45 protein-coding genes, 6 pseudogenes and 1 riboswitch are annotated in these 46802 nt (G+C 53.0%); of the genes and pseudogenes, 19 read left to right on the top strand and 32 right to left on the bottom strand.

From position 1 onward, the window contains the following. Window positions 1-41: 41 nt before the first annotated feature. From AAIR21_RS24010 to dcp, 6 genes and pseudogenes are all read right to left on the bottom strand, one after another. Window positions 42-203 (bottom strand): annotated as a pseudogene (locus AAIR21_RS24010) (cysteine peptidase family C39 domain-containing protein); the annotation flags it as partial. Then, window positions 203-1456 (bottom strand): HlyD family secretion protein, encoded by a 1254-nt coding sequence (locus AAIR21_RS24005; RefSeq protein WP_434682404.1) that lies wholly within the window; start codon window positions 1454-1456, stop codon window positions 203-205. The pseudogene AAIR21_RS24010 and the gene AAIR21_RS24005, both read right to left, overlap by 1 nt. Window position 1457: 1 nt before the next feature. Continuing rightward, a complete protein-coding gene (locus AAIR21_RS24000; protein WP_113656159.1) occupies window positions 1458-2063 on the bottom strand; it encodes a CPBP family intramembrane glutamic endopeptidase in 606 nt (201 codons plus the stop codon). Window positions 2064-2490: 427 nt separating this feature from the next. Further along, window positions 2491-2823 (bottom strand): hypothetical protein, encoded by a 333-nt coding sequence (locus tag AAIR21_RS23995; RefSeq protein WP_127913522.1) that lies wholly within the window; start codon window positions 2821-2823, stop codon window positions 2491-2493. A gap of 574 nt (window positions 2824-3397) precedes the next feature. Beyond that, window positions 3398-3496: pseudogene (locus tag AAIR21_RS23990) on the bottom strand (hypothetical protein); the annotation flags it as partial. An 84-nt stretch (window positions 3497-3580) separates the two neighbouring features. Further along, window positions 3581-5614, bottom strand: a complete 2034-nt coding sequence (dcp, locus tag AAIR21_RS23985) for a peptidyl-dipeptidase Dcp (RefSeq protein WP_183516399.1) — start codon at window positions 5612-5614, stop codon at window positions 3581-3583. A 142-nt stretch (window positions 5615-5756) separates the two neighbouring features. Here dcp and ydfG point away from each other — a divergent pair, with 142 nt between their 5' ends. Both ydfG and AAIR21_RS23975 read left to right on the top strand, forming a co-directional pair. Then, the gene (ydfG, locus tag AAIR21_RS23980) at window positions 5757-6503 is read left to right on the top strand and encodes a bifunctional NADP-dependent 3-hydroxy acid dehydrogenase/3-hydroxypropionate dehydrogenase YdfG (RefSeq protein WP_068794576.1); all 747 of its coding nucleotides are present in this window, start codon (window positions 5757-5759) and stop codon (window positions 6501-6503) included. 91 nt (window positions 6504-6594) lie between these two features. Further along, on the top strand, window positions 6595-7281 hold the full coding sequence (locus tag AAIR21_RS23975; RefSeq protein WP_014169893.1) for a GntR family transcriptional regulator: 687 nt from the start codon (window positions 6595-6597) through the stop codon (window positions 7279-7281). Window positions 7282-7316: 35 nt separating this feature from the next. Here AAIR21_RS23975 and AAIR21_RS23970 read toward each other — a convergent pair whose 3' ends face one another. Beyond that, entirely contained in the window at window positions 7317-7748 is a 432-nt protein-coding gene (locus AAIR21_RS23970) for a universal stress protein (RefSeq protein WP_014169892.1), read from the bottom strand. A gap of 289 nt (window positions 7749-8037) precedes the next feature. Here AAIR21_RS23970 and ydfZ point away from each other — a divergent pair, with 289 nt between their 5' ends. After that, window positions 8038-8241, top strand: a complete 204-nt coding sequence (gene ydfZ, locus AAIR21_RS23965) for a putative selenium delivery protein YdfZ (RefSeq protein WP_013096785.1) — start codon at window positions 8038-8040, stop codon at window positions 8239-8241. Between the two features lie 43 nt (window positions 8242-8284). On the opposite strand, the gene AAIR21_RS23960 is transcribed toward ydfZ, so the two are convergent. The 5 genes from AAIR21_RS23960 to AAIR21_RS23940 form a co-directional block, all read right to left on the bottom strand. Then, complete coding sequence (locus tag AAIR21_RS23960) at window positions 8285-9751, bottom strand: mannitol dehydrogenase family protein (protein WP_434682405.1); 1467 nt, start codon at window positions 9749-9751, stop codon at window positions 8285-8287. A 217-nt stretch (window positions 9752-9968) separates the two neighbouring features. Beyond that, a complete protein-coding gene (locus tag AAIR21_RS23955) occupies window positions 9969-11348 on the bottom strand; it encodes an MFS transporter (protein WP_014169890.1) in 1380 nt (459 codons plus the stop codon). A 73-nt stretch (window positions 11349-11421) separates the two neighbouring features. Continuing rightward, window positions 11422-12441, bottom strand: a complete 1020-nt coding sequence (locus AAIR21_RS23950; protein WP_020884261.1) for a Zn-dependent oxidoreductase — start codon at window positions 12439-12441, stop codon at window positions 11422-11424. A gap of 14 nt (window positions 12442-12455) precedes the next feature. After that, the gene (gene rspA / locus AAIR21_RS23945; protein WP_041162574.1) at window positions 12456-13670 is read right to left on the bottom strand and encodes a starvation-sensing protein RspA; all 1215 of its coding nucleotides are present in this window, start codon (window positions 13668-13670) and stop codon (window positions 12456-12458) included. Window positions 13671-13783: 113 nt separating this feature from the next. Next, window positions 13784-14110, bottom strand: a complete 327-nt coding sequence (locus AAIR21_RS23940; RefSeq protein WP_183516402.1) for a YnfA family protein — start codon at window positions 14108-14110, stop codon at window positions 13784-13786. A 152-nt stretch (window positions 14111-14262) separates the two neighbouring features. Between AAIR21_RS23940 and AAIR21_RS23935 the strand changes: the two genes are divergently transcribed. Both AAIR21_RS23935 and speG read left to right on the top strand, forming a co-directional pair. Further along, entirely contained in the window at window positions 14263-14601 is a 339-nt protein-coding gene (locus tag AAIR21_RS23935) for a DUF1283 family protein (protein ID WP_020884264.1), read from the top strand. Further along, a complete protein-coding gene (speG, locus tag AAIR21_RS23930; RefSeq protein WP_020884265.1) occupies window positions 14601-15161 on the top strand; it encodes a spermidine N1-acetyltransferase in 561 nt (186 codons plus the stop codon). Before AAIR21_RS23935 ends, speG begins: the two co-directional genes overlap by 1 nt. A gap of 16 nt (window positions 15162-15177) precedes the next feature. Here speG and AAIR21_RS23925 read toward each other — a convergent pair whose 3' ends face one another. Next, a complete protein-coding gene (locus tag AAIR21_RS23925) occupies window positions 15178-15924 on the bottom strand; it encodes a YnfC family lipoprotein (RefSeq protein WP_032670404.1) in 747 nt (248 codons plus the stop codon). Between the two features lie 386 nt (window positions 15925-16310). Here AAIR21_RS23925 and catA point away from each other — a divergent pair, with 386 nt between their 5' ends. From catA to dmsD, 6 genes are all read left to right on the top strand, one after another. After that, complete coding sequence (gene catA, locus AAIR21_RS23920) at window positions 16311-17009, top strand: type A chloramphenicol O-acetyltransferase (RefSeq protein ID WP_079231093.1); 699 nt, start codon at window positions 16311-16313, stop codon at window positions 17007-17009. A gap of 173 nt (window positions 17010-17182) precedes the next feature. Next, window positions 17183-17476, top strand: coding sequence for a DUF1161 domain-containing protein (locus AAIR21_RS23915; protein ID WP_014169881.1), 294 nt, complete (start codon window positions 17183-17185; stop codon window positions 17474-17476). A 145-nt stretch (window positions 17477-17621) separates the two neighbouring features. After that, on the top strand, window positions 17622-20060 hold the full coding sequence (ynfE, locus tag AAIR21_RS23910) for a selenate/tellurate reductase subunit YnfE (protein ID WP_183516403.1): 2439 nt from the start codon (window positions 17622-17624) through the stop codon (window positions 20058-20060). A gap of 10 nt (window positions 20061-20070) precedes the next feature. Beyond that, window positions 20071-20688: a DMSO/selenate family reductase complex B subunit gene (locus tag AAIR21_RS23905; RefSeq protein WP_014169373.1), complete on the top strand. Its 618-nt coding sequence runs from the start codon at window positions 20071-20073 to the stop codon at window positions 20686-20688. A 1-nt stretch (window position 20689) separates the two neighbouring features. Further along, a complete protein-coding gene (locus AAIR21_RS23900) occupies window positions 20690-21544 on the top strand; it encodes a dimethyl sulfoxide reductase anchor subunit family protein (RefSeq protein WP_183516404.1) in 855 nt (284 codons plus the stop codon). Between the two features lie 42 nt (window positions 21545-21586). Next, a complete protein-coding gene (gene dmsD, locus AAIR21_RS23895; RefSeq protein WP_183516405.1) occupies window positions 21587-22201 on the top strand; it encodes a Tat proofreading chaperone DmsD in 615 nt (204 codons plus the stop codon). Window positions 22202-22219: 18 nt separating this feature from the next. On the opposite strand, the gene atzF is transcribed toward dmsD, so the two are convergent. From atzF to AAIR21_RS23855, 8 genes are all read right to left on the bottom strand, one after another. After that, the gene (gene atzF, locus AAIR21_RS23890; RefSeq protein ID WP_183516406.1) at window positions 22220-24019 is read right to left on the bottom strand and encodes an allophanate hydrolase; all 1800 of its coding nucleotides are present in this window, start codon (window positions 24017-24019) and stop codon (window positions 22220-22222) included. Beyond that, entirely contained in the window at window positions 24016-27618 is a 3603-nt protein-coding gene (gene uca / locus AAIR21_RS23885) for an urea carboxylase (protein WP_431835353.1), read from the bottom strand. Before uca ends, atzF begins: the two co-directional genes overlap by 4 nt. 152 nt (window positions 27619-27770) lie before the next feature. Next, on the bottom strand, window positions 27771-28403 hold the full coding sequence (locus AAIR21_RS23880; protein WP_183516408.1) for an urea amidolyase associated protein UAAP2: 633 nt from the start codon (window positions 28401-28403) through the stop codon (window positions 27771-27773). An 11-nt stretch (window positions 28404-28414) separates the two neighbouring features. Further along, complete coding sequence (locus tag AAIR21_RS23875) at window positions 28415-29122, bottom strand: urea amidolyase associated protein UAAP1 (RefSeq protein WP_032679675.1); 708 nt, start codon at window positions 29120-29122, stop codon at window positions 28415-28417. A 13-nt stretch (window positions 29123-29135) separates the two neighbouring features. Then, entirely contained in the window at window positions 29136-29912 is a 777-nt protein-coding gene (locus tag AAIR21_RS23870; protein ID WP_014169870.1) for an ABC transporter ATP-binding protein, read from the bottom strand. Continuing rightward, the gene (locus AAIR21_RS23865; RefSeq protein ID WP_014169869.1) at window positions 29909-30724 is read right to left on the bottom strand and encodes an ABC transporter permease; all 816 of its coding nucleotides are present in this window, start codon (window positions 30722-30724) and stop codon (window positions 29909-29911) included. The genes AAIR21_RS23870 and AAIR21_RS23865 overlap by 4 nt, the downstream gene beginning before the upstream one ends. Window positions 30725-30741: 17 nt before the next feature. Further along, entirely contained in the window at window positions 30742-31800 is a 1059-nt protein-coding gene (locus AAIR21_RS23860; protein WP_032681129.1) for a putative urea ABC transporter substrate-binding protein, read from the bottom strand. A gap of 57 nt (window positions 31801-31857) precedes the next feature. Then, window positions 31858-31956: riboswitch (guanidine-I (ykkC/yxkD leader) on the bottom strand. 216 nt (window positions 31957-32172) lie between these two features. Continuing rightward, window positions 32173-32625 (bottom strand): MarR family winged helix-turn-helix transcriptional regulator, encoded by a 453-nt coding sequence (locus tag AAIR21_RS23855; RefSeq protein WP_040017354.1) that lies wholly within the window; start codon window positions 32623-32625, stop codon window positions 32173-32175. Window positions 32626-32693: 68 nt separating this feature from the next. Here AAIR21_RS23855 and AAIR21_RS23850 point away from each other — a divergent pair, with 68 nt between their 5' ends. From AAIR21_RS23850 to AAIR21_RS23825, 6 genes and pseudogenes are all read left to right on the top strand, one after another. After that, complete coding sequence (locus tag AAIR21_RS23850; RefSeq protein ID WP_014169865.1) at window positions 32694-32987, top strand: DUF1330 domain-containing protein; 294 nt, start codon at window positions 32694-32696, stop codon at window positions 32985-32987. 106 nt (window positions 32988-33093) lie between these two features. Further along, window positions 33094-33717, top strand: a complete 624-nt coding sequence (locus tag AAIR21_RS23845; RefSeq protein ID WP_014169864.1) for a glutathione S-transferase family protein — start codon at window positions 33094-33096, stop codon at window positions 33715-33717. A gap of 156 nt (window positions 33718-33873) precedes the next feature. Next, on the top strand, window positions 33874-34617 hold the full coding sequence (locus AAIR21_RS23840; RefSeq protein ID WP_025204317.1) for a YoaK family protein: 744 nt from the start codon (window positions 33874-33876) through the stop codon (window positions 34615-34617). Window positions 34618-34890: 273 nt separating this feature from the next. Next, entirely contained in the window at window positions 34891-35601 is a 711-nt protein-coding gene (osmY, locus tag AAIR21_RS23835; RefSeq protein ID WP_183516409.1) for an osmoprotectant ABC transporter permease OsmY, read from the top strand. An 18-nt stretch (window positions 35602-35619) separates the two neighbouring features. Further along, window positions 35620-36042: pseudogene (locus AAIR21_RS23830) on the top strand (glycine betaine ABC transporter substrate-binding protein); the annotation flags it as partial. A 402-nt stretch (window positions 36043-36444) separates the two neighbouring features. Then, window positions 36445-36567: pseudogene (locus AAIR21_RS23825) on the top strand (DinI-like family protein); the annotation flags it as partial. Between the two features lie 112 nt (window positions 36568-36679). Here the strand turns inward: AAIR21_RS23825 and AAIR21_RS23820 are convergent. Then, a complete protein-coding gene (locus tag AAIR21_RS23820; protein WP_434682403.1) occupies window positions 36680-36886 on the bottom strand; it encodes a hypothetical protein in 207 nt (68 codons plus the stop codon). 689 nt (window positions 36887-37575) lie between these two features. Here AAIR21_RS23820 and AAIR21_RS23815 point away from each other — a divergent pair. Beyond that, window positions 37576-38688 carry a hypothetical protein gene (locus AAIR21_RS23815; RefSeq protein ID WP_422702182.1) on the top strand — a complete coding sequence of 371 codons (1113 nt, stop codon included), beginning with the start codon at window positions 37576-37578 and terminating at the stop codon, window positions 38686-38688. 112 nt (window positions 38689-38800) lie between these two features. On the opposite strand, the gene AAIR21_RS23810 is transcribed toward AAIR21_RS23815, so the two are convergent. The 9 genes and pseudogenes from AAIR21_RS23810 to AAIR21_RS23770 form a co-directional block, all read right to left on the bottom strand. Continuing rightward, a complete protein-coding gene (locus tag AAIR21_RS23810; protein ID WP_434682402.1) occupies window positions 38801-39427 on the bottom strand; it encodes a tail fiber assembly protein in 627 nt (208 codons plus the stop codon). Between the two features lie 265 nt (window positions 39428-39692). Beyond that, window positions 39693-40529: pseudogene (locus AAIR21_RS23805) on the bottom strand (S49 family peptidase); the annotation flags it as partial. Continuing rightward, a pseudogene (locus AAIR21_RS23800) lies at window positions 40507-42075 on the bottom strand (phage terminase large subunit family protein); the annotation flags it as partial. The pseudogenes AAIR21_RS23805 and AAIR21_RS23800, both read right to left, overlap by 23 nt. Then, a complete protein-coding gene (locus AAIR21_RS23795; protein WP_434682401.1) occupies window positions 42047-42553 on the bottom strand; it encodes a terminase small subunit in 507 nt (168 codons plus the stop codon). The gene AAIR21_RS23795 and the pseudogene AAIR21_RS23800, both read right to left, overlap by 29 nt. A 208-nt stretch (window positions 42554-42761) precedes the next feature. After that, window positions 42762-43007: a hypothetical protein gene (locus AAIR21_RS23790; RefSeq protein ID WP_434682400.1), complete on the bottom strand. Its 246-nt coding sequence runs from the start codon at window positions 43005-43007 to the stop codon at window positions 42762-42764. Then, window positions 43004-43618, bottom strand: coding sequence for a hypothetical protein (locus AAIR21_RS23785; protein WP_434682399.1), 615 nt, complete (start codon window positions 43616-43618; stop codon window positions 43004-43006). The genes AAIR21_RS23790 and AAIR21_RS23785 overlap by 4 nt, the downstream gene beginning before the upstream one ends. 12 nt (window positions 43619-43630) lie before the next feature. Beyond that, on the bottom strand, window positions 43631-43795 hold the full coding sequence (locus tag AAIR21_RS23780) for a hypothetical protein (protein WP_434682398.1): 165 nt from the start codon (window positions 43793-43795) through the stop codon (window positions 43631-43633). A 1-nt stretch (window position 43796) separates the two neighbouring features. After that, the gene (locus AAIR21_RS23775; RefSeq protein WP_434682397.1) at window positions 43797-44057 is read right to left on the bottom strand and encodes a DUF4752 family protein; all 261 of its coding nucleotides are present in this window, start codon (window positions 44055-44057) and stop codon (window positions 43797-43799) included. A gap of 1 nt (window position 44058) precedes the next feature. Further along, window positions 44059-44277, bottom strand: a complete 219-nt coding sequence (locus AAIR21_RS23770; RefSeq protein WP_434682396.1) for a hypothetical protein — start codon at window positions 44275-44277, stop codon at window positions 44059-44061. Between the two features lie 368 nt (window positions 44278-44645). Between AAIR21_RS23770 and AAIR21_RS23765 the strand changes: the two genes are divergently transcribed. Continuing rightward, window positions 44646-44888: a hypothetical protein gene (locus AAIR21_RS23765; protein WP_025204812.1), complete on the top strand. Its 243-nt coding sequence runs from the start codon at window positions 44646-44648 to the stop codon at window positions 44886-44888. An 89-nt stretch (window positions 44889-44977) separates the two neighbouring features. Here AAIR21_RS23765 and AAIR21_RS23760 read toward each other — a convergent pair whose 3' ends face one another. Next, window positions 44978-45883 (bottom strand): hypothetical protein, encoded by a 906-nt coding sequence (locus AAIR21_RS23760; RefSeq protein WP_025204813.1) that lies wholly within the window; start codon window positions 45881-45883, stop codon window positions 44978-44980. Window positions 45884-46802 lie beyond the last annotated feature (919 nt).

The raw sequence follows: 46802 nt of genomic DNA, 5'->3' as shown, positions 1-46802 counted from the left end.
TCTATCATCGCCGGATTGAGGGAGCGTCAACAGACGTCGTTGCCGGGGCGCTTACTACTGAAGCGTTCTCGGAGAGTGGGCAAATCCGTCTGGAGACCATGCCAGCACGCCATCATCGCAAGGCACGCCAGACCGCATTCTGCTGACTCGGTCTGGCGGATAACGGGAAGCTGTCTTCTCCCTGTCCAGTTTAGTGTTCCCATTACAATTTTCCTTTCAGGCTCCAGAGCGGCTCTGTCAGCCACTCCCATAAATGTCGAGTATCCAGACTGACATCCCCCTCAAGGGTCATACCGGGGCGGAGGGCTTCTTTTTTTCCATAGGCCAGGATAAAGGTGTTATCAGGGACGACAATGACACGGTAGTGCCCTTCATTCTCCTTCCAAGTGACAGGAGATATGGAGAGTAAATCCGAAGGAGTCAGCGTTGTACGGCTGATTTCATGTATTGTTCCGTACTGAACACCAAACTTCTGATAAGGGAAGGCTGCGAACCGCAAAGCCACACGCTGCCCTGGCTGGATGAATCCGGCATTCTGACTCGTGGCATACAGTTCAATCTGCAGACTTGCATTGTCCGGTACCACCGTCATCACCGGCTCTGATGCTCTGACAGACTGCCCCTGCCTGACCAGCACAGTTGCAACAGTGCCGGATACCGGCGACGTCAGGGTTAGATTCTCCTGTCCGGACAGTTCGTCCTGCTGTTGCCTGATCTCCTGCAGTTGTCTGCCTAGTTCGGCGTTTCGGCTTTCGCCCTGGACATTGAGGTGATTGAGATCGTCTTCAGCGGTTTTGAGTGTGGTACGTAACTGCAGTACACCCTGCCGCTGATCCTCTGCGTTTTGCTGTGCTGCGGAGACGTCGATCTGTTTCTGCTGGAATTCGATTTCAGAAACGTAATGCGTGCCAGCCAGTATTTCATAACGTCTCATGACTCCGGTCGCCAACTGAACCTGCCGTTCAGCCAGCATCAGACGTTGCTCTGCACTTTTAACCTGTGAATGCAGGAAAGCAATGCGCTGCCGCACTGCTTCCTGCTGTTGCTGGTTATCCCGCACCTCGGAAGCTTGCTGAGAGGCCAGCAGGGCATACTGTGTTTTCAGGGAGAGATTCATGGCAGCCAGCGTACCGGTTCCCTGCCCGTTAAAATGTTCACCGCTGATATGATACAGAGGCTCGCCAGCTACCACGTACTGCCCTTCTGATACCGCCACTCGGGTAACATATCCGTTATATTGAGGTGTTATTTTTATCAGTCCGGAGGATGGCATTACTATACCGGTGAGATGTGCCTTACGAGTATAACTGGCTGAATATACGAATATTATTATGCACGGGAGCGTCAGTATAGTCACTGAAGAAAATACAGTTAAGGAAAAGGATGCGGGTAAGATAATGGTCCCGTACTCGTTATCACTATGATAGTTAAGCGCTTCGTCCCTGAATATTTTCATTTTAAAAAACATTTAAATTAGACAATAAAATTACGAAGCAATTCATAAATGAATGTAAAATAATTGATGGCAACAAACTTCCAGATTTCAATCTTGCAAAAGAAAATATAAGAGAAACAACAAACAGTACAGTAAAATCAAGCGCACTAGAATATTGGGTATGCATCCCACAAAAAACTGCAGATGATAACATCACGGGCCAAATAACATTACCTTTGAATATGCCACTAAAAAAATCAATTAGACAACCTCTGTAGATACATTCTTCAGAGAAAGGTATGATAAAGATGGCAAATAAATAAGGGATGATATGGTCAGTTGAAATATGAAACACCCCAAAGTTTGGTTCTCGCTTTACATAAAAGATGATTTGAATAAAAATTATCAAAACTAAAAATTTAAATAAAAGCATTTTACTGCCGAGTTTCAAACAGCATTTATAGATGTAAGAAATAACCCAAGCGCCAAGGATGCCTTCTGTAATATACATTGCGTACAATGATTTTTCCAGACCAATCCACCTTGTAGTCAGAAGAGGTAGTGAAGTAATTGCAATGGAAAAAAGAACTGGCACCAGATAAAATATTATGTTCTTCCTGAAGTCCACGCCGCATCCTTAAATTTTATCCAATCATATACAGGGTTAGATGTGTCAATACATTGCAGACAAGCACACATGCAAGGTAGAAATTTCTACTGGGTTTTATATCCAGTTACTCGAATATAGAGTCGAATCCCCCATCTGGTTATGGCTAAAAGGACGATAATCATGACCATGAACTTTGCAATCGTTTCACTGCGCGATGCTGCATTGAGGTCAAGAACGTTAGCGAAATTCAATAGTCCAAAACCAAGTATGAAAAGGAGTAAATACGTTAAGAAATATATAATTTTTTTCATAAATAACATAGCCAAAAGAAAGACGTTAATAATCCCACTATTACTGCATCATCATGAATCACACAATGGCTAATAAATCAGCCAGTCAGAATGATTATAGTGGGATTTAGTGTAATTATTTTTTTAAGTCAAAATTACCAGCGACACTGACCAGTAAAGTCACTGGATTTCTGATTACTACCTTTGCAATCTGCCTTGCTACTAAAACTATCCTTGGTACACTGACCGGCAATGGCCCCGCCAATAACGCCAGCAGCCATACCAAGTGGTCCGCCAGGAGAACCAGCAACTAAACCCCCGATAATTCCAGCACCGCAGGAGTCAACGCCATTATAAATATTACTATTTTTGGAGCCTGAATTTTTTGAACCCGAATTTGAACTAGAGCTGCGGTCATGATCTCCTGCGTTTCCACCACCACTCACCTGAGCTACTTCAAAGAAACTTAACTCTCTGATACTTGACATAAAATCCCTCTTTTTCTAGGTTTTGCATTTTGTGCGCTTTGACTATTGCACGCAATAAAAGTGTGTGAAAAGCTAATGATTGTAAACATTTGTAAGTTTGAGTTTAATTAACAGCATTAAGATTTAAAAGATGCTGCTCGCTCAACCCCGTTATTTTTACAACTACTTATCTTTGTAGGCGTACGTTTCTGGGTAACTTATAAAGATTGCAGCCAGAATCAATCTCAAAATGGGATTGGTGCGTAACATGTTTTATTATGTAGTTAAACCTTATTCTAACATTTTGTGCTGGATGTAGCAGATAGCAGGAGTTAAGCTGTTTAAGTTATTTTAGTGTGCAGAAAATTCGCAACTCTTTGAAATGGCTACATTTATCATAATTTCAATGGGTTAGGCCGAAACGTTTAACGGACATCTACGGACGTGCACGGTCTTTTTGGTGCCCCTATCGATGTCCCTTCTTTCTAAATGCCCCCAAAATCCCCCTTTGCGTAGCTCCTTCCAGTTTGTCCACGACCCGCTTTACCGCCTCTCTGACTTCCATCATCATGCTCCTGTTTCAAAATCATAAAGGGTTGAGCTGGGCCACCCCCTGGCTGAAGAAGTCACCCAACATTATTCCGGCTTTCTGGTAACGATGGCCATCCTTCCAGATTTTATCCAGGCACTTTATGCGGCGTTAATGATTTTGGGGAAGACAAAAGCGGACAAAAAACCGGGCATCGCGCCCGGTTCTGTTCCCATACTAAAAAAGCCCTTAAGCACTCAATCCACGATTCTCCAGCATCGGTTCAATCCTCGGATCGTGCCCACGCCACTGGCGGTAAAGTTCAGCTAAATCACTACTGTTCCCGCGCGACAAAATCGCCTCGCGGAATTTTTGCCCGTTTTCGCGAGTCAAACCACCCTGCTCAACAAACCACTGGTAGCCATCGTCTGCCAGCATCTGCGTCCACAGGTAGGCGTAATACCCCGCTGCGTAGCCACCGCCGAAGATATGGGCGAAGTAGCTGCTGCGATAGCGCGGTGGAACGGCGGGCAGATCCAGTCCCTCTTTGTGCAGTGCTGCCGCTTCAAAGGTGTCAACATCGTCCACGGGTTCGCTGATGCCGTGCCAGTTCATATCCAGCAGCGCAGCGCTAAGCAGCTCGGTCATGTCATAACCTTTATTAAACTGCGTCGCGTTAAGCATTTTATCGCGCAGCGCCTCCGGCATCGGCTCTCCGGTCTGATAGTGGCGGGCATAGTGGGCAAACACCTGCGGGTGGCTCGCCCAGTGCTCGTTGATTTGCGATGGGAACTCGACAAAATCACGCGGCGTATTGGTGCCGGAGAGGGAGGCGTAGCGCTGGCTGGCAAACAGACCGTGCAGCGTATGACCAAACTCGTGGAACAGGGTGACCACATCGTCCCAGGAGATCAGCGCCGTCTGACCGTTAGCCGGTTTTTGATAGTTGCAGACATTGTAAATAACCGGGCGCGAGGCAAACTCATACGATTGCTCGACGAAATTCCCCATCCACGCCCCACCGGCTTTCGATTCGCGGGCAAAGAAATCACCGTAGAACAGCGCCATCCCTTCGCCGGTATGGTCGAAAATTTCCCACACGCGGACATCAGGATGGTAAACCGGAATATCGAAACGCTCGACAAAGCGGAGGCCAAACAGCTGGCTTGCAGCCCAGAATACGCCATCCTGCAACACCGTGTTGAGCGCAAAGTACGGCTTGATTTGCGACTCGTCGAGGGCATATTTCGCCTGGCGCACGCGCTCGGCATAAAAAGCCCAGTCCCACGCCTGCACGGTGAACCCGGCCTGCTCGTCATCAATCACTTTTTGGATATCGGCTTGCTCAAGCGTCGCTCGAGTGCGTGCAGCGGGCACAATACCGCGCATAAAAGCCAACGCGGCGGCTGGTGTTTTCGCCATTTGATCGGCGATACTCCAGCTTGCGTAGTCCTCAAACCCCAACAATTTTGCCTGACGCGCACGCAACGCGGTGAGACGCAGGATCAGTGCCCGGGTATCGTTTTCATCCCCTTTCTGGGTACGCGTCCAGCCCGCGTTAAACAAATTTTCCCGCGTCTGACGATCACGCAGCGCGGAAAGTGCGGGTTGTTGAGTGGTATTCAGCAGCGGAATCAACCAGCGATCGTTCAGCCCTTTCTCCGCGGCGGCATGGGCAGCCGTCGCAATCTCGTCAGGACTGAGTCCATCAAGCTGATGTGCATAATCCACGACCAGCCCACCGGCTTTGGTGGCGGCCAGCAGACGCTGATTAAACTGGCTGGTGAGGGTCGCCGCCTCGGTATTCAGCGCTTTCAGCTCCGCTTTTTCTGCATCATTCAGCCGCGCACCGGCCAGCACAAAGTGCTGGTACGTCTCTTCTGCCAGCCGACGGGATTCGGCGTCCAGCGCAGCACAATCCTGCCAGACGCTCTCCACGCGAGAGAACAGCGTGTCGTTAAGCCAGATATCGTTCGCCAGGGCAGCAAGCTCGGTAGAGATCTGCTCTTCAAGCGCCTGTAAGTCATCATTGGTGTGCGCAGAGGTCATGGCGAAGAAAACGCTGCTGACACGCGAGAGCATGGCACCGCTTTTTTCGAGCGCCAGCACGGTATTGTTGAAATCGGGGGCGGCCGTTTGCGCGACAATCGCGTCAATTTCGGCTCGCTTCTGGCGTATCGCTTCATCGAATGCCGGGCGGTAGTGGCCGTCGTTGATTTCGTCGAATCGGGGTGCCTGATAAGGCAACAGGCTGCTTTCAAAAAAGGGATTAGTGGCCGACATCTTTCACTCCTGAGTACGGTTATCTTCCCAGAGTAGGCCAGGCCGCCACTGCCTGCAATGCCGTCATACAAATGTTGCCTTAACGCATCCTTCGCGGCCGTGCTATGTTAGTACAACACAAAAAGCGTTGAGGAACAGTGAGATGATTATTTTAGTTACCGGGGCAACGGCAGGTTTTGGTGAAAGCATCACGCGTCGCTTCGTCGCCAACGGGCATAAGGTGATTGCGACGGGTCGTCGTCAGGAGCGTCTGCAGGAGCTGAAAGATGAGCTGGGTGACAGCATCCTGACCGCGCAGCTTGATGTCCGTAACCGTGCCGCCATCGAAGAGATGATTGCTAACCTGCCGGCCGAATGGCGTGCCATTGACCTGCTGGTCAACAATGCCGGTCTGGCGCTCGGTATGGAGCCTGCCCACAAAGCCAGCGTCGAAGACTGGGAAAACATGATCGACACAAACAACAAAGGGCTGGTGTACATGACCCGCGCCGTGCTGCCAGGCATGGTTGAGCGCAATCGCGGCCACATTATTAACATCGGTTCGACCGCAGGAAGCTGGCCTTATGCGGGCGGTAATGTTTATGGCGCGACCAAAGCCTTCGTGCGTCAGTTCAGCCTTAACCTGCGTACCGATCTGCACGGCACCGCCATTCGCGTGACCGATATTGAGCCGGGCCTGGTAGGCGGAACCGAATTTTCCAACGTTCGGTTTAAAGGTGATGACGCGAAAGCAGGCAAAACCTACGAGAATGCGAACGCCCTGACGCCGGAAGATGTCACCGAAGCGGTCTGGTGGGTGGCAACGCTGCCAAAACACGTCAACATTAATACGGTAGAAATGATGCCAGTCAGCCAGAGTTTTGGCGGACTTAGCGTCCATCGTGGCTAACATTGCCCTTCCCGGCCTGCGGGCCGGGTCTGTTTCAGGCCATAAAAGAATGGTAGTATGTTCAGGCTAACTCTCTGAGAAATGACAACTCATGGCCGCTGAATCGCAACTCAATCCTACCCAGCCCGTAAACCAGCAAATCTATCGCATTTTGCGACGTGATATTGTCCATTGCCTGATCCCACCCGGAACGCCGCTCTCTGAAAAAGAGGTGTCCGTGCGGTTTGACGTGTCCCGCCAGCCCGTGCGTGAGGCGTTTATCAAGCTTGCAGAAAACGGTCTGATTCAGATCCGCCCGCAGCGCGGCAGCTATGTGAACAAAATCTCGCTCTCCCAGGTGCGTAACGGCTGTTTTGTCCGTCAGGCCATTGAGTGCGCGGTGGCGCGCCGTGCCGCATCCTTGATTGATGACAACCAGTGCTACCTGCTGGAGCAAAACCTGCATCAGCAGCGTATTGCGATTGACCGCAAACAGCTCAACGACTTCTTCCAGCTTGATGACGAGTTTCACCAGAAGCTGGCGCAAATTGCAGACTGTCAACTGGCCTGGGACACGATTGAAAACATCAAAGCCACCATCGACCGCGTGCGCTATATGAGCCTCGACCACGTCTCACCACCGGAAATGTTGCTACGACAGCATCATGATATTTTCAGTGCGCTGGAAAAACGCGATCAGGACGGTGTAGAAAAAGCGATGACGCTGCACCTGCAGGAAATCAGCGAATCCGTACAGTTAATTCGTCAGGAAAACAGCGACTGGTTTAGCGAAGAGTAAAATACGCCGCCCCCGTTTCGGTTGCGGCGAAGAGATTAGCGAACCACCAGCACCGGAATACTCGCATAGCGCAGGATAGATTCCGCATTTGAACCGAGCAGATGGGTGCTGATGCTCGGGTTTTTCGACCCGATGACGATCACGTCATATTCCCCTTCTTTGCTCAGTTTGATAATTTCGTCACGCACGTTGCCAAAGCAGACCAGGCTGTGGATATTCTCCCCGGGGAGATCAAACAGCCTTTTTAGCTCGTTCATTTTCTTCCCGGATTCAGCGGTCATAAACGCTTCAAACTTTTTGATATCGGCGTTGAATCCGCGCAGCAACGAGCGGCTGCTGTTGGGGAGAATGTTCACCAGCGTAATCGACGCACCTTCCGCCTTTGCAAGGTTGGCCGCGTGGCGAACCGCTTTGTCGCTCAATTCCATTTCAAATACATCAACAGGCATTAAAATCTTCTTATACATAAGCCTGACTCCTTATTCCTGTGAAAGGGGTATTCCCTGCTCCAAGAATGACAGCCGGAATATAAACAAACCCTAAACGCTTGCCTGCAGAAACTATCAATAAAGGAAAATAAATGTGGGCTTTGTAAATTGCTGTCGTGAACCGTCAGCACCCACCAATATTGAGAAAAAAGTGTGAGTTTGATCAAAAACAAAAAAATGAGATGCAGACAGGCGTATTTATAGTGCCCCGTGAACGGTGAAACCTGAAATAGCGCCGTAACGGATAAGTGAGAGAGGAGAAAATACCATGATGACATACGACCGTAACCGTAACGCAATTACCACCGGCAGCCGTGTAATGATCAATGGCACAGGACACACCGGCGTGATTAAAGCGATCCACAGCGAAGGGCTGGATGCCGCGCAGGTGCGTCGCAGCAAAACGGTAGAAGTGGAAGGTTGCGAAGGTAAGTTCGAACCGATTGAACTGATTCGCCTGGGTATGCACTGATTCGTGCGACATCATGCCGCCGCATGCGGCGGCATGTGATGACTTAGCAGTTCGCCGCGTACTCTGCGACCGTGGCTTTTGCACCTTTTTGCAGTAACGCCTGGTAAGCACGCATTACCGCATCCACAAAGACGGTTTCATGCGGGAGTTCTTTGCCAAAAATGGCCTCAATGCCCAGCAGCGCCTTCACCCGGACTTCGCCCTCAGCACTTCCCTTCACCGCCGCCTGAATGACCGCCAGCTGCGGGTCGCTCACGTCGATAGCGTTGCCCTGCTCATCGACACCACCGACATACCGCATCCAGCCTGCAATGCCTAATGCCAACAGCGGGAAGCTTTTTTGATGCACCAGATGCCAGCGCACGGAATCGAGCATACGCTGCGGGAGCTTCTGGCTGCCGTCCATCGCGATTTGCCAGGTACGGTGACGTAACGCCGGGTTGCTGTAGCGGGCAATCAACAGGTCAGCATAGTGGCCTAAATCAACGCCTTTCACTTTTAAGGTCGGCGCCTGCTCGTTCAGCATCAGCGCATGGGCGGCAGTACGGTAGTGCGCGTCTTCCATGCAGTCGTTGATATGCGGGTACCCCGCCAGATAGCCAAGATACGCGAGGAAAGAGTGACTGCCGTTAAGCATGCGCAGCTTCATCTCTTCAAACGGAATGACGTCTGAAACCAGCTCCGCCCCGGCCTTTTCCCACTGTGGACGGCCTGCAACAAAGTTGTCCTCGATCACCCACTGACGGAACGGTTCGCACGCCACGCCTGCCGGGTCACGAACGCCAGTCAGCTGTTCAATTTTATCCAGCGTCTCCGGTGTAACCGCGGGAACAATACGATCCACCATGGTGGACGGGAAAGTGACGCTGGATTCAATCCAGTCTGCCAGCTCGCCGTCAACCGCGCGGGCATAAGCGCAGGTCACATTACGCATGACGTGACCGTTCTCCGGCATATTGTCACAGGACATGACGCTAAACGCGGGCAGCCCGGCAGCTTTGCGTCGCGCGAGTGCTTCCACCACCACACCCGGCGCAGATTTCGGCTGATGCGGGTTTTTCAGGTCGGCGGCGATTAACGGGTGATCGAGCATCAGTTTCCCGGTCGCCGGCGAGTGGCAATATCCCTTTTCAGTAATGGTGAGCGAGACAATCGCCACCTGCGGCTCACACAGTGCGGCCAGCACGCGTTCCAGCCCGTCAACCTGTGCATGCAGTGCGTTCCTGACTACGCCCACCACCCGCGATGTCCACGCATCGGCAGACATTTCCGCCACGGTGTAGAGATGATCCTGTGCATTCAGATCGGCAATCTGCTGTTCACCGCCAATCAGGTTTACCTCACAGTAACCCCAGTCGCTGTTGTGCTCCACGGCGAGAATGTCGGCGTACACCGCCTGATGCGCACGGTGAAATGCGCCAAACCCTAAATGAACAATGCGTGCCTTGAGGCGATCGCGATCGTACTGAGGAAGCGTCGCTTTCGCCTGTAATAACCGGTTTTCCGTGATTAAGACTCGTTAAGTTATGTACGCTGGGATTCGCTGCCGCTCTATATGAGCAGCAGCGCCTGCTGACTACACCAACTAGAATGGCAGTCGGGGTAAAAAAGAACTGCCATTAACCATACTGATCCTGCAGTTTGAGATTTTGATTTACATTAACTTTTACGCATGTGGTGTGACATGAATATAAAGTTGTGTGACAGGTCACTAAAGATATAAACCATTACCGCCGCGATGAAACCGCCCCATAGCCAACGGAATCACGTGCCGGCCCCTCCGCCGCATCTTCCGCCACGCTCAAATCACGATCGCAGACCTCTGGCATGCAGATGGCGGCGATCAGCCCAATCACGGAGTAGGCGATCATCATGGCGACAATTGGCCACCAGGAACCGGTCATATTGCAGAAGATCCCGGCGAGCACTGGCCCAAAGCCTACCGCCACCAGCCCGCCCGCCTCTTTTGAGATAGCCATCCGGGTAAAGCGGTTACGCGAGCCAAACATTTCCGCCATCGTGATGTTTTCCAGGGCGAACAGTCCCAGTACGGCGAAATTATGGATAACGATGATGGAAAGCATGATCACACCCGGCGCATAGCTCTTATCAACGATAATCGACAGCATCGGGTACGCCAGAATAATGGCGGAGATATTGAGCAGAATGTACGGCAGACGACGCCCTACTTTATCGGAGAGCCAGCCCAACAGCGGGATAGAGATAAACCCGAGAATTGAGCTTATCATCAGCGCATCCGTGGGGATCGCTTTATCGAACAGCAGCGTCTGAACCAGATACCCGGCAAGAAACGTCTGGATCAGTCCCGAATTCCCCGCCTGACCAAAACGCAGCCCGGTTGCCAGCCAGAAGGACTTACTCTTCACCATCGCTGCAAATGATAAATCGTGTTTTGTCACCGGTGCGGTTGTCTCAGCCTCGTTCACTTTTTCAAATACCGGGCTCTCCTTGAGGTTCATTCGCAGCCAGATGGCGAAGATCATTACCACCACGCTTGCAAGAAACGGTACACGCCAGCCCCAGGCAACCAACTGTTCGCGGTCGAGGGCGAAGAACATAATTGCCCAGATAGCCGTTGCACTTAGCGTCCCGCAGTTGGTGCCCATCGCCACCAGCGAGGAGATAATGCCCCGTTTCCCTTTAGGGGCGTACTCCGCCAGCATGGTCCCGGCGCCGGAGATTTCAGCCCCTGCTCCCAGCCCCTGGATGATACGCAGCGTCACTAACAGGACGGGCGCGAAAATCCCAATCTGCGCGTAGGTCGGCAAGACCCCGATCAGGGTCGTGCAGATCCCCATCATAGTAATGGTGATAAACAGCACCTTTTTACGGCCAATGCTGTCGCCCATTCGCCCGAAGATAAAGGCGCCGACAATGCGCGCGATATAGCCTGCGCCGTACGTCCCCATCGCCAGAATCAGCGCCATTGCGGCCGATTGTTCCGGGAAGAAGATCTCATGGAATACCAGTGCGGCCCCCAGCGAATAGAGCTGGAAATCCATAAACTCCAGTGCGGTACCCAGCCAGCCGGAAACGGCGGCTTTCACCAGATCTGAAGTCGTTCTTTGTGGTTGTGTTTGCGTCATAATGGCTATCTCTGCAAGGTAAGATGCGTACCACTCAGAGCCTGTCTGCGCAGGCTCTTAACCGCGTGAATTATTATTGCCCGAACGTGAGTAAGACTTTGCAGCACTGCCGCTGATCTTTTTCAAACCGTTCGATGGCGTCTGTTACGTGGTGATAGTCAAAAGTGTGGGTGATCAGTTTGTCCGGGTCGATCAGCCCCTTTTCCAGCCAGTCGATGACGACGGGGAATTTGTTGGCATTCAGCCGTGATGAGAATATCGCCAGCTCTTTTCCGGTGATCCCCTGCTGAACAATCTGGCTTGGGTCGCTGGAAAACCCCATCAGCACGATGCGTGCCGCCGGAGAGGCAATGGTGATGGCTTCCTGTAAAATTGTCGGATGACAGGCTGCGTCAATAATAAGCGTTGGTTTGATCCCTTTTTCTTCCAGCGCCGCCTGTAACGACAGCTCCGCGTTGTTGAACACCCAGTCCGCGCCGCTGCGTTGCGCCATCGCCAGCCGTTCATTGATCCGATCGACAACGATAACCTGCTTCACCTTATAGACACCTTTCAGCGCCTGGAGGGTGACAAGCCCCATGGGGCCTGCGCCGTAGATCAGGGCGATATCCTGCCCGGTGGGTTGTGCGTGGCCCGTCACGTTAGCGGCAATCGTGAACGGCTCGATCATTACCGCGTGTTTATCAGGAATAGCATCCGGAACAACCCAGGCATTTTTTGCCGGTACGACGGCATACTCACTAAAGCCTCCGTCGCGATGAACACCCAGCACCACCAGAGAGGTACAGACATTGGGTTTGCCCACGGAGCACGGATAGCAGTGTCCGCAGCTGATCACCGGGTCAACCGAGACGCGCTCGCCCACGCGGGCCGGGTCAACTCCCTCACCAACGGCATCAATCTCACCAAAAAATTCATGCCCAATCACGCGCGGGTATCGGGCAAACGGATTATGCCCGCGGTAAATATGGCTGTCTGAACCGCAAATACCGGCCAGTTTGACGTTGACGCGCACTTCACCTGCCGCGGGTTCCGGGAGTGGACGATCTTCAATCACCAATGCGTTGGGTTGTTGAATCACTACGCTTTTCATCGTTCGCTCCTCGTTTACCAGTTCCACAACGTGCCATCTTCGAGACGGGCAACCGGAAGATAGGCAGGATCGTACGGGTATTTCGCCGCCAGTTTTTCGTCAAATTCAATACCCAGCCCGGGTTTGTCGCCCGGATGCATATAGCCATTATCAAAGCGCCAGCTGTGCGGGAAGACCTCCAGCATTTGTTCGGAGTAACCCATATATTCCTGTACACCAAAGTTTGGCACCCACAGGTCAAAATGCAGCGCGGCGGCGTGGCAAACAGGCGACAGATCCGACGGTCCATGTGAGCCGGTACGCACCTGATAAAGCGAGGCGAAGTCCGCGATGCGCCGCATGCCGGTGATGCCGCCCGCGTGGGTAATGGTGGTGCGGATATAGTCGATAAGCTGCTCTTCAATAAGCTGCTTGCAGTCCCAGATGCTGTTAAACACTTCTCCAACCGCAATCGGCGTGACCGTGTGCTGACGGATCAGACGGAAGCAGGCCTGGTTTTCCGCAGGCGTAGGATCTTCCATCCAGAACATACGGAATGCTTCAATGCTCTTACCGAATCGCGCCGCCTCAATCGGGGTCAAACGGTGGTGCATGTCGTGCAAAAGATGCTCATTAAAGCCAAACTTATTGCGCACCGCATCGAACAGCTTCGGTGTGAAATCGAGGTATTTTTCGGTGGACCAGAGCTGCTCTTCCGGCCAGTCACCTTTAGTGGCGGGCTCGTAGGCCAGCCCTTTTCCTTTCGACATGCCATAGGTGGTTTTCATACCCGGCACGCCGCACTGAACGCGGATCGCCTTAAAGCCCATCTCTTTATGCCGGGCGTAATCTTCCAGCACGTCATCAATGGAGTGTCCGGTGGTATGACAATAGACCATCACCCCTTCCCGGGATGCGCCGCCCAGCAGCTGGTAGAGCGGCATATTGGCCGCTTTGGCTTTGATATCCCACAGTGCCATATCCACGGCGGAAATGGCCGACATGGTGACCGGACCACGACGCCAGTAGGCGCCTTTATAGAAGAACTGCCAGATATCCTCAATGCGGTGCGCATCACGGCCGATCAACTGCGGGCAGAGGTGATCTTTCAGATAAGAGGCCACCGAAAGTTCACGTCCGTTGAGGGTGGCATCACCCAGGCCGACGATGCCCTCGTCGGTGGTAATTTTAAGGGTGACAAAGTTACGCCCCGGGCAGGTAACAAAGACTTCAGCCCCGACAATCTTCATAATCCATTTCCTTACATCGCTCATTGTGATGCTGGAAACTTACTCTTCTGCACTACTACCATACAAGTATAATGATCATAAAATCAGCGAACGGTCACAAAAAAATCGGGCGCTCAGGCGCGCCCCCATCCGGCAACAATAATCAACATGCCGCACAGCGCAACCAGCGCCCCGGCCCAGTCATACGCGCTGAGCTTCACACCATCCACCATGCGTAACCACAGCAGCGCGGTACAGACATAAACGCCACCATAAGCGGCGTAGACGCGCCCGCTGGCCGCCGGGTGCAGCGTCAACAGCCAGACAAACAGGGCCAGCGCAATGCCCGCCGGGATCAGCAGGAAGACGGTTGCCCCCTTCTTCAGCCATAGCCACGGAAGGAAGCAGCCGATGATTTCACACAGCGCGGTGGCAAAAAAAAGCAGAGTGGTTTTGAGCATATTTACGGTCATGTGATGATTTATTTAGACATCATACCTGATGATATCGTTTACTTTTCCATACCCGTGCCGCGGGTATGCCGTTATTTCTCTTTGGTGTAGAATCTGAACGGGATAACTTAATTATCTGCGCCCATTTAAAAGGAAACGCTATGACTACATTAAGCAAACGCCTTTGTCTGACAGCCCTGCTGGCGCTGTCATCGTTCGCCTTTGCCGCCTCTGCCACCGCCGAAACCAGCAAACTCATTATTGAGTCTGGCGACAGCGCGCAAAGCCGTCAGAACGCCGCGATGGACAAAGAACAATGGAATGACACCCGTAGCCTTCGCCAGAAGGTGAACAAACGTGTTGAAAAAGAGTGGGACAAAGAAGATGTCGCTTTCGACGCGCGCGATAAGTGTCAGCAAAGTGCCAACGTTAACGCCTACTGGGAGCCAAATACCCTGCGCTGCCTGGATCGTCGTACTGGCCGCACGGTAGCGCCATAATGTCAGTGCAGTGTGACGTTAAGCTCCGCCCGCTGGAGCGTGAAGACCTGCGCTTCGTCCACCAGCTCGACAATAACGCCAGCGTGATGCGCTACTGGTTCGAAGAGCCTTACGAGGCGTTTGTTGAGCTGTCGGATCTCTACGATAAGCACATTCACGATCAAAGCGAACGCCGTTTTGTCGTGGAGTGTGAAGGTGAAAAAGCCGGTCTGGTGGAACTGGTTGAGATCAACCACGTTCATCGTCGGGCAGAATTCCAGATTATCATTTCACCTGAGCATCAGGGGAAAGGTCTTGCCACGCGGGCGGCGAAGCTGGCGATGGATTACGGATTCAACGTCCTGAATCTCTACAAGCTTTATCTCATCGTGGATAAAGAGAACGAGAAAGCGATCCATATCTACCGCAAGCTGGGCTTTATGGTGGAAGGCGAACTGGTTCACGAGTTCTTTATCAACGGTGAATACCGCAACACCATTCGCATGTGCATCTTCCAGCATCAGCACCTGGCCGGACACAAACCGTCAGGCGCCAGCCTGCTGAAACCCACCGCGCAGTAACCTGCGCGGCTTTTTCTCAGTAGTATTCAATACTGTTCTTAATGGTGTACTTGCGCTCAACGGCGGGCTTCACGCTGTTGTCGGTGATCGTCAGATCGCAACTCACCGGATTATTGTGCCGATCGTAATCACAGCTCTGATTGACGTTGCCCAGCGGCTTGTCATTCAGCATGCTCACGGCGGAGTAATCCATTCTTTTGCGAAGATCTTTAGACGGCGTCGACTGGACGGATAAATGCTGGTCCCCGGAGACGGTGGTTTTCCCCAGCGGATAGCCATCCGCATCATAGCGGTACTTCACTTCCATCTCTTTGCCGTGCGCCGCCACCACAAACCCGTTATCGTCGGTATCCCACGTTACGCCCGCCGACGGCAATTCGGCCAGCTGGCATTTCCCCTGCAGTTTCACTTTTCGCTGCTGGGTTTCCGCATCAAGGTAGTAATTAGCATCCAGTACCAGCGCCACGCCGGTATTGGCCTCGAGGTCGTGCAGTTCGAGGGTATCGAAACACCCTTCCGTCGACATCGTACCGGTTACCCGTTTGGAGACTTCACCTTTGTCATTGAACAGTGTCTGGGTGAAGTCTTTTACCGGGCCGCGCAGAGGGTCAAAATCAAATTCATTGGAGAAGCTCGCCATCTCGGGCGTAAACGACAGCGGCGCGGAAGGGTTGTCGCACCCCACCAGTGTTGCTGCCAGTAGCGTTATCGCTGCGTAGTTCTTCACATCATTTACCGAATCAGGGAGAGTATTCCCGATCATATTAGCAAATACCGTTGTTCACACGATAGCAAAATGTCAGGCGAAAAGAGACGTACAATCAATGCATTAATCTCTCTTGCCCTCTGCAAAACCTCGCCAGAACGAGAAGGCGCTGTGCCCTCTGTTGAACAGGAAACACACCTGCTTTGAGCGCATGGCGGATATTCTGTGGCATATTAACAACATGAAAACGCCGGCAGATTGCGCCATCTAACTTTTTTCTTTGATATATTAAATGTTTAACATCCCCTTTCTTCCTCTATAAGGATGCGCTACCCTCACAAATGCGTTCGCGTCCAAAACCGCCTGGAATCTCTATGCTTTCTTTATTCATGAAAAAACGTAGGCAAAACGCTGATTTTTGATTGCTCATCAAAGGTTAAAAAATGAAAAAAACAATCCCTGCATATACACCTGTTGACTTATCACGTTGGGCCAGAAAAGAACATTTCGAGGTATTTCAGTCCTTTGCTCAATCTACATTTAATCAAACTGTTCAAATAGACATCACCGCATTGCTCAAGGATATAAAAGAACTGGGCTGGAAATTTTATCCGACGATGATTTCCCTCCTTTCTAAAATCGTCAACAACCATTCGGAATTCCGTATGGCCATGAAGAACAATGAACTTGTCATATGGAATGAAATTCATCCAAGCTATACCATTTTCCATAATGAAACGGAGACCTTTTCTTCATTATGGAGTCACTTCGATGGCAATATTGATCATTTCCAGAACGTTTATTCGGAAGATGTTGCTCGCTATGGTAATACGCTTTCTTATTGGCCGAAGGAAGAGTCGCGGGAAAATGTATTTTTTGTGTCGGCGATCCCCTGGTCAAGTTTTACCAGTTTTAATATCAACGTAGCCAATATGCAGAACTTTTTTGCCCCCATGTTCACGATGGGGAAATATGTCAACCAGGGGGGAAAAGTATTATTGCCCCTCGCCGTGCAGGTCCATCATTCCGTGTGCGATGGTTTCCATGTGGCAAGATTGTTCAATGAGTTACAGGCGATGTGTGATGACTTACGGCATCACTCCGGCGAACGACAGGTGCAGAGCAAAACGCACCGGGCTTAGCGTCGCGATGCCGGGCGGGTATCACCGCCCGCAGGACGTGTTGATGGAAGTTGAAATTGGGGAAAATGAGCGCAGGAAGCCTGTATAAGATTGTTCAGAAAGTTATCTCCAATAACAAAAGCTTACACGAACCCTGCTAAGCTTAACCGACACACAGAGAAAAGGAGCTACAGATGAAACGGTTACCCTGGATTACCGCCCTGCTGTTAATGAGCGCTTCTACAGCGGCTCTGGCTGCCCCGGATTCCTGCGAGCGCGTAAAAAGCGATATTCAGCAGAAAATCATCAATAACGGCGTGCCCGAGTCCGGCTTTACGTTGAATATTGTGCCAAACGATCAGGCTGACCAGCCGGATGCACAGGTAGTCGGTCATTGTGCGAACGATACTTTTAAAATTCTCTATACCCGCACCGGTAGCGGTGCCGCATCAGGGATGCAGGATAATGGTCAGGGCGAACCTCAGTGATTTTAATCACTTTCTCGCGGCCAATTCCCTTTGACTTGATGAGGATTAATATTTAATACCTCCAAATAAGTAACATTCACCCCATCATTAGCCCGGTTGTAATCACGGGCGAAAATAATACGCAATTAAAATGATGGGGTGAGTTATGTCCGATGTCGAAAATCACGGCGGGATCAGCCGTCGAACGTTGGTTAAATCCACTGCAATAGGCTCTCTGGCACTTGCCGCCGGGGGGATTTCACTGCCTTTTGGCCTCAAAAGCGCCGCTGCCGCGGTACAAAACGCCGTAAAGCCCGCTGAAGACAAAGTGGTCTGGGGTGCCTGCTCGGTCAACTGCGGGAGCCGTTGTGCGCTGCGCCTTCACGTCCGTGATGAAGAAGTTTACTGGGTCGAAACGGATAACACCGGTGAGGATATTTATGGCAATCATCAGGTTCGCGCCTGCCTGCGCGGGCGTTCCATTCGCCGTCGGATCAATCACCCCGATCGTCTGAACTACCCCATGAAGCGCGTAGGGAAACGCGGTGAAGGCAAATTTGAGCGTATCTCATGGGATGAAGCCCTGGACACCCTTACCCGCAGCCTGAAAGATGTCGTGGAAAAATACGGCAACGAAGCGGTCTACATTAACTACTCCTCCGGCATTGTGGGCGGCAATATCACCCGCTCTTCCCCTTATGCTTCGCTGGTCGCGCGTCTGATGAACTGCTACGGCGGCTTTTTAAGCCACTATGGCACTTACAGCACCGCGCAAATAGCCTGTGCAATGCCCTACACCTACGGCAGCAACGACGGCAACAGCACCTCGGATATTGAAAACACGAAGCTGGTGGTGATGTTCGGCAATAACCCGGCAGAGACGCGAATGAGCGGCGGCGGGATAACCTATTATCTCGAGCAGGCCCGCGAGCGCTCTCACGCGCGCATGATCGTCATCGATCCGCGGTATACCGACACCGCCGCCGGGCGCGAAGACGAGTGGATCCCGATTCGTCCGGGGACGGACGCCGCGCTGGTCGCGGGTATCGCCTGGGTACTGATCGACGAAAACCTTGTCGATCAGCCGTTCCTCGACACGTACTGCGTCGGCTATGACGAAAAAACGCTGCCGGAAGGTGCGCCTGCTAACGGGCATTACAAAGCGTATATTCTCGGTCAGGGTGACGATGCCACCGCCAAAACGCCGGAATGGGCCTCGCGCATCACAGGCATACCGGCCGATCGCATCATCAAGCTTGCACGGGAAATTGGCAGTACCAAACCGGCCTACATCTGTCAGGGCTGGGGCCCACAGCGCCAGGCCAACGGCGAGCTGACCTCCCGCGCCATTGCCATGTTGCCGATTTTGACCGGAAACGTCGGTATCAACGGCGGTAACAGCGGCGCACGTGAATCGACCTACACGATCACCATTGAGCGTATGCCACTGCCGGATAACCCGGTGAAAACGCAAATCTCATGCTTTAGCTGGACCGACGCCATCGCGCGCGGACCCGAAATGACCGCCCTGCGCGACGGCGTGCGGGGAAAAGAGAAGCTGGATGTGCCGATCAAATTCATCTGGAACTACGCCGGCAACACCATCATCAACCAGCATTCCGACATCAACAAAACCCACGATATTCTGCAGGACGAGAGTAAATGCGAAACCATCGTGGTGATCGACAACTTTATGACCTCGTCGGCGAAATATGCTGACATCCTGCTGCCCGATTTAATGACCGTTGAACAGGAAGACATTATTCCTAACGATTATGCAGGCAACATGGGCTACCTGATTTTCCTTCAGCCCGTGACCGCACCGAAGTTTGAGCGCAAACCGATCTACTGGATCATGAGTGAAGTGGCGAAACGCCTCGGCCCGGATATTCATCAGCGATTTACCGAAGGACGTACCCAGGCGCAGTGGCTGCAGTATCTGTATGCCAAAATGCTCGACAAAGATCCGCAATTGCCGTCCTATGACGAACTGAAAGAGAGGGGTATTTATAAGCGTAAAGATCCGGCCGGGCACTTCGTGGCCTATAAAAAATTCCGCGATGATCCGCAGGCTCATCCGCTCAACACCCCCTCGGGCAAGATTGAAATTTACTCCAGCAAGCTGGCAAAGATTGCGGCTACCTGGGAGCTCGCCGACGACGAAACCATCAGCCCGCTGCCGGTCTACGCCTCGACCTTCGACGGCTGGGACGCCCCGGAACGTCATAAATTCCCGCTGCAGCTCTTCGGCTTCCACTTCAAAGCTCGCACCCACTCCAGCTACGGCAATGTCGACGTGCTGAAAGCCGCCTGCCGTCAGGAGGTCTGGCTTAACCCCGTGGACGCGGCGCAACGCGGCATCAAAAATGGCGATACGGTGCGCGTGTTTAACGATCGCGGCGAAGTACGCATCGAAGCGAAAGTCACACCGCGCATCATGCCCGGCGTGAGCGCGATGGGCCAGGGAGCCTGGCATGACGCCAATATGAACGGCGATCGTATCGACCACGGTTCATGCATCAACACCCTGACCACGCACCGCCCGTCACCGCTGGCCAAAGGTAACCCGCAGCATACCAATCTGGTGCAGATCGAGAAGGCGTAAGGAGTAAGTGATGACCACTCAGTATGGATTTTTTATTGATTCCAGCCGCTGCACCGGGTGCAAAACCTGCGAGCTCGCCTGCAAGGATTACAAAGATTTAACCCCGGACGTCAGCTTCCGCCGTATTTATGAATACGCGGGCGGTGACTGGCAGGAAGACAACGGTGTCTGGCACCAGAACGTGTTTGCCTACTACCTGTCGATTGCCTGCAACCACTGCGAAGACCCGGCCTGCACCAAGGTCTGCCCGAGCGGGGCGATGCACAAGCGTGACGACGGGTTTGTGGTGGTGGATGAAGATGTCTGCATCGGCTGTCGCTACTGCCACATGGCCTGTCCGTACGGTGCCCCGCAGTACAACGCCGCCAAAGGCCATATGACCAAGTGCGACGGCTGCCACACCCGCGTGGCAGACGGCAAAAAGCCGATCTGCGTGGAGTCCTGTCCGCTGCGTGCGCTGGACTTCGGTCCTATCGACGAGCTGCGTAAAAAACATGGTCAGCTGGCGGCCGTCGCGCCGCTGCCGTCTGCGCACTTCACGAAGCCGAGCATCGTGATTAAACCTAACGCCAACAGCCGCCCGACAGGGGATACCACCGGCTACCTGGCAAACCCGAAGGAGGTGTGAGATGGGAAGTGGATGGCATGAATGGCCGCTGGTGATCTTCACCGTCTTCGGACAGTGCGTCGCCGGGGCATTGATCGTTATGGGGCTCGTCTGGCTTACTGAAAAAGACGACGCGGTGAAAACACGCCTTGTCCGCAGTATGTTCTTTCTGTGGCTGGTGATGGGCATCGGATTTTTGGCGTCCGTGCTGCACCTTGGCTCCCCGCTCCGGGCCTTTAACTCGCTCAACCGCGTGGGTGCTTCGGCGCTCAGTAATGAAATTGCCGCGGGATCCATTTTCTTTGCCGTTGGCGGTTTCTGGTGGCTGGTATCCGTTATCGGTAAAATGCCCCCGGCACTGGGTAAAATCTGGCTGGTCGTTAGCCAGATCCTGGGCGTTGTCTTTGTCTGGGCGATGACCCGGGTTTATCAAATTGATACCGTACCGACCTGGTACACGGGTTACACCACGGTGGGCTTTTTCCTGACGCTGGTATTGGGAGGGCCGCTGTTTGCAGCCCTGTTGCTGCGCGTGGCAAACACGACATATAAAAGCACATTCGCGGCCTCTGTCAGCGTGCTGGCACTCCTGGCCTGCGTGGCGGTCATCGTGCTGCAGAGCAATGACCTGGCGACAATCCACAGTTCCGTTCAACAGGCGAGTGCCCTGCTGCCTGACTATGGCGCACTGCAAATCTGGCGTATCGTACTGCTTGCCGCCGGACTCGGCTGCTGGTTGTGTCCGCTGATGCGTCGGCAGGAGCCTAAAGCCCTCGCTCTTTTTGCAGGCGTGATACTGGTCGTCGTGGGTGAACTGATTGGCCGTGGTCTTTTCTATGGTCTGCACATGACCGCAGGCATGGCGATTGCGGGTTAACACAGTCGCGCGGGCTACTCCGCGCGAGCAAGGAAGGTAGTCATGAAAGAAGTCTCACAGCGTGATTCGTTCGCGTTCAGCGCCCGGGTACTGGGCGCGCTGTTTTATTTTGCTCCGGATAGCGAGCAGACTGCGCCGCTGGTGCAGGCGCTCACCGCAGGCGACTGGATTCAGGACTGGCCGCTGGCGCCGGAAACGCTGCAGCCCGTTGCAGATGCGTTCAAAACGCCAGCAGATGAAGCATTGAAAGATGCCTGGCAACGTCTGTTTATTGGCCCTTACGCCCTGCCGTCACCGCCGTGGGGTTCCGTCTGGCTGGATCGGGAATCCGTACTCTTCGGCGACTCCACCCTCGCGCTGCGCCAGTGGATGCGTGAAAACAACATTGCCTTCGAGATGAAGCAGAACGAACCGGAAGATCACATCGGTACCCTGCTGTTACTGGCCGCGTGGCTGGCAGAAAATGGCCGCGACGCTGAACGCGACCAGCTTCTGGCGTGGCACCTGCTGCCGTGGAGTACCCGCTTCCTGTCCGTGTTTGTTGAAAACGCCGGGCATCCGTTCTACACCGCACTGGGCAAACTCGCACAGCTGACGCTCGCGGACTGGCAGGAGACGTTAATTATTCCGGTCGCGGAAAAAACGCTGTACCGCTAACGCCAGCACCTGGCTTGCTCACTGTTTCCGGGCAAGCCAGGCTCTCCAGCCACCAAATTCGGTGATATCCCGTGCCCCCTCCAGGCCATACGCCTCGCAGATAAACCCGGTCAACCACCGTCCATCCTGCAGCTCGATTTTTCCCAGCCCCAGAGGTGCGGGGATCCCGGCGAGAAACGACCCCACTTCGCTGTGCGGTAGCTCCCAGACCTCGACCGCAATCCCGGCCCCCTGGTCTGCCACCCGAACCATTCCGGGACGTTTACCGTCCGCCAGCGCATACAGACGGTAATAAGGTGCGCTGGTGGTCGCGTCGACAAGGCGTGCTCCGCGCTCTCGTAACTGAACATTGAGCGCCAGACCGTCCATATGCGCACCGCAGACCACTATCCGCAGGCGGTCATGGGTTGCGGTGCAGGTCGGCGCGTCGTCCAGCATGGCACGATTGCCCGGTAACGTTAATTTTGTGTGACGTTGTAACGCATCAGCCAGACTGAGCAGATACTGATCGGTAAACGCGCGGCCAAACAGCGTGACGCCGGATGGCAGCCCATTGTTCATTTCACCGACCGGGACCGCTACGGCGGCATAGTCGAGCAGGTTCATAAAGTTGGTATAGATGCCCAGCGCCGAGTTGCTTTTAACCGGCTCATCGGCCAGCTCAGCCAGACTCACCGGGCGGGGATACGTCGGAATTAATACGCACTCCAGGTCGGCCATCATGGCATCGCACTCGGCTTTATACCGCTGGAGTTTGTATTGCGCGTCAAACGCCGCCACCGCAGTGGCTGCAGGCGCGTTTTGCAGGACATCACGGATAACCGGCAACACCGCATCGGGCTGGCGTTCAATCAGCGCACCCGCGAGGTGATAACGCTCGGCAACCCACGGGCCGTCATAGAGCAGTTTCGCGGTCGCCAGAAACGGTGCAAAGTCGAGAGTCACGGGCACGCCACCCAGCGCGATAAGCCCCGTCTTCGCGCGGTGATACAGCGCCTCGCTTTCTGCACAGCCGAGAAACTCCAGCGTCTCCGGCACGCCAAAGCGAAAGCCCGCATCAGGGACACCAAAAGCCTGCGGGCCGTTCCACGCCGGGTTGGACCGGCTGTATTCGTCACGCGGATCCTGTCGCGCCGTGAGTGCCAGCAGCTGGCTGGCCTCTGCTGCTGTCGCGGTGAAAAACGTGACGCAGTCCAGCGTGCGGCAGGCAGGCACAACCCCTGCCGTGGAGATGAGTCCTTTGGTTGCCTTGAGGCCGACCAGATTATTCAGCGAGGCCGGTACGCGCCCGCTGCCGGCCGTGTCCGTTCCCAGCGCGAAGCTCGCCAGACCCAGGGCGACCGCCAGCGACGACCCCGCGCTGGAGCCACCGGACGGGTAATCCGGATGAACGCTGTTACGACATGGGCCATACGGCGAACGCGTACCGTTTAAGCCGGTAGCGAACTGATCGAGGTTAGTTTTCCCCAGAGGAATCGCCCCCAGCGCAATCAGCTGCGAAACTATCGTTGCATCCTGCTCTGCCCGATACGCAAATGCCGGACAGGCGGCGGTGGTGTCGATACCCGCCAGATCGATATTGTCTTTGATGGCAAAGGGCACGCCGAACAGCGGCAGCGCGTGCGGCGCTACGCCCTCCAGCGCGGCGAGGTACGGCTCCAGCTCTTCAGGGGTGAGCAGATAAATAAAAGCGTTAAATGACGGGTTCAGCGCCAGCGCGCGCTCGCGTAATGCCGTTATCACCTCACGCGGGACGATCTGGCCTTCACGGTATGCCTCTGCCAGCACAGAGAGACGTAAATCATAAAGAGGCTTCATGCTGTTTTCTCCAGAACGACCACGCACTGGCCCGCCCGCACCGACGACCCCGGCTGGACACGGACCTGACTGACCACACCGTCCTGAGTGGCAACTAACGGGATCTCCATTTTCATCGACTCCAGCACCACCAGCACATCGCCTTCGCGCACGGTGTTGCCGACCTCAACGTTCACCTGCCACAGGTTGCCGGCAACCGGGCTTTCAACACCGGATTCTCCCGACCGTAACGGCACGTCGTCACCGTCATCCGTCGTTTCGTCGCTGCTGTCAAAATGCGCCTGCCCGCCCGCTATCCAGCGCTCACGCTCGGCGTTAAACGCCGCCTGCTGATGCGCACGGAATGCCTCAATCTCAGGTGCTTCGTCAGCCAGAAACTGCTGATACTCCGCCAGTTTCAGCGTGGTGTGTTCAATACGCAGCGGATAACGCCCCAGCGGGAAATCCCGGCGGATGGTTTGCAACTCCCCGGCTGAGACCGGATAAAAGCGAATTTGATCGAAGAAACGCAGCAGCCAGGGCTTGCCGCCGAAATCCTCTACCGTGCGATAGCGATTCCACATCTGCAGGGTTCGCCCCACAAACTGATACCCGCCCGGCCCTTCCATACCGTAGATGCAGAGGTATGCCCCGCCAATGCCCACCGAGTTCTCCGCCGTCCAGGTGCGCGCCGGATTGTATTTGGTGGTCACCAGACGGTGTCGCGGGTCGAGCGGCGTGGCCACCGGCGCGCCGAGGTAGACATCCCCCAGCCCCATCACCAGATAACGGGCGTCGAACACCGTTTTATACACTTCATCAATGTTAGCCAGATCGTTTATGCGACGGATAAACTCCAGGTTACTCGGGCACCACGGTGCATCGCGGCGCACGGTGGTCATGTATTTGTCGATAGCTTTCTGACACGCCGGATCGTCCCAGGAGAGCGGCAGCCAGACGATGCGCGATGGCACGTCCAGCGAGTCCTGGTCACAAACGCCCTGCCACAGCCCGGCGATCACCTCCAGCAGGCTATCCAGGCGCAGCGTTTCCGGCTGATAATGAATTTGCAGGGAGCGGATCCCCGGCGTGAGATCGATAACGCCTTTCAGCGCCCGGTCCTCCAGCGCCTGCATCAGCGCGTGGCCGCGAAAACGCAGCACCAGATCCAGCTCTGGCTCGCCAATCTCCAGCAGCAGATGGGTATCACCCGACACTCTCGCCACCAGACGTTTATCGTCAGTCCCCTGCGTCAGCACAATCGGTGAGTCCAGACCGGCAGGTTGCCACATGACAGGTTGCGGGGTCAGGCTGGCGATTTGGCGCTCCTGCGCCTGCGCCAGCCGTCGCGCGGTGGCAATATCCACCGGCACAAAGCGAACGTAATCTCCCGCCTTCAGTTGCCCTACCGCGTGCAGATCGGCCTCGATGATGGTGACCGGACAGACAAACCCGCCCAGGCTTGGGCCATCCGGGCCGAGGATCACCGGCATATCGCCGGTAAAATCCACCGCGCCGATGGCATACGGATTGTCATGAATGTTCGACGGATGCAGTCCCGCCTCGCCGCCGCTGTCGCGAACCCATTCCGGTTTCGGGCCAATCAGGCGTACCCCCGTCCGGCTGGAGTTGAAATGCACTTCCCATTCGGTGGCGAAAAACGTCGCGATGTAATCCGGCGTGAAATACTCCGGTGCACCGTGCGGGCCGTAAATCACCCGCAGTTCGCGCACCGCGTCCAGCCTCGTGTGCAGCGCCTGCGGCAGCGGCGCATCCGCAACCGGCTCGGTTAACGGCGCCAGGTGCAAAATGTCACCTGTGCGGAGCGCCCGTCCGGCGTGCCCCCCGAACTGCCCCAGCGTGAAGGTGCTTTTACTGCCCAGATATTCCGGCACGTTAAACCCACCGCGCAGGCAAAGATAGCTGCGCACGCCCGCACCGCGGATCTCTCCCATACGCAGCGTCATGCCCGCACGGACGCGAAAAACGTGATTATTGGCCAGCGGTTCACCGTCCAGCGTGAGCGCAATTTCAGCGCCCGTCACCACCAGCTGCGCATCGCAGTTGAATTTCAGCGTCGGGCCGCTGAGGGTGATCTCAAGCGCGGCGGCATCGTCTTTATTGCCCAGCAGACGGTTACCCAGACGCAGCGCCAGGCTGTCCATTGGCCCGGATGGCGGAACGCCAACCGCCCAGTAGCCTGTGCGTCCCGGGTAATCCTGTACCGTGGTCTGCGTACCGGCGCTGAGCACCTCCAGCGTGGACGCCTGGTATATCAGGTGCTCAAGACAGCGGGTCCAGGGCTCACCTGCGGCAAACGGTGCGAAGGTCAGGATCTGCTGCAGATAGCTGCGGTTGGTTTCAACGCCATAAAGACGGGTCTCCCCCAGCGCGGTATGCAGCACGCGGATGGCGGCTTCGCGTGTCGGCTGCCAGGCGATCATTTTGGCTAACATGGGGTCAAAAAACGGCGGGACTTCGCATCCGGCCTCAACCCAGCTGTCGATGCGCAGCGTAACGCGGTCATCGGGCGGGAAAGCCACGTCGGTGAGCAGTCCCGGTGAAGGCTGGAACTGGCGGCCCGGGTTCTCGGCATAGATCCTGGCCTGAATGGCATGCCCCTTCGGTTTCAGGGTGTCACGCAGTGTCGTCAATGGTGGCAACGTTCCGGCGGCAAGTTCGATCATCCAGCGCACCAGATCCACGCCCCACACCTGTTCGGTCACGCCGTGCTCCACCTGCAAACGGGTATTCACCTCAAGGAAGTAAAAGCGGGCGGCGTCGCTGTCATAGACGAATTCAACGGTGCCCGCGCTGCGGTAGTTGACCGCTTTACCCAGCGTTATCGCCGCCTCGCACAGTGCCTGCGCCATGCCCGCCGGCAGGTTTGGTGCGGGCGTCTCCTCCAGCACTTTCTGGTTACGCCGCTGCACAGAGCAGTCGCGCACGCCGAGGGCAATCACCTCGCCCTTGCCGTCGCCAAACAGCTGTACTTCCAGATGACGCGCCCGCTCGATGTACTTTTCGATAAACACACCCGCGTCGCTGAAGTTATTTTTCCCCAGACGCACTACCGCATCGAACGCGTCGCGCAGCTCTTCTGCGTCATAGCAGACGCGCATACCGATACCGCCGCCTCCCGCCGTGCTTTTCAGCATCACCGGATATCCCACCCCGGCGGCAGCGTTGACGGCCTGGTTAACATCGGCCAGCAGGTCGGTGCCCTCCAGCATCGGAACCCCGTGCGTTTTCGCCAGCGCGCGAGCGGTATGTTTTAGCCCAAACAGACGCAGCTGTTCCGGCGTGGGGCCCACAAAGGCAATCCCCGCGGCGTCACACGCTTCGGCGAACGCGGCGTTTTCCGAGAGAAAACCGTAGCCCGGATGAATGGCCTGTGCGCCGCTGGCTTTCGCGGCGGCGATGATCTTCGAGCTATCCAGATAGGTATTCGCCGCCGGGCCATCGCCCAGACTCAGCGCTTCATCGGCCTCGCGAATATGCAGGCTGCTGATATCCGCCTCGGAATAGACTGCCACACCACGGATTTTCATGGTGCGCAGGGTGCGTAAAATGCGGCAGGCTATCGCCCCGCGGTTCGCAATCAGGAGTGTCGTCAACATAGGTCAGACTCAATCGTGGCGGGTCGTCCCGCCGAAAATCGGCTCACCCATGGTCGTCCATGGGGGAAAAAGCGGTTACGGCAGAATGCGTCCGGCACGGACTTCAAACAGGCGGTACAGCGCCTGGCGCAGTCGCTGCCAGCGGGTGGGCGTCAGTTCCATACCAGCACCTCAGCAGGCGTTGGGTTCCAGCCGTTGCAGGGGTTATTCAGCTGTGGACAGTTGGAGATCAAGACAATGACGTTACACTCGGCGCGCAGGTCGACGTATTTCCCCGGCGCGGAGATACCATCTTCAAACGTCAGCCCGCCCTCTGGCGTCACCGGCACGTTCATAAAGAAATTGATGTTGGCCGTGATGTCGCGTTTTTGCAGACGGCCATCGTGCAGACAGGCGCAGAGGAAGTTATCGCGACAGCTGTGCATATGGCGTTTATCGAGGGCGTATCGCACGGTGTTGCTCTCCTGGGCGCAGGCCCCGCCGAGGGTATCGTGACGCCCGCAGGTATCGTCGATAATGGTCAGCAGGGGGTTACCGAGGCTGGAGTACAGGACGCTGCCCCGCGTGAGATAGGCGTTGTTCTGACGGCGCAATGTGCGCTGCGCATCGTAACGTTCACGCGGGTTATCGGCATTGTAGAACAGCGTGTCGACTGCCTGGTTACCTTCCAGGTCGAGCAGGCGCAACGTCTGCCCCTGTTTCACCTCGAACAGGTACGGTTCACCTGCCGGGATCACGTGGCGAAATCCCGCGTCTTGCACATGCTTTTCAGAGATCATGGTCATTTTACTGCTCCTTACAGGGCGAAAAGCCGGGTATTGGTCATGGCGCGTTCGTTTTCCGGGCGCGTCAGAAGCGCGTTAACGGCCCCCTCTTCATCCTCAGCCTGTCGCCAGCTCAGCGCGACCGGTCGTGGGGCATATTCCCGGGACGGATCCATCGGATGCTGCAGCGCGGTCATCACCACAAGCGTGTCCATGGGGGCGTACAGCTCCACGTAACTGCCCGACTGCGAATAGCCGCCGTGGAAGGTGAACTGACCGCGGTCATCGACGGTGACTTTGCTGAAGAAGTTGACCACCATCAGCAGATCTTCGAGATTGAGATCCCACTTCCCCATCTCCACCAGCAGGTTGTCCGTTCCGTTTCGGTAAAACCCGTTGCGCAGTTCCTGATAGCGTCCCTGGCCATACTTTTCAGTCACCTCGGCGGCGTTCAGTACGCCGCCAAACGGGTCATGCCAGCCGCAGGTATCTGCGGTGATGCCTGCCAGCACGCGTCCCATGTCGGAGTAAAAGCAATGTCCGGCGGTCAGACGCGCGGTGTGCTGGCCTTTCAGGGTGTCGGGCAGGTTCAGACGTTCACTTTTCTCGTGCGGATTCAGCATCAGCAGGCTGACGTTTGCTCCACCTTCAATGTCGGTCATACGCAGGATCTGCCCGCGCTTAAGCACAAATGAGAGGTGACCGCCGCCGGGCAGGATCTCTTCACGTAACATGGTCATGGTATTCACGGTGTTAACCCCTTAATGCATAAACGTTATCGGGAGCCGTTCCACTCAGCGCGGAGAGCCGCGTCTCGTTGAGCGGAATGTCGTAGGTAATACGGGCGCCAAAGGCGTTGGGCGCCTGCGGGTCGAGGCGCACTTTGTCGAACACCAGTAAGCGGGTGCCGAGGTTAAAGCCTTCCGAAAGATCGTGGGTGACCATAAAGACAGTCATGCGGGTCTCCCCCCACAGTTGAAGCAACAAGGCGTGCATATCTTTACGGATACCCGGGTCCAGGGCGCCAAACGGCTCATCCAGCAGCAACACGCGCGGTTGCATGATGAAGGCCTGCGCAATGGCTAAACGTTGCTGCATACCGCCGGAAAGCTGGGCCGGGTATTTGTGCATCGCATGCCCGAGACCGACTTTTTCCAGCATCCCGGTGGCCCGCTCACGCGCCGCGCGTTTCTTTGCCCCAAACAGGCGCCCGAACAGCGGCGCTTGCGGCAGTTCCAGACCTATGGTGACGTTATCCAGCACGCTGAGATGCGGGAAAACGGAGTAGCGCTGAAACACCACGCCCCGGCTGCTGTCCGGCTCGGCGCGCAGCGGTTTACCATCCAGCGTAATGGACCCTCGGCTGGGCGCTTCCTGACCGAGCAGCAGGCGCAAAAACGTGGATTTTCCGCAGCCAGAGGCCCCCACCATTGAGCAGAACTCGCCCTCTTTCACCTGCAGATTGAGGCGCTCCAGCACCACGTGGTCGCCGTACTCCTGCCAGATATTGTTGATGGTGATAAAGCTCATGCCTTCCCTCCTTCCGCCCAGGGAAACCAGGTTTTATGTAACTGGCGCAGGGCCAGGTCCATCAGCCAGGCCAGCAGCGTGATCCACAGGACGTACGGAATGATCACATCCATCGCCATATAGCGGCGCACGAGGAAAATGCGATAGCCCAGCCCGGCGGTTGAGGAGATGGCCTCTGCCGAAATGAGAAACAACCATGCCGACCCCAGTAGCAGACGCAGCGAGGTCAGCAGCCGCGATAACAGCTGCGGAAGTACCACGCGCAACACCAGCGTCCAGCTGTTGGCACCCAGCGTCTGGGCTTTGATCAGAATCTCCGGTGGGATTTCGCACGCGCGATGCTCCAGATCGCGCGCCAGCATCGGAGTGATGCCGATGACAATCAGCATCACTTTCGACAGTTCATCCAGCCCGAAAACGATAAATAGCACTGGCAGGATCGCCAGCGGCGGGATCATCGACAGCACCGTCATCAGCGGCGAGAGCGACGCGCGCCACAGCGGGAAAACACCGGCGGTGACACCAACACAGAGGCCGATGATCGAGGCGATGACCAGCCCCGTCAGCAGACGGGCAAGGCTCACCAGCGTGTCCACCCAGAACAGATAGTCACCGCTGCGTTTATCCGGGGTAAACGCCATGCGTGATAGCGCGTCCAGCATCTGCTGCAGGCCAGGCAGCAGCTTGTCCTGCGGGTTAGCCTCCAGCCTGACCGCGGAACCGAAAAAGTATGCGGCCAACAGCAGGACGAAAGGCAGCATCACGAGCATCAGCCGCATGCCGGGCGTGGGATGGCGATTAATTTGTCGCATGGATGTTCCGTCCGTTATCACAGCGTGCCGGCAGCGGCCATTTTCACGAAGCTGTCGTCAAAGCGCAGCTTCACGTTGCTGGCATCGCCCTGGGTGACATTGCCCGGGAAGCGCATGCCGATGAAATCCGCGCTTTGCGCCCCATCGCCCAGCAGCCCTTTATCGAACGAAAACGTGGCCACGCGCTGCATGGTTTTCGCCAGCTCCGGCGAGGTTAAAAAGGCAATATTGTCCTGCGGGGTATAGAACAGGTGGGTTGTTTTCAGCTGCGCCTGATAACCGGCCAGATCGGTACCGGAGGCGGCGGCCATTGCGTTGAGCACGGTGGCATCCTGCGCTTTCATCAGCCCCATCATCTCGTACCATGCGCCGGTCAATGCTTTGCCAAGCGCCGGGTTGTCTTTCAGGGTTTCGCTGTTGACCACCATCATGTCGATAAGCTCACCCGGTACCTGAGAGGAGCTGAACACTTCAGTCGTTTTTGGCGTGCCTTTGATGACTGACAGCTGTGGGTTCCAGGCTACCGCTGCCTGCACATTTGCCGTGCCAAAGGCGGAGACGATGTCCGCGTCAGACGTGTTTACCACGGTGACGTCTTTTTCGGCCAGGCCGGCTTTTTCCAGGCCGCGCACCAGCAGATAGTGGGAAACAGAGAGCTCAGGCAGGTAGACTTTCATCCCTTTCAGGTCGTTGAGCGTTTTGCCCTCGCCCTTCATCACCACGCCGTCGTTGCCTTCTGAATAGCTGCCGAGGATCAGCGCCGTGGTATCAACACCGCCAGCGGCCGGTATGGTCAGCGCATCCATATTGGTCATGGTGCAGCCGTCAAACTGGCCCGCAGTGTACTGGTTGATGGATTCGATATAGTCGTTGAGCTGAACAACGTTGATTTTGATGCCGTATTTATCGGCCCATTTATCGATGATTTTGCTACTGCTAAGGGTGCCCCAGGGCATCCAGCCGGCGTAGATGGTCCAGCAGACGTTGAACTCTTTCTTCACCGCAGCAAAGGTGGGGAGACTGACCAGCATCGCCAGGGAGAGTACCAGGGTGCGGAATAATGGCGTTTTCTTCATGCTTGACCTCTGAGTGGCACAAAATTAGGGGGCAGCGCGACACCTTCTGGTGCTGCTGTCTCCCGGGCTTTTGTCCCGCCGTGTAACCTCTCAGAGGTCGCCAGCTCTTGGACCAGCCATTCACCGCAGTGAACCGGAACCCTAGCCAGCTATTTTTCAAATTGTGGTGTGCTGCCCTTCAGTGTTAAGCGTTGCAAGGGATATGCCAGAATTTTTTATGTTAATTATTAATCTGTTAAGTCTGCCTGTGCATTCTGTTTCACCGTTTTGGTGAGACAAGGCGAGTTGAGTGCACCGTGCTGGTGCTCTTTGGGATGACGCGTGGTGCTGACGGCGTTGCCCACAGAACGTGTCTGCGACAGCAGGAAAGGCTCAAAATGATGTGCTGGTTTTTGCCAGGTCTTTCATCATCGTCGTCGTCAGGCTGAGCTGCTCGCTTCCCATTTTACGTGACAATTCCTCTCTCGCGGACTGCCATACGGGGATCACGGATGTCAGAAGCGCCCACCCCTGCGAGGTCAGGCTAAGTTGTTTTCCACGGCGCCCGCGCCCCCCCGTTGATTCAATAACCCCACGGGACTCCATAATCCGTATGTTTCGGCTCAGTGTGGTTGCATCCACCCCGGCCTTTGATGCAAGCCCTGCCACCGTTTCATTTACGCCACCGCCGATCCCCACCAGCAGGCTGAACTGTTCTGCCGTCAATTCATAAGGTCTGAAGCAGGCGTTGTAATAACGCGTAATAGCCCGTGCGGTTGCACGTGCCTGATACGCCGGACAGGTCTCGGGGATGGTTTTTAGTAACGCCAGATCAACAGTGTTCATACTTTACGCTCGACAGATACGGTGAGATAAAATAGTGTATATACACTATTAACGCTATTCAAGGTATCATGATGCCCGCATTTATCCATATCAATTTACGTGTTATCGACCCTGCACGGCAGGCCAATCTTGCCCCTCGCTTCAGACTGGCACTTGAAGAGGCCGGCGGCAAAATTCTGCATTTTGGTCCTGTTGTCGAACTCCTTGAAGGCGATGAAGAACCGCTACCCTTTGCTGGCATTTTTGAGTTCCCTTCACTGCAGCAGGCGCTGGCGTTTTACCATTCGGAAAAATATGCCCCGATCAAAGCTGAACGCCAGCTGGCACAGCAGGCAAAAATGTTCGTTGTCACCACTGACTAAGCGTTTCGTTTCCTTGCCTGCGGTATCGTTTCCAGATTTCTCCACCCGTTCGCCAGAACCGGTGTAGAGTTTTTAAACACTGCATCTCTAAAAGGACACCGGCATCATGTTAAGCATCCTGGGCAAGACAACCTCGATCAACGTACGTAAAGTGCTCTGGACCTGCGAAGAAGCGGGTATCGAGTATCACCAGGAAGACTACGGCAGCGGCTTTGCCTCCACGCAAACCGCTGCCTTCCGCGCTCTGAATCCCAACGCCATGGTTCCCGTGCTGCTCGATGACGAGTTCGTCCTCTGGGAATCTAACGCAATCTGCCGTTATCTGGCCCGTAAAGCCGGCCGTGAGGATCTCCTGCCAACGGAACCGCAGGCCTGCGCCAACGTCGAACGCTGGATGGACTGGCAGGCAAGCGAATTTAACAATGCCTGGCGGTATGTCTTTCCGGCACTGGGACGCAATAACCCGGACTATAACGACCCGGAGCGTATTGCCGCCGGAATTAAAGCGTGGAACCACTGCATTGCTATTCTGGAGGAGCAGTTGCAACGCACTGCAGCCTATACGGCGGGCGAGGTGTTTACCCTTGCAGACGTGGTACTTGGTCTTTCGGTGAACCGCTGGAAAATGACGCCATTTGATAAGCCTGATGTGCCGGCAATTAACGCCTGGTTCGAACGGCTTAATCAGCGACCGGCATTTTTACGTCACGGGAATAACGGTATGGTGTAAGTTTTTCAGCCCACACACATTCAGCAAGGATATTTTATTTAATTACAAAACCCTGAATGCCGTTATCAGGAATAATAATTAAGCAATATCCTGGACAGCCCCTTGCACCGCTTTGCTAGCCTGAATAGTCAGGCAAAGCTCAACCCGGAGGTATTCTTGCTGATTAAACTCAAAAAAGAACGAACGCATCAGGAGGATCGCCTGCTCGCACTCTGGCTGGCGACCTCTGCAGGCTTGCTCAACGCCATCGCCCTCGGGGCATTTGGCTTTTTTCCCTCCCATATGACCGGCAATACCTCCCAATTATCCAGCGAAGTTTCCTCTACCGATCTGAATGATATTTTGTTCTTTGGCGCCATTATTCTGTCTTTTGTTGCCGGCGCAATCATGGCCCGTATCATCGTGTTATGGGGGATTATCCATAATATCAGGCTGGTTTTTTGCCAGATACTGTTGGTCGAGGGATTATTACTGACCGGCGTTTCCTGTTACGAGATGTATTTCCATGCCCTCACGACTAACCGTGAAATTATTATCTTTCTTTGTGGTCTGATGGGGATTCATAATTCAACATCGACCCAGCTTTCCGGCGGCCGGGTAAGATCAACCCATATTACCGGCACGCTGACGGACGCGGGAATATCTCTGGCCTCGGTCCTGGTGGCGATGCTCCGCCGGGATTATTCCAAAGATACGGCAGCGCAAAAAAGTCAGCTCAAAACCCACTTAACCACCATTTTCTCGTTTATTACCGGCGGTATCGCCGGGCTGATCCTGTTCAGGTGGATTGGGTTTAACGCCATGCTGGCGCTTGGGGTGATGCTCGTCGTTGTCGCCGCCTTTTCCATCATCAGCACCTCAGTGCGCGTTCGCCGGGTGCGCGCCGCCTTCAGCCGATAATGAGGGTCGCAGGCGTGAGGAGACGCTCACGCCATGTGACACTGTCACATTTTAAATTACGCTTTAGGACAATTCTGTCTGCCCCACAGCCAGCCCTTGCTCCATAAGGCTTAACCTAAGGTTGTCACTAATTTCATAGGGTTACTGATTTTCCCCCTTCGCTGGAACCCATCCCAAACGCTTGCTATAGGTCAACTACCCCTGCCGAAACATGGCATAACAACAGGCAACCCGTGGTTGCTATAACGCATGCGCACAGGGAGACACATCGCAATGCACCCATTACTCAAACGTTCGCTGCTTTTTGTCGGCGCCATTATTGTGGTCGTTGCCCTCCTCACCTGGGGAATTGGGCTGGATACAATTAAGGCGCGTCAGGTTGACCTGATTTACCTCGGGCAACAGCATTTAATCCTGGTATTCTCATCCATGTTCTTTGCCCTGCTGATAGGTATTCCCAGCGGCATTTTGTTGAGCCGCCCGTCAGCACGCGGTATCGCTGAATACGTGATGCAGATCTTTAACGTCGGTAATACCCTGCCGCCGCTGGCCGTTCTGGCGCTGGCAATGGTGGTGATTGGTATCGGTGATACGCCTGCGATTATCGCCCTGTTCCTCGCCTCGCTGCTGCCGATAGTGCGAAACACCTATGCCGGACTGTGCTCAGTTCCAGCGTCGTTACTGGAAGCGGCTAATGGCATTGGGATGACGAAATGGCAGCGTCTGCGCCAGGTCGAACTTCCCAACGCCTGGCCGGTAATGCTCTCCGGGATCCGCATTGCCACCGCCATCAACGTGGGTACCGCCCCGCTGGCCTTCCTGATTGGTGCCAGCAGCTACGGCGAACTGATTTTTCCCGGTATCTACCTCAACGACTTCCCGACACTGATCCTCGGCGCGGCGGCCACCGCCCTGTTTGCTCTGATCATCGACACCCTGCTGGCTGCGCTGGGTCGCGTGATGAGTCCACATCTCGCTCGATAACAATAACAAGGAGCTTTTATGAGACTGATATCCAGCCTGACGGCGCTGTGTGCCGCGGCACTGTTCACCAGCCAGGCGATAGCGGCCCCGCTGATCCTGGCGACCAAGAGCTTTACCGAGCAGCACATTCTCTCGGCCATGACCGTCCAGTATCTGCAAAAGAAGGGGTTTCAGGTCCAGCCACAGACCAATATTGCCACGGTCATTTCCCGCAACGCGATGATCAACAAACAAATTGATATGACCTGGGAGTACACCGGCACGTCGTTAATCATTTTTAACCACATCAACAAGCGCATGTCGCCACAGGAGTCTTACGAGACGGTGAAACGCCTGGACGCGAAGCACGGTCTGGTATGGCTCAACCCCGCCGATATGAACAATACCTACGCCTTCGCCATGCAGCGTAAACGCGCCGAAGCGGAACACATCAACACCATGGTGTGACATTTTAAAAAATCGACGAAGATCGTCCAGGAGTGCATGATTCCTCGCTCGGTTCACAATCAAGAAATCTCGTGTTGATGAATATTGACGTATATTGATGATAGTTTGTGTCCCATGGGTGCCCCATAGAGATTTTATTCCACATCAGGCACCGCCTGCCCTCAGTCAAATCCACGTATCGCGTTTGCCCCAAAATTACAGAGCCTGACAACCTCATCCGCCCCTCTGTGGCGATATCGGGTCAATTTATGAACTACACAAAAAGTGTAGTGCAAAAAGCGACCTACAAAATTCTTGTAGGTCGGTGACAACCACGGCGAAATTTTCCATAGCGCAAATCTGCTTTATAAACGAAATCAGCAATCTGCATTTTTGCAGGATAGCCCCTCTTACATGAACATTGGCCTGGCAAGTATGGATGGGCTATCGGTACGCAACGGCACCACAGGGGGCAAGGAAGTAATTGAAGAGATCCTGCAGGAAACGTGGGAGAACGCGGACGACTGGTTTGTTCGTTAACTGTAGCAGCCTTGACATCAAGCCCACCCGTCAGGACTATTGCACTGTCTGGTCCACGATCCCAGACACCGGCGCAGCACTGGTAATCACTCAGGGGTGCTGCGCCACCTTCCTATTTATGATCCTTGGGCAACTCTATTGTCTTATGGCACATGAGGCAAAACGCTCTCTTTTTATGTGATTGCAAAAGCTCTTCCCACTCGGGCTCGCTCATTCCTCTTGAAGCCTTTTCCCTTAGTTCTGCGATGCGATCAATTTCATAGTAAGCACTCAGACAGCCACAGTAAGGACATTTGATTGGGCCATTATTAAGTTTCATGTAGCGAACGCCTTAATCATAAGTGAGGTTATAAAACGTACTCAAGGTAACGCTGCATGACAACACGCAAAATGGTTCACAATGTAAATGATTACAATTTGCACGTAAGAAAAGAAATACACTTCAAAAAAGTAAATACGAGAAAAATAGCTAATCTCGCTTAGCCTGATACGGCTGCTATGCATGGCACAAAATCTTGACAATCACACCAACCCGTTAACACATTTAGCGCGTCTGGTTCTTTCATCGGTTTCCAGACACAGCACAGCTTGTAGGATTCCGCATGGAAGCGGTGCTGTGCAAATCAGTTTATGGCGGTGCGGTTTTTACCCTCATCTTGCGCTGATCGGTTTAATCTAAAACTGCACCGCCACCCTCTATGGTGGCGCTTTCCGGATCCCTGTTTTTCATCGTTATCGTCATTCTGGTTAGCGCCGCCACCATTTTTCTCTTGTCTTATATAACTCCCGTGATGAGTATCACTTCGTCCGGTTTCCTGACCGGTTTACCGGACAAGGTGCAGCATTTGACGGGCAGTTGATGCTGCACCACTTCCTAACGAGGTATTTGCAATCCACGGCGGCGCCCCCGGAAGCATCATTTTGCGCCGCCGTTTTTTTTTCATTTTTACCCTTCCACGTCACCTTCTACCGAAGGCACAGCCCCCTTTCCAATATTGGAGAAATGTAATGAGTAAATTTCAGTGGGATCCAACACAAGACCAGACTTACATAACAGCAGATGGTAGTCAGACGGTAACAACACAAACCATTGATAAGGTTGCTGGTAAATCATTTAATATGAACGCAATGGAGCAGACTCTTGAATTGCAACTACCCATGCCAACTAAACCAACAGTCTTTTGCTGGGGTAAAAGTTCAGGTGCATATGGGAAGACAACTAATATCAATATATCACAAGGTGTATTTAGAGTGATTTGCCCAGACTGGCAAGGTACAAATGTTGATAATTCCTATGCACTACTCAGTAATGAGGACTATAGAAACACAACAAATATAACCTTATTAGGAAATAGCAGACTTGAGCTTATTAACTTCAATGACATTCAATTGGCGGCACTGGATGATGGTAATCTTTCAGATTTTACGTGCAATATTAAAATCATCGAGGATTCATTATTTTCTATTAACGGAAGTGATATCGTAAGCATCCTTTCTAACATTGAAATCAGTGACAATGCCGAGTTTCAAATAATTTCATCTCAGCTACAACTTGGGATGAAGGGCGTCGGTGAAAGACTTGTAGTTAATGGCACACCTGACCCGGCAGCGGAGTACTCTTTGCTTTTCGACTCAACATCATTTAAACCCAGCCAGGGCCAGATTGTTTCAACAACATTCAAAGGAGATTCCGTTTCCAAACTAATTTCAAAAAATATCACCTTTGAAGACAACCTTATTGAAGATAACGCAAAAGTTTATATACAAACTGACAATTATAACTACACTGGACTTTTTGATTCTGATATATCCATAAACATTGGAAGTGGATCAGCCGAACTGACAATAGCTCCAATCAAAGACAATGATTATGTCTTTGACCTTCAATTCCCAATTGATGAACCCTATCCTGAAGGGATGTTCAACTTTATAAAAAATGACGCAATAAATAACGGAAAGTTGATATTATCAACAAATAGCAATAATGGATTTGGTTTTCAACAGATGCTCTCAATGAAAATGATTTATATCAATGGTGCCCCTGCCACCAAAGAACTGGAGTTTAATAATGAGTACGAGTCAATAAAGGGATACATGGTAATCAAGTTAAGAAATATTTAACATATTACCGAAGTAATTCTCCTCATAAGCCCCGACTGCTTGCAACGGTTGGGGCCTCGTGTTTTTTGGGTGCAAAAAAACCAGCTCAGGGCTGGCATTCGCTCGTTGTTGCTTACTCCGGCTTATCCGGCCACTCAATCTCTGGCGCATCTTCCGGCTTAATACGGCTCAGCAGTACGCTGTATTTCTCCCAGGCTTCCAGTCTGAGCTTTTCTTCTTCGGTAGCCATGTCGTATTTAACGGCGCGATTGAGCTGCTCAATGATTTCGTCGGCTTCCTGATTCAGGGCTTCAAACTTTACCTGCGCCGCAGCGACTTCAGCCGCGTGCTGCGCGTCAGTATCCGTCACCCATTTATCCCCATCCCATTTATCAAACGGGGTCGCCGGTGCAAGAAGTGTCCAGCCATCAGGAAGCGGGCCGATAAAATCAACCGTGCTCGCTTCGCCGGTTTCGGTGCTGTAAGCAAGCTGCCCGCGCAGGTCATCGACAACCTCCCAGGCTGAACCGTCAGCAGTCCGGCGAATGGCTTTGGTATTATCGTCCAGTTCGGCGGGTTTATCGGTGTAAGAGCCTGCCGCGATACCCACCCCTTCGGCGCAATACTGCCAGTAGCAGGACGTGTATTCGCGGGTTGTGTCGTAAGCACACTGATACGTCAGTACCCAGCCCGCCGTTGTTGCCCAGCCTTCAGCGCCAAGAACGGCATGTTCAAAATCAAGGTTATATTTTTCAGTCATTATGCTGCTCTCACGATGTAGTTAAATGCGACGTTGGTTGGGCGGGTTTCACGCTGTGCCTGCGACTCGGACATAATCTGATAGGTGCCGTCGTTGTCTGTGCCGGTTGTCATGTAGTAGCCGTTGCAGTGTAGGCCGGGTCGCTGTTTCCCAGCGGCTGATAAAATTTAAACTCTTCGGTATTCGACATAAGTACCTCATGGAAATCAGATGAAATCGTGCGACCACGGTCGCACAGATGGAAAGTACAGTACGGGCAGGGGCGTTAAACGGGGATATTCATCAAATCATTGACGTCATCTGATGTCGGGCTTCCTGCTGCCAGTGCGCCAGGGGAGAGTTCCATCAGGCGATCAAGGGCGGTATCCGTGCGCGAATGAGCACTTTGTGGTGCTGCTGCAAGAATTTGCTGCGCCGTTGTAACCGTCATTCCCGGTGTTTCTGCCAGCACACGAGCCTGCGCTTCACGCCCCTTTGCTTCCTCGCAGTTAAGCACCCCCATGATGCGGCTTCTCTCTTCTGCAACGGCAGCTTCAATCTGTGCACCGCTCTCGGGCTGGACCTGAAGGTTCTCATTATCGGTACTGGCATTGCTGGCATCGTCAGCATGTTGAGCAGTAGCTTGCTGGTTTGTGGTATCGGACATGTGCCCTCCATAGAATGTTTTTTTACGTTTATCAAGCGCTTCGCGCATCACGCTGAGCGCATCCGTGTTGTTTACCAGTTCATCAGCCAGACCAGCATCAATCGCCTCCCGGCCTGAATAAACGGCGGCTTCGGTATCAAGAACGGCCTTGACGGATATCCCGGTATACTCTGATACCCTTTCGGCAAACATCTGCCGGGTTGCATCTATTTGGGCCTGAAATTGCTCCCTGACCTCTGGTGGCAAACTGCCATAAGGATTGCCATCGACTTTGTGCTTACCGCTGTAAATCAGCGTGATTTCTACGCCCTTCTTTTTCAGCGCCTCACCATAGTTGCTGTGTGCAACCATGACGCCAATGGAGCCGGTCCTCGCGGTCTGGGTTACCAGTCTTCGTGATGCTGCACTGGCAAGCAACTGACCTCCGCTACAGTTCATGTCGTTTATCGGTACCCACTTCAGTAAGATAAACGCCGTTTTTATTGCGCTTGCGTGGCAAGTTAGCAACCGGCTTGCCGTATACCGACGCCCCTTTCACCGGGATAACACGAAAGACCCCGTGCTTTCTGGAGCGCTCATACACGATAGTCTGGTCAATGCCGCCGATATCCCAGCAGATACGGGAAATTATCATTTCGACGCCATTTTTCCGGGTATAGGTTTTGTTGATCGCCTCATCCACCCTTTTAAGGGTCTCTTCGTCGTCATGGCGGCCCATAATAATGATACGGTCAATCAACCAGCTCTCTTCACCCGGCCCCCATCCCCACACGCGTATTTCATAGCGATCAAGCTGTGAGTCGATACCTGCCGTGATGTATGCCACCCACTCAGGAACTGCCGCTAAAAAGTGCTCCTTACGCTCAGCGATGACATCGGCATCCGGGCGCTCACCAATTTTCGGCTCCCATGTTTCGCCAAGCGTGGTGTTGACGAAGGCTTTCATATTGGATGTATCGCCTACAGCATCTTCAAACTCTGTAACGATCTGCACCCAGGTGGTGAACGGGCTATAAGCTGTCCAGATGTGGAAAGTAACATTCAGCGGCGGGGATATTTCATCACCGGTAGAGGAATACCAGTGAATACTATCTTCTGTTCGAATCCCGGTGTTATCGCATACGTAATGGGCACCAGTGTAATCAAGTTCGTACTGCTGAATAACACAACCATTATGCTCGCAGAGATAATAAACTGAATCAGGGTCTCCACGATCCCATTTGAAACCAAACGGCGTTTCTTTATCGCCAAACTTTAAATATTGGTACTCATCACAGTGCGGGCAGCGAATATGGAAGCGCATCAGATGAGGGGATTCCGACGCGGCTTTTTCCATCTGGCACTTTCCGCGAATTTTCATCGTGGAGCCACGGATACTCTTCGGATATATAGACCCCGCAATACGCTTATCACCAAGTTTTATCGGTGAACCTTCACCTTCAATATCCTCGTCGAACGATGACAATTCATCGTAGGCCACCACATCAACTGACTTGGCACGGTAGCTCCTGGCCGACTTTCCCCCAAGAATACGCAGACTTCGTCCATTGGAGAAAATTTTTATGGTGTCGGTATTATCCTTGTGTTTCTTACCGTACCAGGGTGCCAGTGCCAGTAAAGTAGGTACATCGCGAATAGTCGGCGTCACGTCGACCTTCATGAAATCTTTAGCATCTTCATCAGTTGGCAGCCATGTGATGATGCTTCTCTGCTTGTGCACAATGAAATACGCCTGTGCGCCAAAAAGCATTTTCGAATAACCAACGCGGGCTGACTTTTCAACGTTGACCCGGCGTATATCATCGGAACCCATCGCATTGATGATCGCTTTCTGATAAGGCAGGGTTTCCCAGCGACCTTCCTGATAGTTGTTTTCTTTCGGCAGATAGTAATGCTCATCCATCCATTCGACGGCTGTCATTTCTTCGGGCTTAAATAGTGCAGCGAGACCAGCTTCTACAGCAAAAATAAGATTAGTTAACTGTTCCTTCGATATATTCATTTAACAGTTTAGGAATAATCCCCTCCACCTTTGCCGCCCTGTTTCTTGCCTTAATAATCTCCTCATGAAGGTAATTAACATGATTTTTATTCAAACCTGGAAACTTTCTCTGATACGCAAGGGGAATAGTATCCAGAATGCTGGCTATTTCGCTGGCCACCCGGCTTAAAACAAATGTGCAGAATGCAGTATCGACCAGAAATGCCTCTGCGCGAGCGTTTTCCCGTTCCTGTTCATCAGCCTGTGCTTTCAGGAGCCGTAAGCGTTCAGCCTTGATTTCTTCATCAAGCTGGTCTGATTCCTCATCTGTTTTTTTTGCTTCATTATTATGCACCAACCGATTATCAAGCACGCTCCGGACGTCATAGAGCACCTCTCTCCCTTCCCTCATTACAGGTTCGACACCCCATTTATCAAAGGCCTGGACCGAAATGCGCAAACTGGTTGCCATATCCTTCTTATTCAGGTAAACAGTCATTGTCCCCTCACTTTTTTATGTCTGGTTGTCGTATTTTTTCCTGAAAGCCGCACAGGGTATGGACTGGAGAGAAACGACTAAACAACAACCTCCATTTTTGAAAATTCTCATAAATCGCGCTAGCCTGCGCCGCTGCCGCCCCGTATAGGGTCAAAATGCCGGAAAGGACCCGTGCAAATGAGAGTGTTTATCATTTATGGTGGTGGGGTTACGGCTCAAAGTCTGCGCTGATAATCAGACATTCCACATAACCGCAATCATGCTCAATAACAATTTCATCATCAGTCGCATTAACCTCGTACACTCTGCGGTATGGCACGCTTATTTTTCCGCTGATGCTATCAGCCAGTAATAACTTCCCTCTCTGTAACACCCGGAACGAAACGGTAAAACCTTGAGTCAATTCATCTTGTGGTAGTTCCAGTCGAGAAACCGTGACGACTAATCTTTTCATGGGCACTCCATGGTAGCGGCACAGAATGACTTGCTTACTTCAGAACTAACTGTGACACCCAATCCAGAAAGCACTTTTGCCAGATAGTCCATCGCTCTTAGCTCAACTGCTTTCATGGTAGAACTCTCGTCATAATCTTCTTCATATATTACGTTGATGCTACAGTAATGACTTGAAGCAGTTAATTTGCAGCGTAAGGTATCAATCTTTTTAAATTCAAATGCATCTAAAAAACTTGCTTTATTACCATGCTTATCTACTGGTTGATATCGACAATCTATTACCGGAAAGCTGCACTCAATGCCAATAACCTCTGAACTGAAGGGTTTATTAGTTAGTTTTGGGTAAGGTTTTTTGTTTGTAATTGAACCTTCTGTAATGTAACTATCGGTGATTGATACAGCACCACTCTCTATTTTAAAGTGATCTGACTTTATGCTGACTGTGCTATAACTATGAAGTTTATCAGTTAGCTCTTGCACTTGTTTTTCAAGCTTGTTAATCCTGTCATTTTCTTTTGCGGCTTCTTTTATACTGGACATAGTAGCTTCAAAAAGTACTTCCATATTAAAGCCTGATGCATACTGCTTATTGTCTTTATCTTGATTCATAGTCCGTTCCTTTTATTTCTGGTTATCTACTTTACAAATGACTACCGCGCGGCCATCTACCACTATGCGGGTAAATTCCATCGGTGATGTTGAGGTGATCTGCATGCCGACGTAACGCTGTGAGACGCAGCCGGTCAGCAAACACGACAACGCCAGGCATAACGTCAGCGTTCGCATATCAGCTTTCCCTTTTGATGACATAGACGACGATATCGCCTTTAGTGATGAGCAGCTTCTGGGTGCCGGGAGTCATCTCATCAATATCGAAGGCATCACAGAACTCGCTCATTACCTTGTCCTGTACCGGTTGCCTGCGTCGTCGTAGCCACTTGCGAAGCAAGATACCGAGCAGCCACTCGATGGACTTTACGATGATGAATAGGTAACTGAGCACCATCAGCCCCATAATCTCCCAATCAATGAAACTAAACTGATGCATATCACTTTCCTTTACAGACCTGGCTTTCGCCCGGGTTGGTGTCGATGCAGGCCGAGCCGTTCGGATACGTCAGCACGACGGTGTTGTTTGGCTGAACCTCTGCGTTGGTGAGGCTCTGACCGCTTTTACCCGTAGCCCGAGTGAAAGAGACTGCAGAACAGGCCGCCATTAATGCAGCAATAGCCACCAGCGCAGCGGCAGCCAGGAACTTCTTTTTCATGTGGATCCCTACCAGATAAGAAAAAGGCCGCGCATAAGCGCAGCCGCTGGAACTGATTTTATGTAAAGACTCTGTACTTGCATTATCACCCGTAGTTACTGTGTCGGATGTTGATAATTTACATATCAAACCAACAGAGGTGATGGCTCATGATAAACCTGCCGGAGATAATACTCATGACTGCATTTTTCTACGGGCTTGGGATTGCCGTTCACCTGCTGATGCAGAAAATCAAAGACTGAAGGATGCAGCCTTTAACCTGTCGTTGGTGGTGACTGGCCCCTGAGCAACCCTGCAGTTTGCTATGCATCGATTTGGGTCTTAAGCCACCTCTATATGCGAATTAATCGAGATAAAAGGAGGTCTGCATGGCTTTGCATGTTTTACCTGACAACAGAAGCCCCGCAGAAGCAGCCCATGACCTGGTTATTGCCCTGGTCACATCAGGCCACTTTGAAACAGCAGGAAAAAGTTACGAGGAAATTTTCCAGATGCTGGATGATGCAGAGGGAGTCTTTTGCAGACTTTACAAACTCAAGGTAATGTCAATTCTGAAAATGAGAGAAGAGTACAACATCCGCTCTGACCAGGAAAAATTACTCAATCAGTGATGGCGGACAATTTCTGTCATTTCTCCTTAAAAAAAAGCCCACGCGTAAGCATGGGCCTGATAATGAAGCGTCAGTTCAGTTATCTGACGTTATCGCACTTTAGTTATCGTGATGGTTCCTGTCGTAAAACCATCCCGCTGTACGCTTGAGTTGTATGTAACGTTAAATGCGCCGTTACCCTGAATGTTTATTACCCTACCATCCACAGAGAAGGTCCCTCTCTCATTCAGAAGCCCCATAGTGAATGCGTGGGCTTCTGGTGTATCCAGAACAACAGTTCCCCTGGTGGAGGAAGCGAAATCAATAATCGCTTTAGGGTATGCTGCTTCTGCGTCCGTGCTCTGCAATGGATCACCACCAGCAGAACGAGCCATAATATTTAACTTTGGTGCCCCTTCAAAGAGAGAAACTCTCCATGGTTCAGCCCCTGCAGAGATTTGGTCCGCTGCCAAATTTAATGTAGATGTGCCGTGCAACTCAGTCAGGTGGTCGTAAGGATCAACACTCCTGGCAGAAACCGCCATTACAGCATTGTCGTTAATAGAAAAATCACCATCCCAACTGAAGATAGTGCAATCGAGTTGCAATCTCGAATTATCATACATATCAACCCGAACGGAGCCATTTGTTCCTGCTTTTGACTCAGTGCTTACCATGCTATTAGAGTTTACGTTCATCACACCATCACGCTGTAGCGTCAGTGTGTAAGGACGTTCAAACCCCATGAAGAGAGGTGTTGATAAGTTCAGAATGAACGCTCCTGAAAGAACAGCGAACTCCGTCAGCGTGTCCGCCAACTCGTCAGGATCATCAGGTTGTGCCGGCCAGACGGTTTCTTTGGAATGATTCAACTCCAGTGAATAACCCGTTGCATCCATGACAAATCCAGCGCCAACCATTTTATTGGCATCCTCTACACTCTCTACCCTGTTTCCACAGGACTGGTCGTATACTTGAGTTATATCTTCACGCCATGTTGTATATGTTTTAGTCATTTGATTCTCCTGATATTTTATTGGAAATACTCAGAGTGACTATCAAAACGGGATGGAGACATTACAAGTTAAACAGCAGGCGTTGCGGTGCCGGAAGATCTCCGGTGAATCGTCGAGTGGTTAGCAACGATCCGCGCCCCTACATCAATATCCGATAACCACTACGCCCCGCACTGGCGAGATTCACCGCAACGATGCTTATTTATCGCAGGGAGGCGGGGGTTGGCAACGGTAACGTTCGCGTCAACTTTCTTTTAGATGTCCATAGCATGAATCACCATCAGATGAGATGAACAGAGGCTATGGCCCAATGGGATTGAGGTTGGCTACTACGTGCAACTTAGCTCAGCGCCGTCCAGGAACGTTCTTTGGCTGAGTACCCATTACAGACCCTGTTTTCACCACAACGGAAAGAGCACTGACAGGCGGCACCGCCCTTACTAATTGCCAGCGTCTGACTGGACACTTCAATGCTCTTACCTGTTGTGCAGATAGCAAAAAGCCCACGCGTTAGCATGGGCCTGATATTCACTTCTGACTTCACATAGTTTTTATTCAGACACTTTCCGGGAGTTGTCGGGTTTATTGTTTTTGTCAGTAGCAACTGGGGGTAGATTTACACCCGGTTGTAAAGATTTAACCATTCGGGAGTGTTGCGTACCCTGACGAAATGATTCCGAATGGCCCGGCCTGCCATTGATGGTTACCAGATGGACGCCCTCGTTTCCCGTTTGTGCGAGTTCTGGTGCGGCCAGGGCGGAAACCGTTATCAACATCCCGCCGAATAAAATGCATAATTTACTGCACATTATTTGCCCTTATGAAAAACGTATGTGGTGTTGCGGTGTGGAGTGCCTCTCCATAAGCCTTTGGTCAGCCACCGTGGCTCGCATATCAATCAATCTTGGGACGTACTTAC

It is taken from the genome of Enterobacter sp. PTB (genome assembly GCF_051130085.1).
In the GTDB taxonomy this organism is placed as follows: domain Bacteria; phylum Pseudomonadota; class Gammaproteobacteria; order Enterobacterales; family Enterobacteriaceae; genus Enterobacter; species Enterobacter ludwigii.
The sequence above is the reverse complement of the archived record's forward strand: the minus strand, read 5'-3'. Positions and strand labels throughout refer to the sequence as shown.

Excerpts from the sequence above, each read along its gene's own strand:
- AAIR21_RS23975 (WP_014169893.1), top strand. The coding sequence starts at position 6,595 with ATGGCCGCTGAATCGCAACTCAATCCTACCCAGCCCGTAAACCAGCAA.
- AAIR21_RS23775 (WP_434682397.1), bottom strand. The coding sequence starts at position 44,057 with ATGCATCAGTTTAGTTTCATTGATTGGGAGATTATGGGGCTGATGGTG.
- rspA (WP_041162574.1), bottom strand. The coding sequence starts at position 13,670 with ATGAAGATTGTCGGGGCTGAAGTCTTTGTTACCTGCCCGGGGCGTAAC.
- AAIR21_RS23925 (WP_032670404.1), bottom strand. The coding sequence starts at position 15,924 with ATGATCGGGAATACTCTCCCTGATTCGGTAAATGATGTGAAGAACTAC.
- dmsD (WP_183516405.1), top strand. The coding sequence starts at position 21,587 with ATGAAAGAAGTCTCACAGCGTGATTCGTTCGCGTTCAGCGCCCGGGTA.
- AAIR21_RS23760 (WP_025204813.1), bottom strand. The coding sequence starts at position 45,883 with ATGACTAAAACATATACAACATGGCGTGAAGATATAACTCAAGTATAC.
- AAIR21_RS23770 (WP_434682396.1), bottom strand. The coding sequence starts at position 44,277 with ATGAAAAAGAAGTTCCTGGCTGCCGCTGCGCTGGTGGCTATTGCTGCA.
- AAIR21_RS23970 (WP_014169892.1), bottom strand. The coding sequence starts at position 7,748 with ATGTATAAGAAGATTTTAATGCCTGTTGATGTATTTGAAATGGAATTG.
- AAIR21_RS23860 (WP_032681129.1), bottom strand. The coding sequence starts at position 31,800 with ATGAAGAAAACGCCATTATTCCGCACCCTGGTACTCTCCCTGGCGATG.
- atzF (WP_183516406.1), bottom strand. The coding sequence starts at position 24,019 with ATGAAGCCTCTTTATGATTTACGTCTCTCTGTGCTGGCAGAGGCATAC.
- AAIR21_RS23955 (WP_014169890.1), bottom strand. The coding sequence starts at position 11,348 with ATGACGCAAACACAACCACAAAGAACGACTTCAGATCTGGTGAAAGCC.
- AAIR21_RS23795 (WP_434682401.1), bottom strand. The coding sequence starts at position 42,553 with ATGACTGTTTACCTGAATAAGAAGGATATGGCAACCAGTTTGCGCATT.
- ynfE (WP_183516403.1), top strand. The coding sequence starts at position 17,622 with ATGTCCGATGTCGAAAATCACGGCGGGATCAGCCGTCGAACGTTGGTT.
- AAIR21_RS23850 (WP_014169865.1), top strand. The coding sequence starts at position 32,694 with ATGATGCCCGCATTTATCCATATCAATTTACGTGTTATCGACCCTGCA.
- AAIR21_RS23820 (WP_434682403.1), bottom strand. The coding sequence starts at position 36,886 with ATGAAACTTAATAATGGCCCAATCAAATGTCCTTACTGTGGCTGTCTG.
- AAIR21_RS23940 (WP_183516402.1), bottom strand. The coding sequence starts at position 14,110 with ATGCTCAAAACCACTCTGCTTTTTTTTGCCACCGCGCTGTGTGAAATC.
- AAIR21_RS23875 (WP_032679675.1), bottom strand. The coding sequence starts at position 29,122 with ATGACCATGTTACGTGAAGAGATCCTGCCCGGCGGCGGTCACCTCTCA.
- AAIR21_RS24005 (WP_434682404.1), bottom strand. The coding sequence starts at position 1,456 with ATGAAAATATTCAGGGACGAAGCGCTTAACTATCATAGTGATAACGAG.
- AAIR21_RS23810 (WP_434682402.1), bottom strand. The coding sequence starts at position 39,427 with ATGACTGAAAAATATAACCTTGATTTTGAACATGCCGTTCTTGGCGCT.
- AAIR21_RS23905 (WP_014169373.1), top strand. The coding sequence starts at position 20,071 with ATGACCACTCAGTATGGATTTTTTATTGATTCCAGCCGCTGCACCGGG.
- osmY (WP_183516409.1), top strand. The coding sequence starts at position 34,891 with ATGCACCCATTACTCAAACGTTCGCTGCTTTTTGTCGGCGCCATTATT.
- ydfG (WP_068794576.1), top strand. The coding sequence starts at position 5,757 with ATGATTATTTTAGTTACCGGGGCAACGGCAGGTTTTGGTGAAAGCATC.
- AAIR21_RS23995 (WP_127913522.1), bottom strand. The coding sequence starts at position 2,823 with ATGTCAAGTATCAGAGAGTTAAGTTTCTTTGAAGTAGCTCAGGTGAGT.
- AAIR21_RS23855 (WP_040017354.1), bottom strand. The coding sequence starts at position 32,625 with ATGAACACTGTTGATCTGGCGTTACTAAAAACCATCCCCGAGACCTGT.
- AAIR21_RS23815 (WP_422702182.1), top strand. The coding sequence starts at position 37,576 with ATGAGTAAATTTCAGTGGGATCCAACACAAGACCAGACTTACATAACA.
- AAIR21_RS23900 (WP_183516404.1), top strand. The coding sequence starts at position 20,690 with ATGGGAAGTGGATGGCATGAATGGCCGCTGGTGATCTTCACCGTCTTC.
- AAIR21_RS23785 (WP_434682399.1), bottom strand. The coding sequence starts at position 43,618 with ATGAATCAAGATAAAGACAATAAGCAGTATGCATCAGGCTTTAATATG.
- AAIR21_RS23950 (WP_020884261.1), bottom strand. The coding sequence starts at position 12,441 with ATGAAAAGCGTAGTGATTCAACAACCCAACGCATTGGTGATTGAAGAT.
- AAIR21_RS23870 (WP_014169870.1), bottom strand. The coding sequence starts at position 29,912 with ATGAGCTTTATCACCATCAACAATATCTGGCAGGAGTACGGCGACCAC.
- uca (WP_431835353.1), bottom strand. The coding sequence starts at position 27,618 with ATGTTGACGACACTCCTGATTGCGAACCGCGGGGCGATAGCCTGCCGC.
- AAIR21_RS23780 (WP_434682398.1), bottom strand. The coding sequence starts at position 43,795 with ATGCGAACGCTGACGTTATGCCTGGCGTTGTCGTGTTTGCTGACCGGC.
- speG (WP_020884265.1), top strand. The coding sequence starts at position 14,601 with ATGTCAGTGCAGTGTGACGTTAAGCTCCGCCCGCTGGAGCGTGAAGAC.
- AAIR21_RS23765 (WP_025204812.1), top strand. The coding sequence starts at position 44,646 with ATGGCTTTGCATGTTTTACCTGACAACAGAAGCCCCGCAGAAGCAGCC.
- AAIR21_RS23880 (WP_183516408.1), bottom strand. The coding sequence starts at position 28,403 with ATGACCATGATCTCTGAAAAGCATGTGCAAGACGCGGGATTTCGCCAC.
- AAIR21_RS23935 (WP_020884264.1), top strand. The coding sequence starts at position 14,263 with ATGACTACATTAAGCAAACGCCTTTGTCTGACAGCCCTGCTGGCGCTG.
- AAIR21_RS23790 (WP_434682400.1), bottom strand. The coding sequence starts at position 43,007 with ATGAAAAGATTAGTCGTCACGGTTTCTCGACTGGAACTACCACAAGAT.
- dcp (WP_183516399.1), bottom strand. The coding sequence starts at position 5,614 with ATGTCGGCCACTAATCCCTTTTTTGAAAGCAGCCTGTTGCCTTATCAG.
- ydfZ (WP_013096785.1), top strand. The coding sequence starts at position 8,038 with ATGATGACATACGACCGTAACCGTAACGCAATTACCACCGGCAGCCGT.
- catA (WP_079231093.1), top strand. The coding sequence starts at position 16,311 with ATGAAAAAAACAATCCCTGCATATACACCTGTTGACTTATCACGTTGG.
- AAIR21_RS23915 (WP_014169881.1), top strand. The coding sequence starts at position 17,183 with ATGAAACGGTTACCCTGGATTACCGCCCTGCTGTTAATGAGCGCTTCT.
- AAIR21_RS23865 (WP_014169869.1), bottom strand. The coding sequence starts at position 30,724 with ATGCGACAAATTAATCGCCATCCCACGCCCGGCATGCGGCTGATGCTC.
- AAIR21_RS23845 (WP_014169864.1), top strand. The coding sequence starts at position 33,094 with ATGTTAAGCATCCTGGGCAAGACAACCTCGATCAACGTACGTAAAGTG.